This window comes from Laspinema palackyanum D2c (assembly GCF_025370875.1).
Taxonomy (GTDB): domain Bacteria; phylum Cyanobacteriota; class Cyanobacteriia; order Cyanobacteriales; family Laspinemataceae; genus Laspinema; species Laspinema palackyanum.
This window is the reverse complement of sequence record NZ_JAMXFD010000006.1, coordinates 1-57,671: the sequence shown is the minus strand read 5'-3', so window position 1 is coordinate 57,671 and position 57,671 is coordinate 1. Positions and strand designations below refer to the sequence as shown.

Genomic DNA, 57,671 nt, shown 5'->3' with positions numbered 1-57,671 from the left:
TGGCATTTGATGCGCTTGATTGAACGTGGTGATCAACTCTTCCAGATTATGACCATCGATGGGTCCGATATAGGTAAAGCCCAACTCCTCAAAAACTGCCCCTACTTTAGGAACCGCCAACCGCTTCATCCCTTCCTTGATGCGTTGCATTTCTGGGGTGAAGGTTTCCCCGACAAAGGGGAGATGTTTGAACTGTTCCTCTAAATTGTCTTTGAGGAACTGAACCGGGGGACTCAGGCGCATTTTATTCAGATAACGAGGAATCGCCCCCACATTGGGAGAAATGGACATTTCGTTATCATTGAGGACCACCATCAAATTGGTGTGCGGCAAATGACCGGCATGGTTAATCGCTTCCAATGCCATGCCGCCGGTGAGTGCACCATCGCCAATCACTGCCACTACTTTGAATTTTTCCCCTTTCATATCCCGGGCTAAAGCCATGCCTAATCCGGCAGAAATGCTCGTGGAGGCGTGACCGGCACCAAAATGGTCAAATTTGCTTTCGCTGCGTTTGAGGTATCCGGCAACGCCATCTTTTTGGCGCAGGGTGTGGAAATTGTTGTACCGTCCGGTAATCAGTTTATGGGGGTAGGCTTGGTGGCCCACATCCCAGATGACTTTATCGTGATCGAGGTCTAGGGTTTGGTAGAGGGCGAGGGTGAGTTCGACCACCCCCAATCCAGGGCCGAGGTGACCGCCAGAGGCGGCGATCGTTTCCAGATGCTTTTCCCGAATTTGGCGAGCAATTTGCTCAAGTTGATGGATGGATAAACCATGCAACTGGTTTGGGTGAGACAGTTCACTCAGATGCATCATATTTTTTATTGAATTCTGCGATCGTGCTTACAAAGGACGTTACATAGGGTCAACTGGGGAGTAGAGGGTGGGTGTGCCGTCCCCCCTGACCAGTGACAACCTATGGCCTATGCCCCATCGCTGCTTGGACTGCAAAGGGGATGAGCTTCAATAACTGCTACTTAAGGGATTAATAAGTCCCACTTAATTTACCATGAGCGGATAGAATTCCGATCTTCCCCTCTTACTCTAGTCCAGGTGCGCCCCTTCGGACCAACGGGTTTTGAGAAAATCATTGGGGACGGGTTGGGGATGGGGGTGAAAAACCCGGACCCATACCCTCTAGGGTAGGGCTATCCGGACCTGGAGTGGTAGTGGGAGATTTCGGTATTATTTAAGCGATCGCATCTCACCAGGAGTCGGCTGTTTTGGGAATCAATGTTGAATATCAAGCCGCCTTTGTGACGTTGGCGGCTGCTAATTTTGAAGAAATTGTGGAATTTTATGAGCAACTATTGGCGATCGCTCCCAATCCCTATCGTCCAGGGGTCTATGCTGAGTTTTCTGCGGCCGGGTTGAGATTAGGGATTTTTAAGCCAAAAGCCAGTCATCAATCGGAGTTTTTGCCCCAGGGTTCGGGAAGTATGAGTTTATGTTTTGAAGTGACCCATTTGGAGGTGGCGATCGCCCATCTGGGTCAGTTAGGATATCCACCCCCAGGAGAAATTATGAGCGCCTCTCACGGACGGGAAATTTACGCTTATGACCCATTAGGAAATCGCTTGATTTTTCATCAATCGATTGAGCCTTTCCCCAGTAAATTATAAATAACCCAGTAAATCAGCAAAACTAAAGAAGCTGACTACTAATAACAAAATTGCGGTCAATTGGGGCAGTCTAAAGGTTGGAGAAGGGGCGATCGCACCGCGAACTAAACAGGAACAGGACGAGCCCACCGCATAACTCAGACTCAGGACCATATAAGGCCAGTCCAGAGTCACCCCCCAAAATCCCAGTAAAACAATGGCTGCCGAAAGCATCACCAGTTCGATACACAGGGGAGGATTTTGCTGAATATAATTAATCAGGGTATCCCCCCAAAATTGCATACGTCGCATTTTGATTAAAAATTTAAGACCGTGTTTTTTATCTTAATCTAAGATTAACCTTAAACTAATCCCGTGAGCCGCCACCTGGGGATAGAGGATGTTAGCCAAAGGACTATTCCAGAAGGAATAGTCAACCCTTAGCCAGGGATTTTGGAGAGGAACCGGGCAGTTATTGGCCGGATAAGTAGGCGATCGCCTCAGACATTTCCACCTGGGGAAACGCCTCGTAAAACCGGCTGACACTCATAAACGGATGGGGAGTTGCTAATACCAGGAGGCGATCGCACCACCGGCTTATCTCTTCCAGCAACTCCTCCGGGGCCACCGGCACACAGATCCAAATTTCGGCCAGATTTCGCTGTCGTAACGCCTGTACCGCCACCGCCATTGTCATCCCCGTGGCAATTCCATCATCCACCACCAGGGCCAAAGCCCCTGTCGAGTCCACCTGGGGACAAGCCGATGCCATTTGACTCCACTGCCCTTGAGCTTTCGCTTGAGCCTCCTGTTGAGCCATTTGCCGGACCTGATGTCGCAACAAACGCTGCCTCCCCCAGAGGACCTCTCCATCCGCCGTTACCGCACCCAGGGCCAATTCGGGGTTCTCTGGGCGCGTAATCTTTTTAGCCACAATGATATCCAAAGGACAACCCAATCGCTGTGCCAGGGGTGCGGCGATCGGCAATCCCCCTCGCGGCAACGCATAGACAATCGGGTTCATCCGCTTCAAGTCTGGATCGATTTCAGTCAGTTGTTGAATCACCGCCTCAGCCAGTTGTTGTCCGGCATCAGCGCGATCACGAAATAATGGGGCAGGTAACATCATCCCCTCCAGCCACATAGCACTTCAGTTGCCTCTATGATGGCTGATTTTTTCCAACCCTGATGGGTAATGAGTCACTTTATCCCCTTTTCTGTTAGGCTAAAACTAGCCTAAACCCGCTTAAACCTGGGTTTAAATCATTTAACCGGCTGATATAATTTACCTCTCTGGTTTTAAGTCGAAAACCGCCCTGACCGAAGAATCCCTCTTAAATTTCCCAAGGCTTTCAAGCCTTTTGTAAAAAGTTTATAATTTTAAATAAACAAAACTAAGGATACAAAATGACCGAAGAAAACCAGCTTAATTTATTTGACATCACCCCTTTTGATGCACCCCTTGATACTCCATCCTTTAATCCCGAACTGATTCCAACCCGTGCCGATATTCCCATTCCCCCCGGTACTTATAGCACCGTTGATGAACTGTCCATCCCCTGTAATCAATGCCACCGATGTGGATTAGGCGCGAATCGAACTCACGCGGTTATTGGCAGAGGAAATCCTCATGCCCCGATTATGATTATTGGGGAAGCCCCGGGTCAAACCGAAGATGAAACCGGATTACCCTTTGTCGGCAAAAGTGGAGAGTTATTAGAAAAAATCCTCGCCTCCGTCAAACTTTCCACCGAAAAAGACGTTTATATCTGCAATGTCAATAAATGCCGTCCCCCGGGAAATCGCGCCCCCACTCCAGACGAAATGGAAGCCTGTAAACCCTATCTTTTAGAACAAATTCGTCTAGTTAATCCCTCCATTATTTTATTAACGGGAGCAACAGCAGTTAAAGGATTACTCAAGGAAAAACGAGGAATTACTAAAATTCGGGGTCAATGGTTTGAATGGGAAGGAAAATTCTGTATGCCCATCTTTCATCCGGCCTATCTCCTCCGCAATCCATCCCGAGAAAAAGGTTCACCTAAATGGTTGATGTGGCAAGATGTCCAAACGGTCAGTGCCAAATTAGCAGAACTCGGACTGAAATAGTCAGGGGACTAAAAACCCTAATCCCTGTACCGACAATCTCGTAACCATAAACGGACCGCTTGAGCCATTTCACTATCACTACTATCTCGCGGAGGAGTGGGAATTGCCCCTTCTGGATATGCGGTGCGAGAAAACATTTGATTAACTCGCCACCCTTCATCAGTTTGGGATAAAAATAGCCAATGATATTGCTGATATTCGACAGATTGAGTGGCGGTATAATGACGTTCTAAAGTGGTGAAAAAGACTTGGGCGGCCGGATCGGCTCCTTCGATTTCTAAATCTCCAGGCAACCGAGAAACCGGAGGATGATTCACCCCTGAACCTTGAGGCAAAGGTTGAAACTCCGGACGACCCGCGAGAATTACGAACCGAGGAACATAATCTTGACTACTTCGTTGAATCGTGCGATTGACATAACCGGGCAAATCCGGCAGCAATTGGCTCATTAATAGGTCTAAATCCGCCGGACAGACCCCGCGAACCCCGGGAACAGAGGGAGAAACTTGGGCGATCGGCTGTGATATCCCGGCCCTAACCCCCACTGGTAAGAGAGACCCCGCGCAAGAGCACAGCAGAACCCCGGCAATTCTGGGAAGAACCCCCCCCAACCCGATGGCGTTGCTAAGGGGGGGCTTTTGAGAAATTTGGGTTTCCGATCCCCTCCCCTTACTAAGGGGGGGCTTAGGGTGGGGTCCCTCTTGAGCCATCATGGGAAGAACCCCCCCCAACCCGATGGCGTTGCTAAGGGGGGGCTTTTTAGAGATTCCGGTTTCCGGTCCCCTCCCCTTAGCAAGGGGAGGGTTAGGGTGGGGTTCTTCTCTTGCCCAATCCTGCATCATCCCTCTATCTCTTCACAAATCCGCTGAAATGCCGCCCCCGGGTCCTCCGAGGCGGTGATGGGTCGCCCAATCACCAAATAATCAGCCCCTGCTTTAATCGCCTCCCCAGGAGTCATCGCCCGTCGTTGATCTCCCGCTTCTGACCAAGTGGGACGAACTCCTGGACAGACTAACAGAAACTCAGACCCACAAACCGATCGCAATTGTGCCGCTTCATGAGGAGAACAAACCGCCCCAGGCAAGCCACTCTCTTTCGCTATTAAAGCCATCTGTAAGGCATATTCGGGCAATTCAACAGGAATTTTGAGGTCAAACGCTAAATCCCTGGAATTTAGACTGGTTAACAGGGTAATAGCAATCAATTTAGGCGCTTGCTCTCCAGCAGTTTCCACTAAGGCAGTTTGAGCATCTTTGAGTGCCCTGCGTCCACAGGTGGCGTGAATGGTCAGCAAATCGACTTGATACTGGGCCGCAGACCGACAGGCCCCGGCCACGGTGTTGGGGATATCGTGAAATTTCAGGTCGAGAAAAATCCGTTTTTGGCGAGTTTTAAGTTCCGAGAGGATGCTGGGACCGGAACTGACAAACAGTTCTAGTCCCACTTTCCAAAACGAGACCTCGGGAAGGGCATCAATTAGGGTGAGGGCATCGGTTTGAGTGGGGACATCCAGAGGAACGATAATGCGATCGCAAACAGACATAATTACAGGGGAGAGGGGGATAAAGGTTAGGACTGGACTAGGCGCACGAATTTCTTTTTACCGACTTGTAAAACCTTATGATTGAGGTCGGCAATGGATTCAAAGGAGAGATTTTCGTCAGCAATGCGATCGCCATCTAAACGCACTGCCCCCCCTTTAATCTGGCGTCGCGCATCAGAACTACTGGCGCATAATCCACTCAGATTGAGGATATAAAACAGTTTGGCGGGAAATTCCACCCCGGCCAACGAAAATTCTGGGACCGCTTCAGCTTGGGTTGCATCCCCTTGGACCAGGGTTTCCGCTGCGCGTCGGGCCTCTTTTGCCGCCTCTTCCCCATGTTGATGGGCCACCACCGTGGTTGCCAGTAATTTTTGGCGATCGCGAGGGTTTTCCGGTAACTCGTCCAATGCTAACGGGGTTAACAGTTCAAAATATTGCTCAATCAGGGAGTCGGGAATCTTCTCCAACTTGGAATACATGGATAGGGGTTCTTCCGCCAGACCCACATAATTATTCAGGGATTTAGACATCTTCTGGGTGCCATCGGTCCCCAACAAAATCGGCATGAGGAGGCCAAACTGAGGCACTTGGCCGAAATAGCGCTGTAAATCCCGTCCCACGGCAATATTAAACTTTTGGTCCGTCCCGCCCAGTTCCACATCGGACTGAACCGCTACCGAATCATAGCCTTGCATCAGGGGATAGAGGAACTCATGGAGGTAGATGGGGTTGCCTTTCTCGTAGCGATCGGCGAATCCCTCTTTCGCTAACATTTGTCCCACAGTCATCGTGGTTAAGAGTTCCTGAATTTTGGCTAAATTCAGTTTTGACAACCACTCGGAGTTGTAGCGAATTTCGAGACGTCCGGGGGTATCGAAATCTAAAATGGAACGAACTTGGTCGAGATAGGTTTGGGCATTGCGCTGGACATCTTCTGCCGTGAGTTGGCGACGGACTTCTGATTTGCCCGTGGGGTCGCCAATTTGGGCAGTAAAGTCCCCAATAATCAAAACTGCTGTATGACCGGCATCTTGAAACGCCCGCATTTTGCGGACCGGGATGCTGTGACCCAGGTGGATATCGGCACCCGTGGGGTCGATGCCTAACTTAACCCGTAAGGGGCGGTCTGCAAGGTGCAGACGGGCAACCAAGGACTCATTAGGGTCCGGGGATTCAGGTTGATTGGGAAAAATTTCGCTGACACCACGGTGCAGCCAGGATAAACTTTGATTCAAGGGTTTTATCTTCTAATGCCAGGTTGTACAAATGCTTGAGTTGCTTGGTGACTTACAAGTGTACCGAAAAATTGGGTAACCCCTCACTCTACCTATTCTAAATAAGGTTGATTTCGGATCCGGGGGTCGGGAACGTAATCAGGGGTTGACGGAGTGAAGCGTACTATAATTGCCAAAATTAGAGTGCCAAAATTAGCGCTAAAAATCAGTGCTAAAAACCAAGACTGTATTCCTGTGGAGTGTTTCAGGGATAACGTGCTATGTTCAGGCCCCCTCTACTCCGGTCAGCGTCGGGGAATTTCAAAGGGGGCGATCGACCACAAACACCAAACTTCAGTTCCAGGGACTACACTGAGATGGCGATCGGGGGATCCGGATTGTTCGGGTTGCAACTTGTCGATCTATTTAGGGAATTTAGGGAATTATGGGAGGAAGCGTTTGGCACTCCGGCAGAAATGGACCAGGGATGATAAACTGCATCGGTAAAATCGCTTCCACCAATTGTTCTGCGATCGCGCTAAAATTGCTCCCAAATGACTTGACCTCGCCTGTATCCCCAGTTGCCCGGTCCGCCTTTCATCCTATTGAGCTTTGATTAGAGAGGAAGTAAAATCGCCGTGTCTACTAACACGATTAGACAAAATCCCCCTGGAGACTCCGCACCAATTTTCAGCTTTTTTCAGGGCGTCAGCAAAGTCACCGCAGGAACTCTGCTCGGAATGACCATGTTGCTCAGTTCGGTCGTGGCTGGTGGACTGGTCGGCTTGGCCTTGAGCTTCCGCAACCTTCCTGACGTCCGAGTGTTACGCACCTATGTTCCCACAGAAACGACTTACATTTACGATATTAATGGGACTCTTTTAACCCGGATTCATGATGAAGCCAACCGGGAAGTGGTTCCTTTAGATAATATTTCCCCGAACCTCAAACGAGCCGTTCTAGCCATTGAAGACAGCCACTTTTACCTCCACCACGGAATTAACCCCGGGGGGGTGATGCGGGCCTTGGTCGCCAACATCGAGCAAGGGGAGACCGTCGAAGGTGGCTCGACCCTGACGATGCAGTTGGTTAAAAACCTCTTTTTGTCTCCGAATCGCTCCTTTAGCCGGAAATCGGCTGAGGCGGTTCTGGCGATTCGCATGGAGCAAATTCTCGAAAAAAACGAGATTTTAGAACTCTATCTGAATCAGGTGTACTGGGGGCATAACTTATATGGGATTGAAACGGCTTCCCAGAGTTATTTTAATAAGCCCTCCTCGGAGTTGACCCTGGCAGAGTCGGCGATGCTGGCGGGCATCATCCAGGCCCCGGAAGAATTTAGTCCTTTTGTGAACTATCCCCTCGCCAAACAACGGCAGGCGGTGGTACTGGGCCGAATGCGTGACCTGAAGTGGATTACCGCAGAAGAGGAAGCAGAAGCTCGTAAGCAACCGCTATTGGTGGGACGAATTACCTCATTCGGTCAAAGTAATCTCCCCTATGTCACCGATGCGGTGATTCAGGAGTTGACTCGCCGTTTCGGGCGGGATGCAGTCCTCAAGGGCGGGATGCGGGTTCAAACCACGATTGATATGAATTTCCAACGGATGGCGGAAGAAACGGTCCGGCGTTGGCATGAGCGGCTGTATTATCAGGGACTGTTCTATAGCCGCACCAATGGTCAAGTTGCCCTAGTGGCGGTAGATCCGCGCACTCACTTCGTGAAAGCGATGGTGGGGGGTGTGGATTTTCAAAGCAGCCAATATAACCGAGCGATTCAGGCGCGACGGCAAACGGGTTCGGCGTTTAAGCCGTTTGTTTATTATGCGGCCTTTGCTCACGGTGGCTACGGCCCGGATTCCATTGTCCAAGATAGCCCGGTGAGCTATCGTGACGGGGATGGGTATTACTCACCGCAAAACTATGGCGGCGGTTTTTCAGGGGCGGTATCGATTCGCAAGGCATTGGAAGTCTCTCTGAACATTCCAGCGATTAAACTCGGCCAAGCGGTGGGTTTAAATAAAGTCATTGAAATTTGCCGTTCCCTGGGAATTACCAGTCCGATGGAACCTGTGATTTCTATGCCGTTAGGGGCGATCGATATGACGCCGATGGAAATGGCTGGGGCTTTTGCCACTTTTGCCAGCAATGGTTGGCATTCGGATCCGACCTTTATTGTCCAAGTGACGGATAGCATGGGAAATATCTTGCTGGACAATACCCCTAAACCTAAGCTGGTCCTCGATCCTTGGTCGGTGGCCTCTCTGACGAATGTCCTGCAAGGGGTGATTAGTCAGGGAACGGCAACCAGTGCCCGGATAGGCCGTCCAGCGGCTGGGAAGACGGGAACGACTTCTTCTCAACGGGATATCTGGTTTGTGGGGTATGTTCCTCAATTATCCGCTGCGGTCTGGGTCGGCAATGATGATAACAGACCTTTGGCTTCTGGAGCGACGGGTGGCGGTTTTGTTGCCCCCATTTGGCGAGATTTCATGCATCAGGCGATGCAAGGGAAGCCGGTGGAAAACTTCCCCTCTCCTGGGCAGTTTGACCCCCCGCAATAAGTCGGTTTGGCCGGGGAAATTGGGAAAATGGGGGAGATGGGGAGAAGAAACGACTGAAGTCGGGACGTTGAACGGGGGAGAAGGACTGAAGTCAATCTCCCGTCTCTCCCATCTCCCATCTCTCCCCCATCTCCCGTCTCTCCCCCATCTCAATCAGGAGTCTATGTGGGCGCTCATTTCCCTTTGACTAGGGGTAAAAGAGTCCCTGGGCGATAGGGATGTTGACTCGGTGGTGAGCTTTTAAGTCTCTTGTTCTAATTGCTTTTTCATGCGCTCTAGGGTTTGGTGCATTTGTTGAAACATTTGCTGCGGTGTCATGCCAAATTGACCCAGTTGGGTCTTAAGCTGTTCAACGGTCATTTGGGCCATGAAGTCTTCGGAAAGTTCAAAGCGTTTCATAAAAATGCTGTACCGATCCATCATGGCTTCCATGCGGTCGATATAGAGCTTTTTCCCTTCTCTATCAAATTTTCCGTAATTGCTGCCCAGTTGGATCAAAGAACGATAATCTTCAAACAGCTCTTTGGCTTCTTGCTGAACGATTTCAGAATCAAAAAAACCCATTGTTTTCCCAGTTTCTCTTATACTCGTTTCCCCGGTCGGTGGGAGTTCCCACCCTCTATCTTATTATTTTAGTGCAGTGGTGGAAAATGGTTTTAGTCAAGAATAGATTTCTACCGGGTTTTTGAGGGAAATTTGCCGTTAATTGTCGAGGAAACCGATCCGATTGACGGGCCAAAATCGCCCGACTGCGCGGCCAATGATGTTGGTTTTGGGTAAAAACCCCCAAACATGGGAATCATTACTGTTATTACGGTTATCTCCCATGACAAATACGGTGTCGTTGGGGACTTGTTGGGGACCCCACTCATAGTCTGGGGGTTCGGCGATATATTCTTCTTGTAAGGGTTCGTCATTGAGGTAGAGTTGGCCGTTGTGAATGCGGACAAACTGACCTTCGGTGGCAATGACTCGTTTGATAAAGGCTTGGTTTTTGGTGTAACCGTACTGTTGAAGGGCTGCTGGCGGGTCGAAGACGATGATATCTCCGGTGGTGGGCGATCGCCAGTGATAGGAGAGTTTTTCGACGACGATGCGATCGCCGACTTCTAGGGTCGGGACCATTGAAACGGAGGGAATAAATCGCGGTTCCGCGACAAAGGCTCGAATCCCTAGGGCTAAAATCAAGGCGATCGCCAAAATTTGCACGTTGTCTCGCAACTGCTTCCACCCGCTTGATTCGATGGGGTCTGTTGTTTTTAATTCCGTTTTCTCAGAGGTCATCTCCAGTTCCCTTCTCCCATGAGGCCAGATCTGCCCGCTTTACTTCTGGCATCCGTTCCAGATCCGCAGGCATCTCGATGTTTGCTTGTGTCTTTTTATCTTACATCCTCCCCGCCCTAGCATCTAATCGGGGACTCAACTCGGCGAGTCCCGATTGATGGCTGAAGAGATTTAGAAGATGAAGTAGAGGCCCCAACCGAGACTCAACCCCAAGGTTGCTACGACAAATAAAATTAAAAAATCTTGCCAGGGACGGAACGGACCCGTTTGCAGGTCCAGTCTAGCCATCGCGGCGGAGACAAATAACGCTAATCCGTAAGCGGAAATATGCAACCAAGACAGGAAAACCACGAGAAAAAAAGCACCGGACATGACTGTAAAAAATGTCCGGTAATCGGATTTTAACCAACGCACTGAAAACGTGCGGATAATTGACCAAGGTGCTGCTAAAGCCTCGGCCATCAGAAAGGTCAAAATGAGAGATAAAACCCACACCCACAAGGGGGATTGGGTGGTGGCTAATCTCCAGCCAAAGTTAAAATAAGTCAGCGCAAGCAGGAGCAGAGACAGCCGGGGCAGGTTTTTGAAAAACAACATGGAATCTCCTCGGACACTTGTTACAAACCCACGCCTGGAGGGTTTCCCCCATCCTGGGGACCTTAAAGATTTGTGGAAATAGCTTGGACGGGACAAGTGGGAATACATTGTTCACAAACGACACAGCGCGATCGCGTGAAATTCAGTTGAAAACTCTCCCGGTTGAGATGCAGGGCTTCTGTTGGACAAACTCCGGTACAAAGTCCGCAGTGAACACAAATTTCTTCATCAATTGATATCTCCCGCGAGGCCAAGGAAATGGTAATATCATGGGCGCGCATCCAATCCATTGCCGCATCCAGTTGATCAATATCTCCGGATAATTCAACCACCAGAGTACCGACTTGGTTGGGGGCAACCTGGGCCCGAATAATATTAGCAGCAACGTTAAAATCTTTCGCCAATCGATAAGTAATTGGCATTTGCACTGACCGTTTAGGAAAGGTTAGGGTAACTCGTTTTTTCACGGTTTACTTTGAATGAATTGCTTTAGATGAGGAAAGGGGTAAAACGCGGTGGGGAATTGACTGACGAATTCTTATCAAGATTCCCGAATCTTATTCTAGCGTGGCTTCTCTACAAAATGCAGTTCGCGCCCACTCCTCCACCCCGACCCTAACGCAGAATCCCCTCCCCATCGCCTCATCCCTCGTAATGGGCGATCGTTCGCTAAACTAGAAACAACTTGTAATAATTGGTAATCAAAGAGGCGATGACTGCGAATTTACCTGAAAAAACCCCGACTTCATTCCTGAATCAACTTAGAAATCTGATTATTGTCCTTACCGCTACGGTCCTGGCGGTGGGAATTTTTCTGGGATTACGGACGGAATCGAGTACGGTTTCCTTAACGGATCTGGAGACGGATTCAATCCCTTATGAGGTGGCACTGGAGAATGGCAAACCAACTCTGATGGAATTTTATGCTAATTGGTGCACGAGCTGTATGGCAATGGCACCGTTCATGAAAGAACTGGAAACGGAATATGCAGAAAGCGTTAATTTTGTGATGTTGAATGTGGACAATACCAAGTGGTTACCGGAGTTGACTAAATATCGGGTAGATGGCATTCCTCATTTTGTGTTTTTAGGTGGAGATGGAGAGGCGATCGCGGAGGCGATCGGGGAAATCCCTCAAGGCGTGATGGCGGAAAATATCGAAGCTTTAATTGCCGGTAATCCGTTACCTCATGCCAAGGCTAAAGGTCAAAGTTCAGTATTGAATAGTGCGGCAGTCCCGAAAAATGCCAGTAAAACTGACCCCCGCAGTCATAGCGCTCAAGTTGTAAATTAAGGGTTTTGTAATGGGGGTAAAATTGGAGAAACTCAGATGTTTGTTTAGTAGAGAGAAAGCGGGCATTTTGCTGGCACTCCTCAAGCATCGGTACAGGATTATCTCCCCAGGAGCAGAAACCGGATTTTTGCCTAAATTTGTGATAAATTGGCATAAATTGTGTGAAAAAGTCCGGTTTCCAGCCCCTGAAATTACCTCAAAATACAAGAAATAACTCTTACTTTTCTACCCATTTGCGGACTAATTGAGCGAGCCGATCGCTACTGTCGGGAACGGCTAACGCACCGGCTGCCTCTGCCATTTTCTGCAAAGATTCCGGTGATTTGATCCAATCTAAAACTTGCTGTTCCAACTGTTGCGCGGTTAGCTCTTTTTGTCGATACAGTACGGCGGCCCCTGCATCGGCAAAGACGGCTGCATTATAGGCTTGATGATCTTCTGCGGCAAAGGGATAAGGGATTAAAATAGAGGGAGTTTTTGTGACCGCTAATTCGGTTAAAGTCCCTGCACCGGCCCGACTAATCACCAGGGTAGCGCGATGCAATAATCCCGCCATATTGGGATAAAATGGCATAGAAATATAGTGCGGATGCTGAAAACTATTGACTTCTGGATCATTGTCTCCGGTTTGATGGAAAATCCAGGCACCGGCATCAATCCAAGATTGAGCGCATTCGCGCACCAATTTGTTGATAGCAACTGCGCCTTGGGAACCTCCGGCGATCGCAATTAAAGGGACATTTTCTGGAATGGGTAAATCCAATTCCGGGGTAGCGAGGAAAGGCGATCGCACCGGAGTTCCCACCACAGCAGTGTTTGCCTTGGGTAAATATTGCGCCGCCTTCTCAAACCCGATCGCCACCACAGTACAAAACGGACTAAAGGTGCGGGTGACTTTCCCCGGCAGGGCGTTAGACTCATGAAGGATGGCCGGTAATCCCAAAGAACGGGCTGCTAAAATGGCTGGGGCGGCAATATAACCCCCCGTGGTAAAGACACCGTGAAATTCTCCGGTTTTGAGCAAGCGGCGCACTTGAAACACGGAACTGACGAGTCGGAAGGCGATTTTGAGGGTGCCAAGTCCCAGACGCTGTTGAAATCCTTCTACGTTTACGGTGTGCAATGGATAGCGATCGCCAATGAGTTGAGTTTCCATGCGGTTGGGAACCCCCAACCATTCAATCTGATAGTCTGGGAGTTGTTCTGCGGTGGCGAGTGCTGGGAACAAATGCCCACCTGTGCCACTCGCAGCAATCAGTAGTCGAATCGGTTTATTTGCCAAGTCGGTTGCCTCTGGTTGTGGTTTCCTGGGGATAATTTTCGGTTGGATGCAACAATCGCGATCGCATCTAAACTATAAATTTAAACGGGTTGAACGCTCAATATCGAGAGCCTGTGCCATCGAATTCAGTTCATCCCTGCGGAAATCCCCGGTTCTGTTTGGAAGACTACTATTAGGATCTGTTCTGTCGTGTCTTGTTGAAGCCCTCCCCATGACTAATCCGTTGAGCTTACTGCAATCCCATTTCCGCCCTTCACGGCAATCCACCGGGATCCCGAGTCGTGAACCTTCGGCGATCGCTGCTTTGATGCTTGGTTTCACCCTGTGGTGTGCCGGAGGGGCCACACCAACCCGGGTTGCCGCAGCTACGGCTCAAACTGCACCCCCAGAACTTAACCGGATTCTCCAGGATATTGATGCTGCCGCCAATCGGCAAGATATTCAAGGGGTGATGCAGTTTTATAGTCCAACTTTTGTCAATTCTGATGGATTAGATTATCAGAGTTTAAGGGAAGGGTTAACCCAACTCTGGCAGCGTTATCCCAATCTGAGCTATCGCACAGAAATCGAGTCTTGGGAACGGGATGGGAATGGATTTAAGGTAGAAACAGTCACCGAAATTACTGGGGTTGAGACTCAAAACGATCGCAATTTAAGGTTAACCGCAACAGTGCGATCGCAGCAGCATTATAGTAATCAACAAATTGTTCGTCAAAATATTCTGGCCGAACGCAATCAAATCACCACGGGCGAAAATCCCCCCACCCTCCAAATTAATTTACCCGAAGAAGTCCGCACCGGGGAGCGTTATAACTTCGATGCGATCGTTGTTGAACCCCTGCGAAATGATTTAATCCTCGGCTATGCAGTGGAAGAACCCGTTCGCACGACCCAATATTTAATCCCTTCAGATTTGAAATTAGAACCCCTCTCCGCTGGAGGTCTCTTTAAAATCGGTCAAGCCCCATCCACAGAAGATAATCGCTGGATTTCCGCCATTATTGTTCGCAAAGATGGCATCACAATGGTTACCCATCGCCTCCGGATTGTCGCCCCTTAATTTTGAGTTTGATTCTATCCCCAGGTAGCTGTTCTCTTACAAATCAAACAATTCGGCACAGGAGTAAGAGCATCTTGCTCCCTATTGACATCTTGCTCCAACAAAGTTAGACCTCTTGCAAAATTCCGAATTGCTCCCCCCAACCCCCCTTAGTAAGGGGGCTTAAGAGATTTATGCAAGAGGTCTCTTAATGTTAGGACCCAATTGCTGTAAGAGGCTTATATAAAAAAGCATTCTGGTTCCCGTTAAAAGAGGACCGGAATGCTTTTTTATGGCTCAATTTAATTCCCCACAACCCTAACGATAAAAATCTAATTCATTAACCTGAAATATTTTTAACGATTAAATAACGGTAAATAATATCCTATCTTTGTTTAGGGTTGGCGTGGAAATTAGGTGAGTTTCGTTTTAAGGATTGACCTGGCCCAAAAACCATGTATTTGGTGCCGGGATACACCCAGAAGAGAAAAACCGTATTTTTAGAAATTAACCAGGCTAATTCTTCCTGGGGAATAATAGAGTTAGCTAGGAGGGTGGTGGCGAGGGAATGTAAAATTAATGCGCCCCCCGACACAATGATATAACGACCTAGAGATTCGGCCAAACCGTGCTGCTTGCTATGACGAAATACCCAAAGTCGGCAAATGGTAAAATGGAGCAGGGCTCCGGCTAGAGAACCGAGGGCTGCTGCGGTGGAAATTGGTAGCTCTAATCCTCGGTTGAACAGAGTAAAGACTACAAAATCAAGGGTAGTTGCCAGCCAAGAGGCAACACTCATTTTACTAATATCTCGAATGTGTTCTATGAGCGCTCTCATTACACGCTTAGGTCTTTGATTGCATAAATACCGTACCGTTGAATCCGCAGACAGGTTAAACATTTTCACCAGTCACGAAAAAAGAGGCATCAAGCTTCCCACCCTCTGGAAGGGGTGCGGGATCAGCATACAGCATCCTCGTACCAATGAGTACAATTAACCATCATGAGCGAGGATTGGGGAAGCTGCTGCTGAGAGTCCTGACCTCCTATTTATTGTATTCTGGTAGAGAAAATGGGGAGGCAGTGTGTCAGTTGATCAACTGGCTATGGGTTGGGGTTAGGCTGAAATCCGCTCTGATTCGCCCTAAACCGATATGGGTTTTAACCCGATGATCTTTAGAGACGGGAGATTTTAGGTCTTGACATTGCTTTCACCGGATATCCCCATGATAGCGCTAGGGGGAAATGAGGGAGGGAAGCGGGAGAATGGGGATTGAGGTGGAATTTTTCACCCGGGCTGTATTTTGAGGAATTAGGGTCAGAATCCAGTCTGGATTGAGGCGGAATTGCGGGGGTTATCCAGGTGGGAAGCGGCGGAAAATTTTTGACCGATGAGCGGTTGGGCTAATTTTGAGGAAGCGATCGCTTGGTGCTTGCCCGTAGCGCAAACGGAAAATTGTAGAGTAATGCATATCCGGGTAGTATTGGGATGTATTATAGCAGATTTGGTAAAAAAACAGAGAAAATTTAGAGAAAATTTAGAGAAAATTTACACAATTTAGGCAAAAGTGAATCAGCTATTTAAGGATTTTGAGTTAAATTGCGATCGGGGATAAAGATTACGGATTCACAAATTGGGGAGGGAGAAACTGCTGTGATGGATTTGCGCGATCGCCAGAACCGGGGAGAGGAGTATCCGAAAGCGAGTAAGTAACTACACCTAATCAACCAGGCTTGGTGAAAATCTCTGGGAAACTGTTTGCCACCTTTTGCTCAGGATTGTGCAATGGGGAGGGCGATCGCGGCAAACCGATGATTTAAGCCTCACCGAAAACCGGGTCAAATCCTGCCCAGTCAATCGGTCTGCCGCTCTCTTGCGGGATGGGTTAACCCCCGAGGGCAAAACCCGAATTAACAAGACTTAACATTCTAAAGGAAGGAATGGATCCTAATTTGCCAAATGATCCCTTAAATTAGGAAAGGCAGTGATAAGATCGAAAAACATCGCTATTCCGACCGGATTACCGGAGAGAAATAGCCTCTACCATCTTCACGAGATGTGCTCATGGTTCAATCCTTTACAACGACACCATCAACGACTGATAGCAGTCAAAAAGTTTCTAAAGTCGAAGGCATCAAAGAACGCAGCAATTATTTGCGCGAACCTTTGGCCAGCGAGCTTTTAGAAGATACGACTCATTTTTCCCATGATGCCTATCAGATTCTGAAATTTCACGGTTCATATCAGCAAGATAACCGGGAAAATCGGGTCAAAGGGCAGGAAAAAGACTACCAAATGATGCTGCGGACGCGATCGCCCGGGGGATTCATTCCACCCCAGCTGTATCTGACCTTAGAACGGCTGTCGGAAAACTATGGCAATCACACCCTGCGAGTCACCACCCGTCAAGGTTTCCAAATGCATGGAATCTTGAAGAAAAACTTGAAGACGGCGATCCAGGAAATTGTCCAGAACATGGGTTCTACCTTGGGCGCTTGCGGAGACATTAACCGCAACGTTATGGCACCTCCAGCGCCATTTACGAACCGCGTCGATTACGATTGCGTTCGTAGATATGCCAACGATATCGCCGATTTGCTGACCCCACAGAGTGGGGCCTATTACGAGATTTGGCTGGATGGGGAAAAAGCCATCAGTGGGGAAGAAAATCCCGAGGTGAAAGCAGCGCGCCAGCGCAATGGCAACGGTACAATCTTCCACGATTCCCCGGACCCGATTTATGGAGCCCTGTTTCTCCCACGCAAATTCAAAATTGCTATCACGGTCCCCGGGGACAATTCGGTCGATATTTACTCCCAAGACCTGGGCCTCATCGTGATTCTCGATGATGCGGGCCAACTGGAAGGATTTAACGTCCTTGCTGGAGGTGGATTGGGGCGCACCCATAACAAAGAGGAAACCTTCCCCCGTCTAGCGGATCCCATCGGGTTTGTTAGAAAAGACGACATTTACGATGCGGTTAAGGCGATCGTCGCGACCCAACGCGATTATGGCAATCGCGTGGAACGCCGTCTTTCTCGGATGAAATACCTGATCGAAGACTGGGGGGTCGAAAAATTCCGGGAAACCGTCGAAGGCTATTTAGGGAAAAAATTTGAACCCTTTAGACCCTTACCGGAGTTCAAATACCACGACTTCCTCGGTTGGCACGATCAGGGCGATGGCAAACTGTTCTACGGAATTTCTGTAGAAAATGGTCGGATTCACGATCACGGTTCGTTGCAGCTTAAGACGGCTTTGCGGCGGATTGTGGAGGCATTCAACCTACCGATGCTGCTGACCCCCCATCAAAATGTGCTACTGTACGATATTGCACCGGCACAACAACGGGAAATCGAGCAAATTCTGCAAGAATGCGGGATTAAACGGGAAACCGAGATCGATCCGTTGGTTCGCTATTCAATGGCTTGCCCTGCTTTACCGACTTGCGGTTTAGCGATCGCTGAAGCAGAACGCGGCATCCCCGGTGTCCTCGCTCGCATTCGCGCCTTGTTAAATCAAGTCGGCTTACCCGAAGAACACTTCGTGGTCCGGATGACGGGTTGCCCGAATGGTTGTGCTCGTCCCTACTTAGCTGAACTCGGCTTTGTGGGCAGATCTCCGGATTCTTATCAAATCTGGCTAGGTGGGGATCCCAATCAAACGAGGTTGGCTCAAACTTATATTGAGAGTTTGGCGATCGAAAATTTGGAAGCTACCCTAGAACCGTTGTTTGTTTATTTCAAACAAGAACAGCTTCATCGGGTTGAACCTGAGAGCTTTGGTGATTTTTGTCATCGGGTCGGGTTTGAAGCCCTACGTCGCTTTGCTGCTACATATTCTGCTACTCCCAACGCTTCAATTCAAGAAATGGTTAATCAATTCTCTTCTCCAGTTAATTCTGAAAATGTCACGACTTCGGGTGCCGAACCCATTGCTGCCTCTACCAGTTCTGAGTCCTCTGTGGCAGTAACTTCCGGAAGTGATGCTCCCACGGGTGCGACTCCTGCTGCGGCGGATTCCGGTGTCCCTCCCACTCCCCCGAGTGGCGGTGGCGGTGGCGGTGATGACAGTGAAGGGGAAGAGGGCGGTTCTTCTCGTCCTCCCCGTCGCCGGATTAATGTTAGCAATGAGATTTATCTCCAGCTTAAAACGGAAGCAGAGCGTCAGGGTAAGCCGATGAGTCAATTGGCTGGAGATGCGATCGATGCTTTCTTGAAAAGCTTGACCGAACAAGCTTGAACTTCTCACTAATTGTCTCCGTTTAATCTACCTAGAGAGGAAGAAAAATCTGTCAGGAGTTCGATAAATTAAGGAATCATAACAACGAGCCTAATGAGTATTGGGGTTGCGACTTTGTATCCTAGTATTGAAATTCCTGGCAGGTTTTAATGGCGAGCTATAAGTTCAAACGACAGAGACGGTTGGCCTATTTGCGAATCCTCCGATTTTTCAAAACCTGGTGGGAAAGTAATAGCGGAGAATGGAAATGGGTAGCGGAAAAACCGATGTCTCTGGAAGGCTTGAACCGCCAGCTATGGCGCTCCTCGGTTCCTTCCCGCAGCTTTTACGTTTTGCTAGGTTTGTCCGGCATCATTTCCACTCTGGGACTGCTGGCAAATAGTGCCGCTACTATTATCGGAGCGATGATTATCGCTCCTTTAATGGGCCCGATTCTGGGAATCGCCTATGGAATGGTCATGGGCAATCGACGCTTGTTAAAACGCTCGAATTTAACCCTCTGGACTGGAGTGGGTTTAACCATTTTTATTTCTTTTTTGATCTCTCATCTGGTGGGCTTAAGAACGGTTCAAGGGGAAATTTTAGCCCGATCGCAGCCCACATTACTGGACCTAGGCGTGGCGTTAGCCGCAGGTACCGCCGGGGCATTTGCTAAATCTCGCCGCCACGTTGCCGATGCTTTGCCTGGGGTGGCGATCGCTGTAGCCTTGGCTCCCCCGTTAAGCGTTATTGGTATTGGTATTTCTTTGCGGTCTTCTGAAATTTTTACCGGCAGTTTCTTACTCTTTTTAACGAACTTAATCGGTATTATTTTAAGTGGGGGTATAGTTTTTGTCTGCCAACAGTATGGATCATTAAAACGAGCCAAAGAAGGCTTTTTACTCTCCCTGTTTACGTTAACTATTTTAGGGATACCTTTAGGATTTTCTCTGAATAATTTAGTCCTGCAAGATAATATTCGTCGTAGTATTACCGTTTTAATTAATAAAGAAACTCTGACCTTTTCTAAAACCGATGTCCGGAAGGTGCAGGTTGAACCTCAAGGAGAAGCACTGATTGTCAACATCGAAGTTGCCGCAGCCGAAAACTCCATTTCAGAAAACCAAGTTAGGCTCGTTCGTGATTTTTTAGAAGAAAGACTACAAAAACCTATCTCATTAAATGTTCAAATCATTCCTCTGACACAATTTACGGCTCCCTCTGACGCTATAGATCCGAGTTTAGAGCCGGACTTGGAAGAAGATTTTATCAATCAAGACCCCTAGAATTAAATTTAAAATAAGGTTGTTTTGTGAACGCAGCTAAAACCGGGAATTTTCAACATTTAGAGCAACTGCAACGAGTGGCGATCGCACCGGAACAACTTCAACCGCAGGGAATTTTCCTCGATCGCCCTCAACAGCATTATCTCAGTCGCGTCTTGCGCTTAAACCCAGGCGATCGGTTTATTGCAATGGATGGACAAGGACAATGGTGGCTCGCTCAATTGTCAGAAAATCCTGAATTTGCCACAATTGTAGAGTCAATCCCGGTGCAGACTGAATTGCCAGTTCCCATCACCTTAATCCTGGCACTGCCTAAAAATGGCTGGGATGAAGTCGTCAGGCAAACCACAGAGTTGGGTGTAACCACCCTCGTCCCCCTTTTGAGCGATCGCACAGTCCTCAAACCCAGTCCGAACAAGCTCGATCGCTGGCGTCGCATTGCGCGAGAAGCAGCAGAACAATCAGAACGCCAAATCGTACCGACTATTGTGGAGCCAGTCACCTTTCGGGATTATCTCGCTCTGCCGGAAACACCCTTGGAGCGCTATATTTGCGTCACTCGCAGGGAAGCACCCCATTTATTAGAGCAGGTTTTAGCCAGTCAACGGTCCCTCGCCGGTTTACAACCAGGTCCCCTTGAAATCGCAGTCGGACCCGAGGGGGGATGGACCCCAGGGGAAGTGGAACAGGCGATCGCCTCTGGTTTCCAACCCGTTTCTCTTGGGAGTCGCATCCTCCGAGCCGTGACTGCACCAGCCGTTGCCTTGTCCCTGATTGCGGCAGCGTTAGAAATGAATCCGACCCCAAATCAGAGTGTTTCACCCTAAAAAGCAGAAAGAGACGCAAAAATTGCGTCTCTTTTTGGCACTTCTACCGGCTCGAAGTTTGCATATTCCGAGCCATATCCAGATAAGAAGTCATATTCGCACCGGGACGACGACGGGGGGTCACCATCACTGGGGTGGCTTCCCGTTTCGGAGCAGGAGCGGGTTTCGCAGGTTCTGAAGAGGCGATCGCCACCGCAGGCGCAGGTGCTGCTGGCTTCGGTTCCGCCTTTTTCTGAGTTGCCTGAGATTTGCTCACCTTTGCCGGTTCAGGCTTCTCTGTACGCAGGGGTTCTACTTTCTGGACTTGAGCCACTGGGGGTTTGGCAGCCGGAGTAGACCCTTTCGACTCTTCGAGTTCCATGTAGTATCCAGACTTTTTGGATCCAAATAAGCCCCCTAAGAAGCTGAAAATGCCGCCAAATAATTTTTTGATAAAACCGAACATGGTCCTTACTCCTAAAATGTTTACTCTACAATGGGCAAGGGTTCAAGCCTTAACAGCGTATTGCCGCCTCGTTCAACGGATCCGGACAAGCCGCTTCTGTTCAAGGCTCCCCAAAAACTGAAAACTGTTTCGTTTAATTATGAAGTTCTGATAAGCCAACTTTGACTTTTTAGTTAGAAATCTTAATAAAAATTTACAGAATTGCCTGGAATCGCGGCTTTTGCTGAGAGCTGCTTTACAGAACTACAAACATTTTCAGAATTCAATTGTAAGTTCGCAATGAGAGATGAGAAAGATGGGGAAGTTCGTAGTAACGCCTTCAGGCGTTCTTAATGTTCGTAGTAACGACTTCAGGCGTTCTTAATGTTCGTAGTAACGACTTCAGTCGTTCTCCCCTGTTCGTAGTAACGACTTCAGTCGTTCCCACCTGAACCCCTGACAAGCACTCTTTCCGACTTAAGCGCCTGTGAAGGAACTGGAGGATCCGGACAGGGGTGCGTTACTTGGCGGATGCCAAGTAACGCGGTAACGACTGAAGTCGTTACTACGAACATTTTTCCATGCGGATTCCTTTACAATAAGCCATGACCTAAAATCACTAAAGTTATGAATCAAAACAATCCAAAAAACCCCGTAATGCTAGTTCACGGGATTTGGGATACCAGTGATATTTTCAGTAAAATTTCTCCCGCTTTAACCGAACTGGGATGGTCAGTTTATAGCTTAAATTTAATTCCAAATGATAGCTCGATTGGATTAGACCGTTTAGCGGAACAACTGAGAGATTTTATTAACCAAACATTAGGAGGCGATCGCCCCTTTGATTTAATCGGATTTAGTATGGGGGGAATTGTCAGCCGCTACTATCTCCAGCGACTCGGTGGCATTGAACGGGTGCAGCGATTTATTTCCATCTCTGCCCCAAATAACGGCACGGTTACCGCTTACGCATTGCCCCTACCGGGATGTTTGCAAATGCGTCCGAAAAGCCCGTTTTTGGAAGATTTGAATCGGGATGCGGTGGAGATGCTGGAACGGGTGAATTTCACCTCGATTTGGACCCCTTATGATAGTATGATTATCCCGGCCAAAAGCTCGCAACTGCCGGTAGGGAAAGAAGTGATATTGCCGGTTTTGGTTCATCGCTGGATGGTGAGCGATCGCCGATGTTTGCAGGCGATCGCAGACAGTTTATCCGAACCCTTAAAGTACCCAATTTAACCCTAGATCTAAACCCAATATCGTGACTATATCTAGGGTTTAGGTCCAAACTATAAATTGCCCCTGGATTAAGTGCGATCGCCTATTTCGGTGAATTCTGCACTGCCAAAAATTGCCTCGGGATGGGCGTAATATTTGAACTCCAGTAAATTATAAAACGGGTCCTCTAAAAAGAAGGTGCGATGTTCTAAGGGAGAACCGGGAAAGCGCCGTTTTGGTTCTTCCCGGAACTGGAGTTGATATTTTTGGGCGCGTTCTAATAGGGTTTCCCAATCGGCTTCATTTTCAAAGACTAAGCCGAAGTGACGGGGATAAATGCTTTTTTGCGGGGTGATGGGGTCTTTGGTGACATGGGCAACGAGTTGATTGCCATAGAGGTTTAAAATAACAGCAGTATGGGATTCGCGTCCGACTTGGCAACCGAGACCTTGAGCATAAAATTCTTTGGTCTTGGGAATGTCGGTAACGGGAAAGGCGAGATGAAAAAAGACATTGTTCATGAGGGGTGATTTAAGATGCCAACAGAAGAATTTGTTTTTAATTATGCCGCGTTATTGAATCCTTGGCTGGTGGCGGTGGGATTAAATACGGTTTTGTTAACGATTGTTTATTTTTTACCCAAACAGTTGCTGACTCCGGCAGGAATTGTCCATGCTTGGATTTTGGGGGTACTGATTTGGGGGGCCTTGGGTTGGCCCGGGTATGTCGTAGTGGGGTTTTATTTTATTGTGGGTTCGGCAGTGACGCGCATTGGGATGGCGCAGAAGGAGGCGGAGGGAATTGCGGAGAAGCGATCGGGGGCCCGGGGACCGGAAAATGTTTGGGGTTCGGCATTGACAGCAGCAGTTTGTGCTTTGGGGGTGTTGACGGTGCAGCAGTTGGATTGGGTGGGAATTGTGCCGTTGCTGTTGCTGGGATATGTGGCGAGTTTTAGTACGAAGTTGTCCGATACGACGGCGAGTGAGGTGGGGAAGGTTTACGGCAAGCGGACGTTTTTGATTACGACCCTGCAACCTGTGCCGAAGGGGACCGAGGGGGCGGTTTCTCTGGAGGGGACGATCGCCGGTGTGGTGGCATCAGTCGCCGTTGCTGTGGTGGGGTATGTGGTGGGGTTGATTGATGGGACAGGGGTGGGGTTATGTGTGATTGCGGCGTTTATTGCTACAAATTTAGAGAGTGTGATTGGCGCAACGATTCAGGAACAAGTGAGTTGGATGACCAATGAGGTGGTGAATATAATTAATACTACCATTGGGGCGATCGCCGCAGTCGGACTGGCGATCGCCTTGAAGGGAGTGTTGGGTTAGGGGAATTGAACCGGAGAGCAAAGTTGCTTGCTACCGTATCAATTCCCCAGGAACACTCCCAAACTGTTACAGGGAGATAAAATCCTCCTCAGAAATCACCGTGGGTTCCACTCCGGAAAGAGTGGCGAGGGTATCATCCCCGACTTGGATAAGGGTTGATCCGTTGTTCGAGGCGATTTGTAGGTCCATGAATGACAGATTAGCGGGTAATTCCAGAACATCTTCCCCATCGATAAAGTCGAGAATGATATCGCTGCCGGAGTTGGATTGTAAGACAAAGATATCTCGACCATTGCCACCAGCTAGGGTATCATCTCCTAAATCCCCACTGAGGAAATCATCTCCCTCTTCACCGAGGAGGAAGTCATTGCCTTTGCCACCATAGAGGATATCATTGCCAGCATCGCCAAACAGGATGTCATCTCCGGCATTGCCATAGAGGCGATCGTTACCGCCCTCAAACAAAGTGTCATCTCCCATATCCCCATAGAGGATATCATTACCCTCATCGGCAAACAAGGTGTCATCGCCTAAATTTCCATAGAGGATATCATTGCCTGCTTGACCGAAAATAGTTTGATCTTCCACATCAGCGAACAGAGTATCATCCCCTTCAGTCCCGACGATTTCGTTGGGGTTGGTCGGGGCGATCGCGGCTGCGTTAGGGGTAAGTTTTGCGACTAAAACTGTCGAAAAACCATAGTGATTGGCTTGGTTGCTTCCGGTTAAGTAGAGATTGTTGGCACTGTCCACCGCTATGTCTGAGGCGTAAGAAAAATCGAATTTTTGGCCTAACAGATCGATTTTCCCTATTGTCTCAAACCATAATTGGTTCCCTTGAGGGTTATATTTAGCTACCCACCCCTCACGCGGTACTACGGTAACAGGATTGCTTAGTAAATCACCTCCACTTCCTCCAGAGAGGTAGATATTGTCCGCATTATCGACTGCAATGCCAATGCCTACGTCCGATGCGTTAGTTCCAAACTGGTCGATCCATAACAGGTTCCCTTGGGGGTCATATTTAGCTCCCCATGCATCTGTCTCTCCGGAATTAGCTCCGGCTAAATCACCCCGGGTCGATCCCGTCAGGTAAACATGGCCTGTACTATCGAAAGCTAAGTTATGAGAATACTCTTCACCAGCACTACCCAACTGTCTAATCCATAATTGGTTTCCTTCTGTGTCATGCTTGGCAACCCAAGCATCCCAGGATCCGACATTGGTGCCCCCTAAATCCCTGTTGGTAGTTCCGGTCACGTAAAGATTGTCTAGGCTATCAAGTTTTAACGCAACAGGGGGTAGTCCGGTGACAGCAGCTTGACCTCGACTGCCCATAGTCCCGAACTCTTCCATCCACAATTGATTGCCTTCTGTGTCATATTTGGCAATCCACACCTCGAATAATTCAGGAGTGTTGAACCCAGACTTCTGCTCCAATCCAGCTAGATAAATATTGCCTGCGCTATCAAGAGCGATGGACTCGGAGTAGTAGGAATTGGCACTACCGAACTGTTTAATCCACAATTGATTGCCTTCTAGATCATACTTAGCAACCCAGGGGGCTCGTCTAAGAGCATTAGGAACGCCTGCATCATCAAAAGCGTCCCCGGTGAGGTAGACATTCCCTACATTATCGATTGCTACACTTTTGGAATATAAATCCCCCAGATTTTTGGGAACTCCAAACTGCCTGACCCATTGCTGGCTCCCCAAGTTGTCATACTTGACAACCCAACCATCATAAAACCCTACTTTACTTCCGGCTAAATTGCTTGTGGTATGTCCCGTAGCGTAAACGTTGCTGCTGCTATCTACTGCTAGGTCATGAACAACGTCTATCGCCTCAGTGCCCAACTCTCGAATCCACTGAATCTCAAATATATCGTTGACTGGATTGACCGTAATGGCAAAATTAGTCAGCCCGATCGCCCCTCCATTGCCATCGGTTGCGGTAAACTGAAAGCGATCGCCGCTCGGATCGCTATCGTCGTGAGTGTAGCTTACCAATCCCGCATCGATATCTGCTTGGGTAAAGGTATTCCCAACGGATAACACCATCTCGTTGAGTTTGAGACTACCATTCCCAGGCAGTGCGGTAAGAGTATAGACGATCGCATCTCCATCGGTATCGCTCACTTGCAACTGAGTCGTTGAGATGGAAACCGTCCCGCCTTCATCCAGAGTCACGCCATTATTATTAGTGAGAATCGGGTCGGAATTCGGCAGCAGTTGCGCTATCCAGGCATCGTAGGATCCGGCATTACTCCCGCCTAAATCGCCTGATGTCCATCCGGATAGGTGTATTTTGCCGTCGGGGGCGATCGCCATGCCAAAGGCTGGATCTTGACCTTCAGAACCGAATTGCTTGACCCAGAGGCGATTCCCACTGCCATCGTATTTCGCCACCCACGCATCAGACTCTCCCGCATTGCTGCTATTTTCCCAACTCCCCCAGGTGTTTCCCGTCAGGTAAATTCTGTCATCGGTATCAATCTGAATGTCTAACGCACCATCGGAATTTGCGGTTCCCAGTTGTTGCATCCACAGGAGGTTGCCGGTGGGGTCATATTTGGCAATCCAGGCGTCCCAACTCCCTGCACTGCTTCCTCCCAAGGTGCTTTGCGTCCATCCGGTGAGGTAAATGTTGCCGGTACTATCCACGGCGTTGGCGATCGCTTTGTCTGCGGTTTCGGTGCCAAACTGTCTCACCCACAACTGCTGTCCGTTGCTGTCATATTTGGCAATCCAAGCGTCTTCACCTCCCGCATTGGCAGCGCCTAAACTGCCGGTGGTGTATCCGCTGACGTAGAGATTTCCGGCAGTATCGACACTGACTTCTGTGGTGTTTTCAGTGCCGATACTGCCTAACTGCTGCACCCAGAGGGGATTGCCACTGCTGTCATATTTGCCAAACCAGGCATCGGATTCTCCGGCATTAACTCCCCCTACATCGCCCCAAGTGTCTCCAGCAATATACAGGTTACCTGTGCTATCGGTGACAATAGTCCGAGCATCATCGGTGGTCATGCTGCCGAATTGTTTAATCCACAGGGGATTCCCACTGCTGTCATATTTGGCAATCAAGGCGTCATATCCTGCACCGTTGGTTTCTGCCAAGAGGCCGGAGGTAGTACCCGCAATGTATAGATTGCCTAGAGGGTCACTGGTAAGGCTATAGGCGCGATCGTCGTTGGCGCTGGCGAGTTGCTGAGTCCACAAGGGATTGCCACTGCTGTCATATTTGGCCCACCAAATATCCCAGTCTCCTTGAGGAGTTCCCCCTAATCCGCCTTGGGTTTGTCCGCCAAGGTAGAGGTGACCGAGGGGGTCTCGGGTCATGGCATAAGCGCGATCGTCGTTGGCGGTGCCGAGTTGCTGAATCCAGTTGGGTCGATGGTTAATCGGGGTTGCGAGTTCAGCAGTTGAGAGCAGGCGAGATTCCCTGACCTTTAGCATAATCGATAGGATGGGTTTATTCTACCTAAGTTAATGCTTGATAATTATAAGTTTAAAGGGGTCTAAAATCTGGCAAGCTTAATAAACTTTAAAGGATTTGAATAAAGCGCTGGACCGTGAAAACTTCTGGGGTCTAATTTAGGGTTTTGCTTATCCGTTTTTAAGGGGTTTAATCGGGTTAAGAGAAGGGTAAGGCACTGCCTACCCTTCTCCGGGTTTTATGCTGTTCCATTTTTTTCGGTCCCCCATGAGTGACCGGATCGGACTTATACAGAACTTTTCACGGTCCAGCTACCCCATCTTAATATTTTTTAAAAGAGGAAGATCGCAGCAGTGCAACGGGAGACAAGTTCTGATGTTTACTCTCTAATTGAGGCGGAATTCCATTGGGAAAATCTTCGGCGATCGCCTCTTCTAAGCGTTGAATGCGGTTATCCGGATTGGGGTGTGTACTCAAAAATTCTGGGGATTGGGAACCGGATTGTGCTGAACCGAGGATTTCCATGACTTCAATCATGCCTCTGGGGTTATAACCCGCTTGTGCCATGAACTGCAACCCGAGGCGATCGCTTTCTAGTTCCGCCTCTCGTCCATATCGCAAGGCAACCATTTCATTGGCAACTCGGGCGATCGCAGCGGTTTGTCTCCCTCCTCCTTGGTCGTCGGTGGTGGCAACTCCTACTGCCGTAACTAGGGTAGAACCGAGTTCCCGTTTGGCTAAATGTTCTGCACCATGTCGCGCCACCACATGACCAATTTCATGGCCTAAAATTCCCGCCAGTTGCGATGGGGAATTCAGGCGTTGCAGTAACCCATTGGTAATAAAAATCTGCCCTCCAGGGAGTGCAAACGCATTCACGGTTTTTGAATCTTGAAGCACATGAAATTCAAAGGGATATTCCGATTGAGATACGACGGATTGTTGGACAATTCGCTGACCCATGCGCTGAACGGATTCTTGAACTGAGGCATCCGGGTATAATCCCCCAAATTGTTGTGCCAGTTGTCCTCGGGTTTGCAATCCGAGTTGCACCTCTTCCGTGGGAGATAAGCGAATGCGTTGCTGTTCTCCGGTAATCGGGTTTTCCACTTGGGTTGTACAGTAACTCAAAACCCCCACTAGCCCAATCACAAATCCAATTAATAGCCGAAATAGTTGTCGTGTCACTGCTGTTTCCAAACTCGATTATTTGGAAAATAACAGATATATTTTACGGTGTCACTCTATCTGGAGGAGAGTTTTAGGTGAAGTTAACCGCATCTTTAGATAGATTCTGGGCCAAAGAAAACCCCCGAGTTTATCTCTGCGGGTTGAGAGAACCGCAGCATGGCAGTTAAGCGGTTTTGAAAAACCGAATAATTTCTCGAACATGATCGAGGAATTGTCCATCGGTGGTTAATTGAGCAATGGCATTCTGTGCTTCTTTCTTCAGCGCATGATGTTCCGCTTGGTTGCTTGATCGCAAGCTTTCTACAGAGGCGGCTAATTGGCTTAAATCTTGGCGCAATGCCGCACTTTGGCGATTTTTCTGAGCAATCCAAGAATCCTCTTTATTTTCATCTAAACTGTCGGAGATGTATTTAATTTGCTCCTCTAAAATTAAGACGCGATCGCGCAATTCTAAAACATCTTCCCGAGGATAGTTAAACTCTCGGCGAATCATGCTTAAGCGGGTGGCAATATATTCATAAGCCCGAATCACTGGACGTAACCCGGTTAACAACAAAGCCGCCACAGAACTGATATATCCCACCGCACTAATTCCGGTGGCGGCTAACCCATATAAAACGAGGGCAGAAATGATATGCAGGGCGATGGCAATCCACAGCGATCGCTTGGCAATTCGCTGTACATATCCTAACTGCTTGGCTTCAATCGGGATATTTTTTTCCTGAGATTGTTCTGCGTCTGCAACCACTTCCTTGGCTTGAAAATAAATATTCCAAGGGACTGTTACAATCACGACTAACCATAAGAAACTGGCCCCGCCAATTACCCAATCTAAAAAATTTCCCGCAGGGATATTTAACCAATTTAAAATCCCAAATGCCAACAGTAAGATAACCACCAAGCCGATAGAAAATCCACCGAAAAAGTTAACTCTCATAAAACTCAGGCTTTGTTTGCGTCAATTGCCTCTAGTATGGCTACAATTTGCCTTCATTTTTCTAGTCGGCTGTGACAGTCTAAAAATTGGCATAAGCCCTGAAACAGCCGAAAAATTAGAACTGGCGTTCAATTTTGAGGGGTTCCTGATGAGTTAGGGTGGGGAGGCGATCGCTTAAATCCAGCCAGGGTTGCAATTGACCCGCCTGAAAGGTGCGACTCATCACCACATAAATTGAGGTTTGGTCTCCTCCAATTCCCACGGATTGAACATTCCGCCAAGACTCGGCTATTAATTCATCAGTAATCTGCCATTTTCCATCTTTCCACTGCAAGCGTCGGATAAATTTAAACGGGGCTTTTTCCTTTCCAGTAATCAGCATTTTTTGCAACAATTTCCGAATTAAATCAGGAAAAAATCGGCCTACAGTTAGCATGACCACCCGCAAAATTAATAAATTCCCCGGGTTCATTTGTTTTTGCTTGGCCCAACCCAATTGACCTTGAATCAAAATTTCATCTTTTTCAATTTGATAATCATAGGGGCTAATTAAATGTCCTACAGCATTTTTTATTCGGCTTCCTTGGGAAACTTGAAGAGAAAATTGGGTATCAGAAGCCTCCAGTTTTTCCTCTCGAAATACTTTAAAAACTCCCCCTTTATTTAAGGCTAAATATAACTCCGTATTTTCTCGACGATCTATCAACAATTGTGCTTCTTTTAACCAGACTTGTCCTTGGGGACGCGGCGGCAAATCAGGGCGATTTTGCACAAAATCCCGCCATGCTAATAAGTAACTCCAAGTATGATGACCAATAATATGGTCATCGGCATAACAGGGAACTAAACCGGCTGCGATGCCTTTTAGAAATAAGTCATTAATGGCTAATGCTTCCGGCATCCATTTCCCCACCCATTCAAACCCATGTGGGAAAAAATTATAAGTATTCCGACTCGCATATTCTCCCCCATAAGACCCATCAGGATGGATAAATTGAGTGGCGAGTTCTACTGCTTTTATCAATGATTCTTTCAGGCGCGGGTCAGGAGAGAGTTCATGAAGTCGGGCTAAACAAGCAATAGTCAGGGTGTGATAACCGGGGTCACAGCCTTCATATTCCTGAAACCACCCTTCGGAACTTTGCCAGGATAAAACCCGTTCGATCCGTTCAGATTTAGCCCGGTCCCAACGGTTGGTTTCTAACAAACGAGATATCAGTTCTAAACATAAGGCGATTAAGGCTTGATGGTTACTGAGTTGCCCACTTTCATGATGATTGGCTAACCCGGTGGCGCGATGTTCAAAAAATTTCAGGAGTTCAAAATTGTTGAGATTGAGGAATGTGTAACTTTCCAAACAAGCTAACAGGGAAAAAGCGGCTGCACCACTGGCTCTTTCGTAGGGAAAATAATCATCACAAGACCCATCCGGATGAGCAGAATGAGCGGCATAAACGATTCCCGCTTCGACCCAATCCCGGAGTGCAGTTTGCTGATAAAATGGGTTATCCGGTAAGTTTGTTTCGTAGGCTAAAGCCAGGGGCCAAACAAATTCTTGGGCCATTCCACTGGGAAAATCGATAATTTTATAATGCCAGAAATTGCGGTCAAAACAGCCATAAGTGGGACTGTGGGGGTTGCGATCGCACAGGGTCAGGATTTTAGGAATTTGGGCGATCGCAGTTTGGGCAAATAAATCTCTACTCATAGTTACCAGGAATTCAGCAATAGCAGGAGTTTCCCCTAATTTTAAACCCGAAGGGGTGCAGTTGAACCCTTATGGGTAAAAGTTGGGTTTCCCAGGATTTGATTCAGTGACGCGGTTCACTGAGAAAGGGTCACGATGGAACATTCGTCATCTGATAAATCTCCATCCATTCAATCAAGGCATCCGGTGCACCTCCTCTAAAATCTTTCACCAAGCCGAGAATCCAGATGGTCTGCTATATTAAGAAAAACGCTGATAAATATTAAATTATGAATCGACCCAGCGATCCATCCCCTGCACCTTTAAATTCTCATGAACTACCACCGCCTACAGCCGATGGAGTTGACATTGCTAATCCAGAAGTTGGGAACCTCCACCAGCCGGAAAATCTCCCCAACTCTAACGTTTCTGCAACAAAACAAGCCTTTAAACGGCTGTATATAATTTTACTCGTTATTGGCCTGAGCATTGGGGTTGTAGCGGCGATCGGCGTGGTTAATCTCTTGAATCGTTGGGGCCTAACTCAACCCCCGCCTCCGGTGGAAGAAACCAATAGCTGAATTCAAAAAATCCACATAAAACGGGAGACTTACCCATCTGAATCATGCTGCATTAGTCAAGAAGGCGATGCAGCTTTTATCTTTCTACAGATAGAGCAAAAGGTCATTCTAAAGAGTGAGGGATTTTCTTAGAGAGTTTGGCTATCCTAGGAAGGATATAAACCCGTTTTTACCCCTTTTATTTTACCGCAATTTCCCTAAAATACCCGTCAATTTTAATGAATTGTAAAGAGAGGAAGCATGGTATTCAATCCACAGAAACGAGCGGTTGGATTATTCCCCAGTATGGAAAAGGCCGCAATCGCTCTGTGCGACCTAAAATCCGCAGGCTTTCCGATGAAAAACATTTCAGCGATCGCCCGAAAACGGAATCGGATTCGGTCGATTACTCCAAATTCAATGGAAATAACAACCCTTGATAATCCAGTGTCAGCCACTGGACTTGCCGGTGCTCTAACCGGGGGAAGTTTGGGGATGGTTCTGGGGTTGCTGGTTAGCCTTAGTATCCTAGCACTTTCTGGGATTGGACCGCTCCTCCTGGCTGGGGTCGAAGTGGCAAGCGCAGGAACAGTTTTGGTTGCGGGAGGGGCGATCGGTGCTGCGACTGGGGGTCTTGTAGGTCGTTTGATGGCGTATGGGATGTCTAATGAGCGCGCTCACCGCTATTGGGAACGGGTGGTTCAGGGGGATTATCTGCTGATTCTCACCGGCAGCGATCGCGAAATTGCCCTCGCCAGTCGCATTTTAAACGCTCGCGGTATCCAAGAGTGGGAAATCCACGAGCGATCGCCCCAGAGAAGCACTCTCCTGTCCGACTAACTCACCTTTCACTGGGGTCAGTTGTGCGATCAAAATCCGTCGGAAATCGTGCCTTGCGATCGGCAAACTGACCCATATTTAACACCAAATGGAGGTCAAACATGACTGTAGATGAAATTAGACGCGCTGTAGGCGTCTTCGAGCGTTATGAAGATGCCGAAGTCGCATTCCACCAACTCCGACAAGCAGGATTCTCCCTCAATAACCTCTCAATTATTGCTCCGGACCTCCCCCGGTCCCGGAATCCAGGAGAAGCTAACATGAACTCTCACCTCACCATGGGAGATGCCGCCGCCAGCCCCCCACTCCGTAGCCACACCACCGACGCCTCCGGAACCCTGGCCGAAGAAGGGGCTGCGACAGGTGCCGTAGCCGGGGGAACCGTCGGGGGTTTTATCGGCTTGCTGCAAGCCCTAGCTGCCTTATCCATTCCAGGAATCGGACCTGTGCTCGCAGGAGGAACTGTGGCAACAATCCTGCTGAATACTCTAGCCGGAGGTGCGATCGGGGCCGCTACAGGTGGTTTAGTCGGAGCATTAGCCGGTTTAGGTATCCCGGAAGAACGGGCCCTAATCTATAACGAGCGCCTCTCTCAAGGCCACTATTTACTAATCGTGGAAGGCTCAGTTTATGAAATTGAACGAGCAGACGAAATCCTAACCGGAAGAGGCATCCAAGAATGGGGAATTTATCGTCTTCCCGGCGAACCCCTTGTGAATCCCGCTGCTATGCCTACGGTTCCTCCCGTTAATCTACCGAATCACCCCTCTTTAACGGGTCAAAGTTCTTTCCCAAATCCCAGAATTCCCTAACCCATTTATATCCCTAACAACCCCCAAACCCACATCCTAAAGGGTGGGGGAAAAGCGGACCAAGCCCGCCTGCGCGGGCTAATAATTCCCCAAAACCTCGTGACATGGCTCTGCCATGTCATGTAAAATCAGCGGCTCTTCCGCCTGAAACTCTCTCAATAACTATAACTAAATAAAACCCATAAACCTCTTCCCCAAACAGTTATCGCAATGACCACATCGCATCCTTTTAGCTTCCTCTCCAAACCCAAACGCTTCTAATAAAAACTGCCACCGACATCGCCGAGTCAACAGGAATTGCTTCATCTGTTGACTCGGATTATCTACAGATAAACCCGCAGAAGAACCCGAACGAGTAATCCGGTAATGAAACGGGTCCTGCCATTGTAACTGACCCATACTATGCAGTAAAGACAGGGCAATTGCTCCATCGGGATATTGTTCTGAAATTTGATTAATATTCCCCTGGGTTGGTAACTTTTTAACCAAATTTTGAGCGCGGCGATAGAGGGTTTGTTTTTGGGTTGCCACAAATTGGCGCTGATGCTCATCTTGAGGGTCTAACCATCCCGTACATTCACTCATTAAAGAAAGTGCAGTTGCCGGTTTGCCATCTCGACCAGCGCGGCCCACTTCTTGAATATATTCTGATAGTAACGCCGGAGTTTGATAATGTAAAACCCAACGCACATTGGGTTTATTCACTCCCATCCCAAAGGCACAAGTACAGACCACAAATTGCAGGGAATCGCCAATCCAACTGCTTTCAATACTGCGGCGTTCCTCTCCACTCAAACCGCCATGATAGGCAGAGGTTTTACATCCTTGTTGCCGTAACCAATCCGCCAGTTCTTCCGCATCCCGTCGAGTTCTCACATAGACTAAACCGGACTGTAAACCCTGAGACTGGATAAACTGTAACATCCGTTGCCGACGTCCTCGGGGAGTCCAAGCAATTTGAATCTGTAAATTGAGATTGGACCGATAAGGACTGAGTAAAAATTGGTTAGGTTTCTGTAATTTTAACACCGATTGAATGGTTTTCTGTGCCGTCGGGTCAGCCGTTGCCGTAAACGCGGCGATCGCCAGTTTAGAACCCGCTGGTTTTGATTTCAAAAGGGCGGGACGAACCGCACCCAAACGGCGATAGGCGGGGCGAAATGTATCCCCCCATTGAACTAAACAATGTGCCTCATCTAAAATCATCCCATTAATGGGTAATTTGGGGTCTAATAAACGCTGCCAAACTGGTGGACTCAGTAACGTTTCTGGGGAGAGATATAATAACCGTAATTGATTGTTTTCTAGGGCGTTTAGGGTTACTTTCCGCTGTTTTGTGGGAACTTCCCCATGTAAAAGCGCCGCATCTAAGTGGCGATCGCGTAATTCTTGCACCTGATTTTCCATCAGTGCCACCAATGGCGACACCACCAGGGTTAATCCAGTTTGCAGTAACGCCGGAAGTTGAAAGCAAATTGACTTTCCCCCACCCGTAGGTAAGACAATCAGTGCATCTTTCCCCTGCAACAGACTCTGCACGATTTCTCCCTGGGGACTTCTAAACTCATCGTATCCCCAGATTTCACGGAACGTATCCCGGACCTGATTCCAGGATGCACTATGATGGCGGTCCATTTGCAAAACAGGTTATGTTAAAGATAGGACAGTTACTTATTTTACCGGATTCAGATCATGCAGCTAGAAATTATCGCCCATCGCGGATACTCCAGTATCGCCCCAGAAAACACTCTGGCGGCATTTTTGGCGGCGATCGAACATCAGGCGGACTCCATCGAGTTAGATGTCCAGTTAAGTGCCGATGGAGTGCCAGTGGTGATTCATGATTCTACTTTAACCCGCACCACGGGAATTCGAGGCAAAGTCAGGAAGAAAACTTTAGACCAAATTAAGCATCGAGAAGCGGGTTCGTGGTTTGATTGGCGCTTTAAGGGAGAACCCATTCCCACCTTAGAAGAAGCTTTAATTGCTTTGCAAAATATCAAAAAGTTTATCTATATCGAAGTCAAAACTCATTCCTATTGGACTGATACAAAGATAGATGAGTTCATTGAGATGCTGATTAAACATCAGTTTAGAAATCGATGTATTATTGCTTCTTTTAATGCTTCTTTTATTGACCGAGTTCGGGAACGGAGTGAGAATTTTTCATTTGCTTATCTCGTTGCCAATCGGACTGCATTCCGCAGACAATTAACTAAAGCGGTCCAGGCGGGAAATACCGTCATGATGAGCAAGTATAAACTGTTAATCAAAAATCCCGCCTTAATTAACCTCAGTCGGGAACAAGGCGTTGATCTCGTCGCTTGGACTGTGGATAAGCCAAAAGACTTAGAAAGATTGCTGGAATTAGGAGTTGTGAGAATCGCGACCAACTGTTTAGTGCCAGAAATGTTAGCCCTAAAAATTGAATAGAGATTTTTGACCCCTTGCCGATTTTACTCTAAATGATTTAAAATAGTCAAAACCTTTCAAGTGTCACTAAAATTAGCATGACTCTAATCAATTTTGACAATCGCTGGGAATTTTGGATTGATCGCGGGGGGACTTTTACCGATGTAGTCGCCAAGCGTCCCGATGGGCAATTGATTGTACATAAAGTGCTATCAGAAAATCCAGAACGATACAAAGATGCGCCGGTCCAAGGGATACGAGAACTGATGGGGATTACGGGGGATGAACCCATACCCATTGACCAAATTGGGGCGATTAAAATGGGAACAACGGTTGCCACCAATGCTTTATTAGAACGCAAAGGCGATCGCACAGTTCTGGTGATAACCAAAGGATTTAAAGATGCCCTAAGAATCGGCTATCAAAACCGCCCGGATATCTTCGCCCGGGAAATTTTATTGCCCGAAATGCTCTATGAACAAACCATCGAGGTAGAAGAACGCTACAGCGCCCAGGGAGAAGAATTACAACCCGTTAACGAACCGCCTTTAATCGAAGAATTACAAGCGGCATATCATAGCGGAATTAGAAGTTGTGCAATCGTTTTGATGCATGGATATCGCTATCCCCAACATGAACAAAGCATTGCTCAACTCGCTCAAAACATTGGATTTACTCAAGTCTCCGTTTCCCACGAAGTTAGTCCGTTAATGAAGCTTGTCAGTCGGGGGGATACCACCGTTGTGGATGCCTATCTTTCGCCGATTTTGCGTCGCTATGTCGATCGCGTTTCCGGAGAACTCTCTTCCAATCCCGATGCCTTAGATCAGCGTTTGATGTTCATGCAATCCAATGGCGGGTTAACCAATGCGCGACAATTTCAAGGCAAAGATAGCATCTTATCCGGTCCTGCCGGTGGGATTGTGGGGGCGGTAGAAACCAGTAAAAAGGCTGGATTTGAGAAAATTATCAGCTTTGATATGGGCGGAACTTCCACCGATGTTGCCCATTATAACGGTGAATATGAACGAGAATTTGAAACAGAAATTGCCGGAGTGCGATTAAGAACTCCGATGATGTCCATTCATACCGTTGCTGCCGGTGGCGGTTCAATCCTATTTTTTGATGGGTCACGCTATCGCGTCGGTCCCGAGTCTGCCGGGGCCAATCCTGGTCCTGCTTCCTATCGCAAAGGGGGACCATTAACCGTCACCGATTGTAATGTGATGTTAGGGAAAATTCAACCGCAATTTTTCCCAAAAGTGTTTGGGATTAATGGCAATTTACCCTTAGATTCTGAGGTGGTTCTGGACAAATTCAACCAAATGGCCCAACAGATAAAACAATCGACGGGAGATGACCGACTCCCAGAACAAGTCGCTGCCGGATTCCTGGCGATCGCTGTGGAAAATATGGCCAATGCCATTAAAAAAATCTCCCTACAACGGGGATATGATGTCTCTGAATATACCCTCTGTTGCTTTGGCGGTGCCGGAGGTCAACACGCCTGTCAAATTGCCGATACCTTGGGCATGAAACGGGTGTTTATTCATCCCTTTGCTGGGGTTTTATCCGCTTATGGCATGGGATTAGCAGATATTCGCACCATCCGCCAACGGGCCGTAGAATCTCCCTTAACTGCGGAATTGCTAGGCCAATTGCAAAGCCAATTATCCCAACTGGAAGCGGAAGGAAAAGCCGAATTAAGCCAGAACAGTGAGGAGACAAGCGAACTTGTTTCCGTTGCTAAACTGCATCTGAAATACCAAGGCACTGACTCCACCTTAATTGTCGATTTTGCTGACAATCCAGCCACCCTCAAAGCGGCATTTGAAGCGGAACACCGTCAACGATATGGATTCATCAAAGAAGACAAATCCTTAATTGTAGAAACGGTTTCCGTAGAAGTAGTCCAGCAGATGACACCCCCCGAGGAACCCACCGTTCCCCGGCGATCGTCAGCCGTTCCCTCCCCCATTGCCACCGTCCCCATGTACGATGGCGGTTCCTGGCAGGAAACCCCGGTATTTGAACGCCAAGAATTGCAACCGGGAGATACCATTACTGGACCGGCTTTAATCATAGAACAAACCGGCACAAATGCCATTTCTTGCGGTTGGCAAGTGGAAATCACGGACCGGAATTACTTAGTTTTAAACCGGGTCGCTACTGCCGAACAGCCTCGGATAGAAACTCAGGCGATCGCCGCCACCAATCCTGACCCAGTTCTGTTAGAAATCTTCAACAACTTGTTCCGCGCCATCGCCGAACAAATGGGGATTACCTTACAAAATACCTCTTCTTCCGTCAACATCAAAGAACGCCTCGATTTCTCCTGCGCCATCTTTGATCGCGCCGGTCAACTCGTGGCGAATGCTCCTCATATTCCCGTGCATTTAGGCTCAATGAGTGAAAGCGTAGAAGCCTTAATGAACGACAAAGGGAAAACCGTTAAACCCGGGGATGTTTATGTGTCCAATAATCCCTATAATGGCGGCACTCATCTCCCAGATATTACCGTAATTACCCCCGTGTTTGATAATGCCGGAGAGGACATTTTATTTTACGTCGCCTCCCGAGGACATCATGCAGATATTGGCGGCATTACCCCAGGTTCCATGCCCCCCCATAGCAAAACCGTGGTCGAAGAAGGGGTGTTGTTAGATAACGTCCAAATTGTCAAAGCTGGGAAATTCCAAGAATCCCACTTATTAGAAATTCTCACCACTGCCGAATATCCAGCGCGAAATACAGATCAAAACATTGCCGATTTACAAGCGCAAATTGCCGCCAATGAACGAGGAGTGCAAGAACTTGTAAAAATGGTGGAATACTATGGTTTAAAAACCGTAGAATCCTATATGGGATATGTTCAGGACAACGCTGAAGAATCCGTCCGACGGGCGATTGCTGTACTCAAAAATGGCGAATTTACCTACGGAATGGATGATGGCGGAGAAATCCACGTTAAAATCAGCATTGATAAAAATAGCCGCAGTGCCACTATTGATTTCACCGGCACATCGGAGCAACTCAACAGCAATTTTAACGCCCCAGCAGCAGTCTGTAAAGCGGCAGTGTTGTACGTTTTTCGCACTTTAGTAGACGATAACATTCCGCTGAATGCCGGATGTCTTAAACCCCTAGACATTATTATTCCCAAAGGCAGCTTATTAAACCCCTGCTATCCAGCAGCAGTAGTAGCGGGAAATGTGGAAACTTCTCAGGCGATCGTGGATGCCTTGTACCTCGCCCTTGGCGTAATGGCGGCATCCCAAGGGAGTATGAATAACTTTACCTTTGGCAGCGATCGCCATCAATATTACGAAACCATTTGTGGCGGTTCCGGTGCCGGTCCCAACTTCCACGGAACCGACGCCATTCAAACCCACATGACCAATTCCCGCCTCACGGATCCTGAAGTTTTAGAATGGCGATTCCCCGTCCGATTAGAAAGCTTTTCCATTCGCGAAAATAGCGGCGGAAAAGGACAATATACCGGAGGAAATGGAGTCATTCGCCGCCTACGTTTTCTGGAACCGATGACAGCAGCAATTTTATCCAATCACCGCCGCATTCCTCCTGCGGGATTAAATCAAGGCGGCAACGGTGCGATCGGGCATAATTTAGTGGAACGCACCGATGGTACAATTGAAGAATTAGGCAGCACCAGTGCGGTTCAGATGAACCCCGGAGATATCTTCGCCATTCAAACCCCAGGAGGCGGAGGTTATGGTAGTCTAACCTAGGAATTAATTCCTTGCTCGTCGGATTTGACCGTTTATTGAATCCTTGCTCATCATCATGAAAATTCATCGCATTGAAATTGAAAATTTCCGAAAGTTTGAGCATCATAGCTGTCAATTCGATGAGCAATTGACCCTAATTGTAGGAAACCAAGGCAGTGGCAAAACTAGCCTAATTGAGGCGATTGCCATTGCTGCTGGTTCCCTATTTTTAGGGTTTGATGAAATTACCCCTCGCAATATCCGGACCCAAGATATGCGCCGTTTCCCTGGGCAAATGACAACGAATCGGGAAGCGTATCCCGTGCGAATTTCCACTCAAGGAATGATTCAGGAACACCGCATTGACTGGCAGAGAATCCTTAAAAAACCCAAGGGCAGAACAACAGGGGGGGAATCGCTATTAAAGGTTTCTCATGAACTTCAAGCCCAAGTGCGTCAGGGTTCCGGGGTCATTTTGCCCCTGGTGGTCTACTATGGCGATAATCGCCAGGGATGGCATCAAAGATCCGTGAGAACCGTGAAAGCGAATAAACCCCAAACCCGAACCTTGGGTAACTGCTACTGGTTCAACCAAAAATCTCCAGAACGGCGATTATTAGAATGGTTCAAAATGATGGAATTAATTAGCCGACAACAGCATAATCCTCTGCAAATTTTTGTGGCGGTTCAAGAGGCGATCGCCTCTTGTTTGGATTTGCGGACTATCCAATATGATTTGAATCAAGATAAACTCTTACTCAATGGTCAATGCTTGTTCGAGATGAACCTATCCCAGCGTCATCTGGCGGTCCTCGTTGCCGATATTGCCTATCGTGCGGTTGTCCTCAATCCTCAGTTAAAAAAACAAGCGATTAGAGAGACCCCAGGAATCGTCCTCATTGATGATATTTGTTTACATCTTGATGCACCTATGGTAGAATCTTTGTTAAAACATCTCCCCAATATTTTTCCCTGCCTCCAGTTTATGGTAACGACCCCCCCGTTCGAGTCCGAATTTACTTCTCTTCCCTCCCTATCTCTCGTTCAACTCAAAAGCTAAAAAAACCGCCAACTGCCTATTTTCATATATCAGCCTTTCTAACTTGATAAAATCATGAAAGTCTACAAAATCACCACTCACAACTTCAAAGGATTTGAACAGAGAACCTTTGAACTCTCCGCTCCGTTTACGCTCATCATTGGGGATAACGGCAAGGGAAAAACGGCTATCCTCGATGCCTTAGCGATTGGCATTAGCGATTTATTGTCAGGATTTGATGAACCAGGGTCTTCCCGAAATATTACGAATGATGATGTCCGTCAGCAGAAATATCAACAGGGAGAAACCACGGATATTCAACCCCAATATCCGGCTTCAGTGACTTGTGAAGGACTGTTTGAAGGACAAGAGATTGTTTGGGGCCAATCCGTAACGGGGAAAAACCAACTTCAGAAGGATAAAAATATTGAAAATTTATCAAAACAACTTCGGGAAAAAGCGGATAATGGAGAAAATATTCGGTTACCCTTAGTCGCTTATTATGGAACTGATCGCCTCTGGATTCCCAACCCTGAACCATCGGATTCCCCAGGGGTCAGGACATCTCGAACCCAAGGCTATTTAAATTGTCTGCATCCTGACGCTCATGTGAAAAAACTCATTGAATGGTTGAAGCAAGAAACAGAAAACTCGCTCAAGTCGGGAGGACAGGATGGCGATTTGCTTTTAGTCGTTAAAAATGCCATTTATGACTGCATGAAAGCCGAAGATTGGGATGATATTTCCTATGTATTTGGGGAAGCCGGACAAGGTGATGTTTTGGCTAAGGCAAAAGATGGACGCTTGTTACCCCTGCGAATGCTCAGTGATGGGGTTCGCAATGTCCTGGCAATGGTGGCAGATATCGCCTATCGTGCAGCCATGCTGAATCCTCATTTCGGTAGAGATGCCGCCAAAAAAACATCCGGTATTGTCTTAATTGACGAAATTGATTTACATCTGCATCCAAGTTGGCAACGGCATATTGTCGAAGATTTACATCGGACCTTTCCAGAAATCCAGTTTATTGCCACAACTCATTCTCCCTTTATCGTTCAGTCTCTCCGAAAGGGAAAACTGCTCAACCTAGATCCCCAAGAACCCAGCGAGTATTATGATCAAAGTATTGAGGATATTACAGAAAATGTCATGGGTGTAGAGTTACCGCAAAAAAGTGAGCGCTTTCTAAAAATGAAAGCAGCCGCTAAGGAATACTATGCCGTATTAGAGGAATCCCAAGATGCTTCGCCTGAACGAAAAGAGCAACTCAAAACTAAACTCGATGAATTATCAATGCCCTATAGTGATAACTTAGCTTATCATGCCTATTTAGAACTCAAACGGGAAGCAGCAGGAATGAGCGAGGAGTAGGAATCATGAGACCAGTTGACCGAGGGTCTTGTCCAACAGATGAGGGTGGTGGACCTAAAAAATTTCATCCTTATGACAAAGCACAGAAGGATATCATCAACAGACTGGGCGAATATTGTTCTTATTGTGAAAGACGCCTGAGTAATGTTGCAATCGACCATTTATTACCGAAAGAATGGTATCCTCAATGTAAAGAAAACTGGGATAATTTTTTACCGGCTTGCCCCAATTGTAATGGGACCAAAGGCCGTTATATGGAAAAAATATGGAAATTTCAGAAGGGCAAAATCCCGCCCAATGAAAAGACTGTTTTGGCGGGTTACTATTGGCCGGATCGCCACAATACAGCCAGCATTTTTCAGTATAAAGAAGGAGGATTAATTCAAATCAATCCTTCTTTAAATCTGTCTCAACAACAAAAAGCACAAAACACTCTTGACTTAACCGGGCTACAACGGCATGATGAGGGAAATTCGGACAAGTTGCCTACAGAGAAAGACCGGCGATGGTTTCACCGTCGCGAAGCTTGGGATATTGCGGTAGAACAACTTAAAGAATTACAGAACAATAATATTACTAAAAAAGGAGTCATCCGACTGGCCAAGGCTCTGGGGTTCTCGTCCGTATGGATGACAGTGTTTCGGGAAGATCCGGAGATGTTAAAGCAGTTAATCGAGGCTTTTCCTGGAACTCGCAAAGACTGTTTCGACGATTTAGGTCATCCCATCCCTCTACAGGAAAATCCACCCAAACCCGTTGAAAATCCGTCGTTGCGTCAAGAATCTCGCTATAAAATAGCAGATGTTCTGCCCCGGAGTCAAGAACCCTCTCTATTAGACTGGTTAGAAGCATCGGGGCGCTTAATGTCCCGAGAAGAGCGAGAGTCTGATTATGCAATTGATGAAGAAGAAATTGCGGCTTTAATGTCTGTGGAAGATACGACATACCATGATGATGATGATGATGAGTTAGTCGAGGAAGATTAAGAGAAATAATAGCTAAGTGCATTCAATATTGCACAATTATCTGTTGCCACAACTTGATTAAAGATTGAATTAACCCCAGTTACAAATAACAAATAACCGGGTTTATAACCGAAATTTCTGGGTATTGGAGACCAGATTTTCTTAAACAACCCCGTTTCTAAGCTTGACTGGAGGGTGACCCAACCGAATCAGGTAATCCCCGATGCAGCAGCAATACTCCTGGATATCGTTCCCACTCTCAAGATACTCTGCTAACCTATAAGGTGTAGCCCTATTATGGCATCACAGGAGATAAGGATTTGAAAAATCAGTACGCGCAAAATATCCAAGCGATCGTGATTGGAATTGTCTTAGCATTAATTCTGCTGCTTGGATCAAGTTCTTTTGTGATTATCAACCCTGGTGAGGCAGGTGTTCTCAGTATTCTGGGTAAATCTCGCGATGGCGCTTTACTCGAAGGAATTCACCTCAAACCGCCCTTGATTTCAAAGGTGGATGTGTATGATGTGACAGTGCAAAAGTTTGAAGTGCCTGCTAAAAGTGCCACCCGCGATTTACAGGATTTGACGGGACGGTTTGCGATTAACTTCCGTCTTGATCCCACTGAAGTGGTGACGATTCGCCGAACTCAAGGGTCTTTGGAGAATATTGTGGCGAAAATTATTGCACCTCAAACTCAGGAATCATTTAAGATAGCAGGCGCTAAAAAAACCGCAGAAGAATCGATTACTCAACGGAGTGCTTTGAAGGAAGATTTTGATAATGCTCTCAGCGGGCGATTAGAAAAATATGGGGTCATTGTCATTGATACCAGTGTGATTGATTTGAATTTTTCAACGGACTTTGCTAAGGCGGTTGAAGAGAAGCAAATTGCTGAACAACGGGCGCAACGAGCGGTTTATATTGCGCGGGAAGCGGAACAAGAAGCCCAAGCCGATATTAATCGCGCTCAAGGTCGATCGGAAGCACAAAGATTGTTAGCAGAAACTTTAAAAGCCCAAGGGGGTGAGTTAGTGCTGCAGAAAGAAGCGATTCAAGCTTGGCGCGAAGGTGGCGCTCAAATGCCGAAGGTGTTGGTGTTAGGAAAAGATGCACCCCGGGTTCCTTTTCTGTTTAATGTTGGAAATGTTGAAGGGGACTCTTAATTTTCAATAAATAGCCTATTCCCCTCTTTCTGATAAGGGGGGAATTACAGGGGCTATTGAATATTTTGCAGAGACTCAAATAAGGTGATTAAGGCTTCTTGAGCGGTGGATTTTCCGACGCCATAACAAGCGCGTTTTCGCCATGCGATCGCCGGGAGATGACCCGGTACAGCGTCTAAGGAAAAGTCAAGTTCGTCATAGTAAATCCAGTTGTCCTGGACTCGCCAACGGACGCGATCGCAAAATTCGGTATAATCCCCTTGGACGGTTTCCCAAATTTGCTGCTGTACCCTCAATCCAAACTGACCATGACTATAGTAGTCCCAAATCCAATCGAGGGTCGCTAAATCGGTTTTTGGAAACCTTTGTAAGTCTTCTAAGCTTAACCACCCTTCCTCTTCTCGCACCGCTGCTTTGAGGGCGATCGCCCAAGTTTCTTCATCCGCTTTTTTCCATTTCCCTTTGGAGAGTAAATTCATTAACCGACTATAATCAATTCCCACCTCAGAACTAGGATAAAAAGGGTCAGCAGTCTCTTCCTGAGTTGGCAAAACTGCACTCCCCTGCATCCAGTTAGAAACTTGACCTAATACGGTCTCAATGTGCTGAAAATTCACTCCCTGTAAATAAGTCGAAATCCATTCTAACTGAGATTGCAGATAAGCTCGTTCTTCTCGGGCTTGTTCTAACTCAATCGTAACTTGATTAAACCGTTCAGTAAACTGATTTTCTAAGAGAGAGAATTTCTCCAAATGACTTGCGTTTTCTGCCGTATTCTGATGATTGAATTCCGATTGTATTTGATGGCGTATCCACATTTTTCTCGCCCAGTCTATCTGAATTTTTTGTTTGACTAAAAACGCTTTTCTGAGTTTGCTGGATGGACTGCCAGGAACTGGGGTCAAATCCCATCCACACTGGGAACAACGTTGATGTTCTCCCTCTAAATATTCCGTATCGCAAACGGGACAGTTATTGTTCATAATTTTATCAAAATTCGAGCAAAAAAATTTTTATGATAAAAACCCAAACGATAGAAGAACAAAACTCAGAAATTTTCCATCTCTGAGGAAGGTTGAATTTAAGAGTTACAGATATTTAAAGGAGTGCGAGCATCTTGCTCGCTATTGTCGATAGCGAGCAAGATGCTCGCACTCCCAAAATGTAAGCGAATAACTCACTGTGTAAACTGCTATAGTTCCGATTCAAATTAGCTGAGAATGCCAGATTGAGTCACGTTTAAAATGATTCCGACTAAGGAACCGATGAGCAGAATCATGTAGCTTAAGGAACTAATAGCAAAGCCGATTCCTCGTTTTTCAGCCGCTTGGTAATATCCCCAGGCGTAAATAATCCTTCCTAATACCCAAACTCCACCGATCGCCGCCGCCCAAACTGGACTGACAAAAACCGAAAAAATCCATAAAGCAGGCAAGAACGCAATCAGTTGTTCTAGGGTATTTTCATGAACCCGCACCGCTCTTTCAAAATCTGGATTTCCTGACATGGCTGGCGGCATAATTTTGTATTTAGCTCGGGCACGACCGACATTAATGGTCACCACAAAGTAAACAATTAAAGCAGCAACGGTGACTAAACTGGGCCAAGGCGATATCATAGGGTAACCTCTATTTTACGGAGAAATAGACTGATTTTATCTCGCTTTAAATTATGACATAATTGGGGACAGGGGGAAAGCATGACAGGCAACAATTTTGGATTCAATGACAACAGTCCCCTTCCATGTCAAGTTAAGGGCTAATCCGGCCCTCGATTTCCGCGAGTCTCTGTTCAACCGTCGTGATGCGTTCTTTGAGTTCGATCGCCAAGATAGCTAGGTTATCAAATTGTTGGGCGAGGGAGGGATCATTCGGTTGTCTGGGTGTGGGCACTGGCGGAGACTCTTCAGGGGGTTGGGGACGAGAAATCGGGGGAGAAGCGGCAGGTTGTCTTCCCAGTCTAGCGACGTCGGTTTGTAACCGATTGATTTGCGATCGCAGGCTGAAAATTTCTGATTCTAAGCGCGAAATCCGAGTCGCATCCGCAATTGAGCCTTGTGCGGATGTCCCCGTAAATACCAGTAATAAAGTCAAGCCAGAAATCAGAATAATTCGATAAATTTGCGTGAGCATGATATAATTAATTTCCTGAACGTTTATCCCTTTCTATTTTATCGTTTTGACTCGAAAACTGCTAAATTCGTATGGACTTGAATTTATCGTATAATTCAGGAAATTAACGGACGGAATCGGATTTAAAAAACTAAGCGGATGAATTGCCAGCAAACCCGATTAGCGGTGGTAGAGTCTTATTTGCGAGACGCTGTAGCACCGAATGCGACTCTTTTAGATCAGGACCCGGAGGCCCTGAAAACTGCCTTACAAGGATTGGGCAGTCGTCATTTATTGGGGTTGAAACTGCCCGAACCCTGGGGAACTGAGGATCCGCAAATGGCTTGGGAAATTCAGGAGGCGACTGCCCGATACTCTGGGGCGTTAGGGTTTTTACAAACCCAACATCAAAGTGCCGGAAGCGCAATTAGTCGCAGTCCGAATCAGGCATTGAAAGCGGAATATCTGCCCCATTTAGCTACAGGAAATCGCTTGTTAGGGATTGGTTTTTCTCATCTGCGACGCCCTGGCAATCCTTTAGTGAAAGCCTTACCCATTCCTGGGGGATTTTTGCTTTCGGGGACGGTGCCTTGGGTGACTGGATTTGGAATTTTTTCTGAGGTGGTTTTGGGGGCAGAATTGCCCGATCGCAGGGCAGTTTATGGAATCATTCCCTTGGTGAATTGCCAAGACAATGGGGGGAAAATTACCTGGAATGCGCCGATGTCTTTGGCGGCAATGCAATCGACTCAAACCGTGAGTGGCGTTCTGGAACAGTGGTTTTTGCCGGAGGAACGGGTGTTGTTTATACAGCCAGCGCTTGGGATTCATGAAAGCGATCGCAAAAATGTGTTGAATAATAGTGCTTTAATCTTAGGATGCGCCCGCGCCGGATTAGATATCATTGAGGCGATCGCCCAGAAAAAACCACTCCCCTTTATTTCTGCTGCTTATAATGCCTTGAATCGCGAACTGATTACCTGTCGGCAACAAATCCAGCAGTTAATGTTCCAACAATCGCGGGAACAACTGGATACTTGGTATTCCCAGGCGTTACCTTTGCGCGTGCAAGGGATTGATTTAGCCTATCGTTCGGCGCAAGGTGCGATTACGGTTTCGAGTGGCGCGTCCAATTTGGCGGATTCTCAGGCGGGACGGGTGTATCGAGAGGCGCTGGTTTTTGGGGTATCTGGGCAAACTTCAGCGGTGATGGAGGCAACTTTGGCCCAGTTGATGCGATCGCCGTGAATTAGGGAGCAAATTTGTTTAAAATTAAGATAAATTCACTCAGGTAAACTGGCTTAATCATGGAAAAATTTGTCACAGATATTCGGGTGCGGCATTATGAAATGGATGCTTTGGGTCATGTCAATAATGCCAGTTACCAACATTATTTAGAAGATGTAGGAATTCAACATTCAGAATATCTGGGTTTTTCCATCAACCGCTATCGAGAATTGGGCGGGTATTTTATCATGCGGCGAGTTACGATTGATTATTTACGTCCAGCGGTTGCCGGAGATATTTTAGCCATTACCACTTGGTTAGAAAAGTTGCGCGGGACTCGGGTCACTCGCCATTATGAAATTCGCAAGAAAGGCGAATCGGATTTAGTGGTAACTGCGGAAGTGCTGTGGGTTTGGGTGGATGCGGTAACGATGCGACCCAAAGCAATTCCCCAGGAATTTGTAATTGCTTATCAGCAATATCAACAAGTGGGAATTGAATCCAATGAGGAGAAACTATGAGTGATTTATCGGTCAATTATAGCCTGATTGAAACTGCGGCGAGTCACTTGGGCGGGGTAGCCCATAAAACCCCGGTGATGACTTCACGAACTGTGGATGAAATGACCGGAAATCAAGTGTTTTTTAAGTGTGAAAACTTTCAACGCACGGGGTCTTTTAAATTTCGGGGCGCATACAATGCGTTGGTGCAGTTATCTCCGGCGCAAAAGCAGCAAGGGGTACTGGCTTATTCTTCGGGAAATCATGCCCAGGCGATCGCATTAGCATCGCAATTATTGGGGATTTCGGCCACAATTATTATGCCAGAAGATGCGCCGGAAGTCAAGCAACAGGCGACGCGGGGATATGGGGTGGAGGTGATTTTATATAACAAACATGAGATTTCCCGAGAGGAGTTGGCGGCAACTCTGTCTCGCGATCGCGCCTTGACGGTGATTCCCCCCTACGACTGCGCGGAAGTGATTGCGGGACAGGGAACGACGGCGAAAGAGTTGATAGAAGAAGTGGGAGAATTAGACGCAATTTTGGTCTGTTGTGGCGGGGGGGGATTGCTTTCCGGTTGTGCGATCGCTGCTAAAACTCTCTCTCCTGGATGTCGGGTGATTGGGGTTGAACCTGCCAATGCCGATGATGCGGCGCGATCGTTTCATAGTAAACAATTGCATCGCGTTCATAACCCGGATACGATTGCTGATGGTGCTCGTACTCCTTCTCTGGGGGAGTTAACGTTTCCTTTGGTTTTACATTATGTGGATGACTTGGTAACTGTCTCAGAATCGGCTATTTTGCGGACGATGTTTTTCTTGTGGGAACGGATGAAAATTGTAGTAGAACCTACGGGTGCATTAGCAGCAGCCGCGTTATTAGAAGGCATTGTTTCTCTGGGCGATAATCGACGGGTTGGGCTGATTATTTCTGGGGGGAATGTGGATGTTAGGGGGATTTCACGATTATGAATTGGAGGATGCCTTTTTCTGATCAATTCCGCTCGTTTGTGCTAATCTAGGAAAAGGCTAGTTTCTATTATTCTTGACGACTTATGCCTCAAATAAATTCTTCCCCTAATTTTGAACAGTCTCTCCTTGAAAAAATCCGCCGACTCTCTCCTGAAGGCATGATAGAGGTGGAAGATTTTGTTGATTTTTTGTTGGAACGCCGGGATGCCTCTCGCCTAACTCTTGCAGCAACGACCTTATCGGAAAATGCTTTTGCTACAGTTTGGGATAATTCGGAAGATGAGGTTTATGATGACCTATAATTTTGGAGAGGTTGTTCTTGTTCCATTTCCTTTTACGGATTTATTCAACAAGAAAAAGCGTCCGGCAGTCATCATTAGTTCAAATTCTTACAACGCCCAATATCCTGACATTATTATCATGGCTATCACCAGCCAATTGAAGACTTCAACCCAATTAGGTGAAGTGATGATTACATCATGGCAAAACGCCGGTTTGCTCAAACCTTCTATGATTAAGCCAGTCGTAGCCACGGTTGAAAAGGGACTAATTTTAAGAAAGCTTGGCCAACTTCAATCGGCTGATTCTCACGAACTCCAGGAGGCATTAAAAGTTATTTTTAGTTGATAACTGGAGTCTATTATATAGTCTTCTTCTCCAACTTTAATGGGTGGTGCGGAATCCGGAAACGACTTCAGTCGTTTCCGGGTTGGTCCTGGATTGAAATTACAACACCTCCACTTCCAAGCGAGACCCTTGGGGAGATTTGAAGACTTTGACTTGGGTGGGGAGGCGTTCTCCTAACGATTTGACATGAGTAATCACGCCGATGGTGCGGTTTTGTTGGCGGAGGGATTCGAGGATTTGGGTGACACTTTCTAGGGTTTCTGAATCTAAGGTTCCGAATCCTTCATCGAGGAACAAACTGCCTAATTCTGCCCCCATTGAGAGTTTTTCTGAGAGGGCGATCGCCATTGAAAGAGATGTGGCAAAGGTTTCTCCCCCGGAGAGGGTTCGGACTCGTCGCAGTTCGCCGCCATTCCAATTATCTTCCACCCAATATTCTCCTTCTTGCATTTGCAAGGCATAGCGGGATTCGGTGAGTTCTTTTAACAGTAAGGTTGCCCGGGCGACTAATTCTGATTCTAAATGTTCTAAAATATAGGATTGAAATTCGTTGGTTTTGAGGTTTTGGGCTAAAATATGGTAGACATCGTAGTTTTTGCTGACGGTTTGTTGTTCCGTTAGGAGTTTTTCGGACTGCGCTTGTTTCTGTTCCGCCGATTGTATCCAGGTGGATAATTCCACTCGTTTATCTTGGGCGGTTTTTAACTGTTTTTCGGCGGTTTGTTTGACTTGTTGTCGCTGTTGCAACTGGCGGGCATCGGTGGTGCGATCGCCTATCTCGGTTTGTAAGTCAGCGATGCGAGTGGATAGTTCAATGGTGGTTTCGCGATGATGGGTGATTTTCTGTTGCCATTTCGCCTGTTCCTCTGGGGAGGCAAGGGCGGTGAGAAAGGTGGGTTCGGTTAAATTAGCTGCTTGTAATTGCTGCTGCCACCGAGTCTGATATTGCTGATGTTTGGCTTGGGCAGATTCAGCAGCTACCTGTGTTTGGTGGGCGGTTTCTCGGGCTTGAATAACACGATTTTCGGCGGTTTGATGGGCGGTTTCAGCGGCGGAAATGCGGTTGCTGAGGGTTTGTTTTTGTTCGGCTAAGGTTTGGGCGAGAACTTGATAGGATAATCCCTCCGTCATGGCTGCCAGTTTTTCTCGCACGTCTTGGAGGTTTTGCTGTCGTCGGGTGAGTTCCTCGGTGGCAGATTGGGCGTCGGTGAGGGCGGTTTGATAGGTGCGATCGCAAAAATCTCGGGCTTGTTGGGCGGTTTCCAGGCGGGTGAGGGCTTGTTGATAGGCTGCTGCTGCTTCTCGGTAAGCCCGATCGCGCCTTTCTAGGGCTTGTCGTTCCTGCTGGAGGGCGATTGCATCCAGTTCCTCACTCTCACTCTGTTGTAAGACTGCGGCAATCTGTTGGGTTAACCCCTGTTGCTGCTGAGTGAGGGTGGCGAATTGTTCCTGGATTTCTCGCTGTTTCTGGGTGAGATTTTCTAGGGCAGATTCGGCTTTGGTGGCATTCAGTTGGGCAGTTTGCAAGGCTTGTGTTGCTGTTGCTGCTTGGGTTTGTAAGGCAGTCAGATCCACCCAGGCGATCGCCGGTAAGGGGGGTAATTCGGCTTCCGAGTCGGGATGGATGCCGCCACAGACGGGGCAGGTTTCTCCCGCCTCCAGGGATAGGCGTAAGGCGGCAGCATGGTTGGATTTCGTGGATTCGGCGTTGGCAGTTTCTCCGGCAGCAATCTCCTGGGTGATTTGCCCGATCGCCTGTTGTGCCTGTTGTAAGTGCGTCAGGGCGGCTTGATAGGTGTGATCGCCTGTTGCCCGGTCCCGACTCACTTGATCCAGGGCTTTGGCTTGCTGTTTCCGTTGCTTTTCCCCCAGGGTCCATTCCACCAATAACGGGGCAATGGTTGTGAGACGTTCTAAACGGTCCCCTGCGGGCTGGTGTTGTTGCAGTGCATCGGTTGTGAGGGAAACCTGCACCGTTGCTGCTTTGACTTGCGCTTCCCCTTGGCTGAGTTCCTGCTGTGCCGCTTGTTGCTGTTGCTGTTTTTGCTGGGATTGGGTAGTGGCGATCGCCACCTCACGTTCCAACTGTTGCCGCTGTTCCTCGTAGGCTTTCGCTTGGGCTAAGGCTTCCTCCCGGGCGGCAATTTGCGGGGCGAGGGCGGCTGCTTCTGCCCTCACTTCTGCTAGTTTTTGTTGTTCTGCCTGGAATTGGGTTTCCGCTTGGGTTAAGTTAGTGGCGGCTTTTTGAGCCTGATTGGTGGCTGATTTATCTTGAGTGCGAGCCTCCTGAACCAATGCCCAATCCCCTTGGAGGCGATCGGCCACTTGGGACCGGGCCAAGCGTTCACTCAGGGCGGTGATTTCCGGTTGTTTCTGGTTCAGTTCGGCAAATTGGCGCTGAAACTTCGTGAGACGTTCCAACTGCTCAAATAACCGTTCTTCCGCCTCTAACAAGGTTTGGGCGGTTAACACCCCTTGATTCAGGACCGGAATTTCAGTTTCTAAGCTGGCTAATTGCGATCGCTGTCCTTGAATGGCGATCGCATCCGGCACGTCCAAATCCGCAATTTGTCGCTCAATGGTTGCCAATTCCTGCTTTAATAATCGGGCTAAATCATTCGTTTCCTTCCGCATCCGCTCAAAAATTTCAAACCCCGCCAATTGCCGCAAAATTTCCCGACGCTTCCCGGTATTTCCTTTTAAAAACTCATCAAATTGTCCTTGGGGTAACAAAATAACCCGGGTAAAGGTATCGAAATCCATGCCTAGAATTTCGGTAATGGCCTTTTTGCTTTCCCGTTCCTTCGTTTCCAGGGTTTCCCAACTGCCATCTGCCTGTACTCTTTCTAATAAGACTTGCGTCACGGGGGTACTGGGACGATATCGCCAAGTTCGGGTAATTCGGTATTCTCCTAAACTCACGGAAAAGCGCAATTGCACCTTTAAAGTGGTTGCCCCTTGGCTGACTAATTCCCCTGCTTGAGAGGTCCGGGAAGTTGTCCCATAAAGGGCATAAGTCATGGCATCCAGCAAGGAAGATTTTCCCGCCCCAGTTGCCCCAGTAATGGCAAACAAATCCAGTTCCGAGAAGTCTAAAGTTTGTTCCCGGCGAAAACTGGTAAATCCTTCTAAAGACAGTTCAAGAGGTCGCATAAAAATGGGGTGATTTTATCGTAAATTTGGACAATTGGGAGGGGGTTTAACGAGCGCGAATCGGGCCAAACTTAATTAAAATTGAGGAAGCACCTTGTCTCGCTCCCTTGTTGTAGGATGAGGGAGCGAGACGCTCCCACTCCTTTTAAACCGGGTTTTTCTCCTTCAATTTATGATATAAATTCTGGAATTCCTGAACCACCACCGGATCCGGCGTGGTTTCCAACCGTTCCCGATAATAGTGACCAAATTCCTCTACCGGGTCAAATGAATTACTGTCCCGAATCCGCTGCCCAGAATTAACCGTTGCCTCGGGATAAAGCGGTTGAATTTGTAATGCTTGGGGACAAATTTGCCGGACGCGATCGGCGAGTCCTAACTGAGGACTGTCTAATCTAACCATCACCTTGAGAAATCCCGGATGATACTGATAGGATTCCAAGGTATCATTCAAGGTATCCCCCTGACACCAAAGCACCTTTAAAGGCTTCTGACAGACAACGGGAATAAATTCTACTTCTGCTGGACTTCCCGGTTCCACGGTAATTAAACAAAATCCCTTCTCTTGTTCCGCTTCACCGAAATCAATTTGAATCAAAGAACCGGAATAATAGGTTGGACAACTGGCTTTGATTTGTTGATGAATATGAATATGTCCCAGGGCAATATATTGGGCTTCAGGGGGTAAAATTTGCTCACCCAAGGCATAAGTATCCTGGGTGTAATAGGCAACTTCTGAGTGAGCCAACCGCGCCCCATCCATTGCTAAATGCCCCATCAGCACATTCACCCGATCGCCTCGAAATCCCTGGGTCAAATCCGCAAATAAATCGGCCACAATTTCCCGATAACTTTGCCGTTGGACCACTTCATCTTGAGTCCAAAGGGCGTGAGCATTTAACATCGTCCGTTCTGACGCAAATGGCATCGCCCCGACACACAATGGACCGCTTTTGGTCTCTAAGGTAATCACTCCACCGTCATCCCCTCGGCGCGGTTTTCCTAATGCCCGAATTCCTGCTAAAGAGAGTAACGTCGCCAGTCCATCAATGCGAGTTGCTGAGTCATGATTTCCGGCGATCGCCACTGCGGGAATTCCGGCAGATTGTAATCCACAAAAAAACTCGTATGCCACCCGTTCCGCATAAGCGGGGGGATTCGGCGCATCAAAAATATCCCCGGCAATCAGGACCGCATCCACCTCCCATTCAATGGCATAAGCGAGGATTTGCTGTAACACTCCAGCAATTTCTCTTGTTCGGTCTATCCCTTTTAAACGTCGTCCCAAATGCCAATCTGCCGTGTGGATTAGTCGCATGGAAAGGAGTCCCAAATCAGTGCAATCACAGTTCCTATCATACCATTTCTGGAAACTTCATCGTATCGTTCGTAGTGACTCCTTCACCCCCGTCATCTTAAGGCAACCCCTGAAGGGGTTACTACAAACGTTTCTACTGACTCATGAATGAATCATCTTGATGGAACACCCTTTCTGCTAAGATGACTTCTATGGCCTGATGTAGATTTTAAGGGTTGTTATAGCAAACCACTATTGTACTACATTGGCTCTCCCTTGTTTTGGCAAAGGTATTAAACTATAGGAGAGAATGAATGGTGATGACTCATCCGACGGCGATCGCCGCGATTCCTGAACCGGGACAATTGGTAGAAGTTCGGGGAAGGCGCTTTGCGGTGACTGATGTACACACCTCTACCTTGCCGGTGGATGTTTTACGATCGCCTACCCGGAAGTTACATCATCTCGTGAGTCTCTCCTCTCTGGAAGATGAGGGTTTGGGGGAAGAGTTACAGGTAATCTGGGAGTTGGAACCGGGGGCGATTGTCTATGAAAAGATGGAACTGCCCTATCCCAGTGGGTTTGATACGCCCGAACGGTTAACGGCGTTTTTAGATGCGGTGCGGTGGGGGGCCTCTTCTAAGGCGGAGTTGCGATCGGTTCAGTCTCCGTTTAGAAGTGGGATTGATGTTGAAGATTATCAACTTGATCCGGTGATTCGGGCGATTCAAATGCCTCGGGTGAATTTGTTGATTGCCGATGATGTGGGATTGGGGAAAACTATTGAGGCGGGTTTGGTGGCGCAGGAGTTGATTTTGCGGCAGCGATCGCGGCGGATTTTGATTGTCTGTCCCTCTTCGTTGCAGGTGCAGTGGCAGGAACAAATGCGGGATAAATTTGGCCTGGATTTCCGCATTGTCAACAGCGATTTGATGCGAATATTGCGCCGTCAGCGAGGATTGCATATTAATCCCTGGCAGCATTTTCCCCGCTTGATTACTTCCATTGATTTTCTGAAACGCGATCGCCCCCGCCGGTTGATGCAGGAGGCATTACCCGCCTCTGGGGAATCGGTTTATCCCCGTCGGTTTGATTTACTGATTGTGGATGAAGCGCACAATATTGCCCCGTCCGGTGGGGGTCTCTATGCGGTGGATTCCCAACGTACTGCGGCGATTCGCTTATTAGTGCCTCATTTTGAGCATAAGTTGTTTCTCACTGCCACGCCTCACAATGGCTATTTAGAAAGTTTTACGGCGTTATTAGAGTTACTCGATTCCCAACGATTTGCCCGAGGAATTACTCCGGACCGAAATCAGTTGCAAGTGGTGATGGTCCGCCGGTTAAAACGAGAACTGCCCCCTCGGTGGGATGGCACACCTCGGTTTGCAGAACGCAAATTAGCTGCAATTCCGGTGGACTATTCTCCTGAAGAAAAACGCGCCAATGAGTTATTAAATGATTATACTATGAGGCGGCGCAAACAGGCAACCGATAAAATGGAATTATCGGCCACAGAGTTTGTTTTAAAATTGTTGAAAAAGCGGTTATTTTCTTGTCCCGCTGCGTTTTTAAGTACCTTGCAACAGCATCAAATTTCCTTGCAAAATGCCCAACGGAAAAGTAGTCGGACCGTGGGGATAACTAGCGCCGGAATTTTACGACGGCAGTTAGAGGAAATGGAGGAAGATTTTGCCGATGATGCCTTATATGAGGAATCGACGGAAGATGCAATTGTGACAACAACGCGGTTATTTAGAGCACTGACTTCTCGGGAACGGGAAATTCTCGATGAACTACAAACCTGGGCAGAAACTGCCTCCCGTCGCCCGGATTCTAAAGCGCAGGAATTGTTGAATTGGATTGGCACTCAGATTCGACCCAATGGCAAATGGTCTACCCAACGGGTGATTATTTTTACCGAGTATCGGGCGACGCAGAAATGGTTGCACGACTTGTTAGCGGGGGAGGGATTGGCGGAGGGCGATCGCCTGATGACCCTGTATGGGGGGATGAATTCCGAAGACCGAGAACGGATTAAAGCGGCATTTCAGGCGGGCCCAGATGTCTCCGATGTGCGGATTTTATTGGCAACGGATGCGGCATCGGAAGGGTTGGATTTACAAAACCATTGTTCTAATTTAATTCATTATGAAATCCCCTGGAATCCCAACCGGATGGAACAGCGGAATGGACGAATTGACCGCCACGGACAGAAAGCGCCCCAAGTGATGATTTATCATTTTGTCGGCAAAAGTTATCAAGAACAAGCAACCACAGGCATTCGTCCGGGGGATTTGGAAGGGGATTTAGAATTTTTGATGCGGGCGGCCTTAAAAATTAACAATATTCGGGAAGATTTAGGGAAAGTCGGGCCGGTGATTGCCCAACAGGTCGAGGAAGCAATGTTAGGTCAACGGGTGAGTTTAGATACGGCAATTGCTGAAAAGAACTCCGAACCTGCGCGCCAAATGTTGAAATTTGAGCGGAAAGTACGGGAGCAAATTGAGAAATTAAAAGAGCAATTTGAGGAAACTCGCACGAATTTAAGACTGACCCCGGAGAATATTGAGACAGTGGTCAAGATTGGGTTAGAAATTGCCCAACAACCGGCATTAATTCCAGTTCTGAGGGATGAGAAAACGACTGAAAGGGGGCGGGGGAATGGGGAGAAGAAATCCGCGTTATATCAGTTGCCTGCTATGAGTGGAAGTTGGGCCAGTTGTGCTACAGGATTGGCCCATCCCCATACCGGAGAAATTCGGCCCATTGCCTTCGATCCAGATGTGACCCGGGGACGGGATGATGTGGTGTTGGTGCATCTGAATCATCGCCTGGTTCAGATGTGTTTACGACTGTTGAGGGCGGAAGTTTGGTCCCGAGACAGCAATCAAAATTTACATCGGGTGGCGGTTAAAATGCTGCCTTCTAATTCCAGTGAATTTCCTGTGGTAGTTGCCTATGGTCGGTTAGTGATTTTAGGGGGAGATTCTCAACGGTTGCATGAAGAAGTAATCGTGGCGGGGGGAGTGATTAAACAAGGCAAGTTTGAAAAATTGGGGGTCTTGAAACTTCAGGACTTGATAGAAGCGGCGACAGCGGAATGGGTTCCGGAGACGATGACTCAAAAGTTAGTGGAACTCTGGCCGAATTATGCCGACCCCTTGTTAAAACATTTGGAGAAACGAATGAGCGATCGCACCGCATCCTTAGAAAAAGCATTGCAGGAACGGTGTGATCAGGAAGCTGCGGATATCACGAATATTCTCACAGAGTTGAAAACCAGTATTGAACAAGAGTTAGCGGAACCGGAGTTTATGCAATTAGAACTGAAGCTGGATTTAAGCGACAGTGAACGCCATCAATTTGACCGGGATATTCAGAGTTTGCAAGGGCGATTAACAGAAATTCCCCAGGAAATTGAACGGGAAACCTCGGCAATTCGGCAACGGTTTGCAGAACCCAGTCCCCGGTTATTTCCCTTAGCGATTACCTATTTGGTTCCGAAGAAGTTGATTTAGATGGCATCATCCGGCGGGGGTTGTCGGTTGGTTGCATCATCCGGCGGGGGTTGTCGGTTGGTTGCGTCATCCGCCGGGGGTTGTCGGTTGGTTGCGTCATCCGGCGGGGGTTGTCGGTTGGTTGCGTCATCCGCCGGGGGTTGTCGGTTGGTTGCGTCATCCGCCGGGGGTTTAAACCCCCGCCTCATAGCTAAAGTCGGTTGGAAACCGACTAAAACCATTGCAGTGGAGGGATTTACAAAATCTTCAGTCGGATTTATCCGACTTTAG

Annotated in this window: 51 protein-coding genes (1 of these 51 running past the window's edge); 26 read left to right on the top strand and 25 right to left on the bottom strand. The window is 47.8% G+C overall.

Annotated features, from left to right (window positions below; genetic code table 11):
* Nucleotides 1-816, bottom strand: partial view of a 1-deoxy-D-xylulose-5-phosphate synthase gene (dxs, locus tag NG795_RS09820; RefSeq protein WP_367288695.1) — the start only. It extends 1,089 nt beyond the left edge of the window; only the first 816 of its 1,905 coding nucleotides appear in the window; the start codon lies at nt 814-816; its stop codon lies off the left edge, out of view.
* Nucleotides 817-1,226: 410 nt separating this feature from the next.
* Between dxs and NG795_RS09815 the strand changes: the two genes are divergently transcribed.
* Nucleotides 1,227-1,625, top strand: a complete 399-nt coding sequence (locus NG795_RS09815) for a VOC family protein (protein WP_367288486.1) — start codon at nt 1,227-1,229, stop codon at nt 1,623-1,625.
* Here the strand turns inward: NG795_RS09815 and NG795_RS09810 are convergent.
* Complete coding sequence (locus tag NG795_RS09810) at nt 1,620-1,916, bottom strand: hypothetical protein (RefSeq protein WP_367288485.1); 297 nt, start codon at nt 1,914-1,916, stop codon at nt 1,620-1,622. The genes NG795_RS09815 and NG795_RS09810 overlap by 6 nt on opposite strands.
* Nucleotides 1,917-2,076: 160 nt before the next feature.
* Nucleotides 2,077-2,730, bottom strand: a complete 654-nt coding sequence (locus NG795_RS09805; RefSeq protein WP_436836044.1) for a phosphoribosyltransferase — start codon at nt 2,728-2,730, stop codon at nt 2,077-2,079.
* Nucleotides 2,731-3,011: 281 nt separating this feature from the next.
* On the opposite strand from NG795_RS09805, the gene NG795_RS09800 reads away from it, so the two are divergent.
* Complete coding sequence (locus tag NG795_RS09800; protein WP_367288483.1) at nt 3,012-3,713, top strand: uracil-DNA glycosylase; 702 nt, start codon at nt 3,012-3,014, stop codon at nt 3,711-3,713.
* A 17-nt stretch (nt 3,714-3,730) separates the two neighbouring features.
* Here the strand turns inward: NG795_RS09800 and NG795_RS09795 are convergent, their stop codons facing one another.
* From NG795_RS09795 to tyrS, 3 genes are all read right to left on the bottom strand, one after another.
* The gene (locus tag NG795_RS09795; RefSeq protein ID WP_367288482.1) at nt 3,731-4,258 is read right to left on the bottom strand and encodes a hypothetical protein; all 528 of its coding nucleotides are present in this window, start codon (nt 4,256-4,258) and stop codon (nt 3,731-3,733) included.
* A 293-nt stretch (nt 4,259-4,551) separates the two neighbouring features.
* Nucleotides 4,552-5,256, bottom strand: coding sequence for an orotidine-5'-phosphate decarboxylase (pyrF, locus tag NG795_RS09790; protein WP_367288481.1), 705 nt, complete (start codon nt 5,254-5,256; stop codon nt 4,552-4,554).
* A 26-nt stretch (nt 5,257-5,282) separates the two neighbouring features.
* The gene (gene tyrS, locus NG795_RS09785) at nt 5,283-6,494 is read right to left on the bottom strand and encodes a tyrosine--tRNA ligase (protein WP_367288480.1); all 1,212 of its coding nucleotides are present in this window, start codon (nt 6,492-6,494) and stop codon (nt 5,283-5,285) included.
* A gap of 617 nt (nt 6,495-7,111) precedes the next feature.
* Here tyrS and NG795_RS09780 point away from each other — a divergent pair.
* Nucleotides 7,112-9,037, top strand: coding sequence for a transglycosylase domain-containing protein (locus NG795_RS09780; RefSeq protein ID WP_367288479.1), 1,926 nt, complete (start codon nt 7,112-7,114; stop codon nt 9,035-9,037).
* Between the two features lie 240 nt (nt 9,038-9,277).
* Here NG795_RS09780 and NG795_RS09775 read toward each other — a convergent pair whose 3' ends face one another.
* The 4 genes from NG795_RS09775 to NG795_RS09760 all read right to left on the bottom strand — a co-directional run bounded on the left by NG795_RS09775 (nt 9,278) and on the right by NG795_RS09760 (nt 11,385).
* The gene (locus NG795_RS09775) at nt 9,278-9,601 is read right to left on the bottom strand and encodes a DUF1825 family protein (RefSeq protein WP_367288478.1); all 324 of its coding nucleotides are present in this window, start codon (nt 9,599-9,601) and stop codon (nt 9,278-9,280) included.
* 138 nt (nt 9,602-9,739) lie between these two features.
* Nucleotides 9,740-10,321, bottom strand: coding sequence for a signal peptidase I (gene lepB, locus NG795_RS09770; RefSeq protein WP_367288477.1), 582 nt, complete (start codon nt 10,319-10,321; stop codon nt 9,740-9,742).
* A gap of 171 nt (nt 10,322-10,492) precedes the next feature.
* The gene (locus tag NG795_RS09765; RefSeq protein WP_367288476.1) at nt 10,493-10,918 is read right to left on the bottom strand and encodes a hypothetical protein; all 426 of its coding nucleotides are present in this window, start codon (nt 10,916-10,918) and stop codon (nt 10,493-10,495) included.
* 62 nt (nt 10,919-10,980) lie between these two features.
* On the bottom strand, nt 10,981-11,385 hold the full coding sequence (locus NG795_RS09760; protein ID WP_367288475.1) for an NIL domain-containing protein: 405 nt from the start codon (nt 11,383-11,385) through the stop codon (nt 10,981-10,983).
* Between the two features lie 245 nt (nt 11,386-11,630).
* On the opposite strand from NG795_RS09760, the gene NG795_RS09755 reads away from it, so the two are divergent.
* On the top strand, nt 11,631-12,212 hold the full coding sequence (locus NG795_RS09755; RefSeq protein ID WP_367288474.1) for a thioredoxin family protein: 582 nt from the start codon (nt 11,631-11,633) through the stop codon (nt 12,210-12,212).
* A gap of 217 nt (nt 12,213-12,429) precedes the next feature.
* Here NG795_RS09755 and murG read toward each other — a convergent pair whose 3' ends face one another.
* On the bottom strand, nt 12,430-13,494 hold the full coding sequence (murG, locus tag NG795_RS09750) for an undecaprenyldiphospho-muramoylpentapeptide beta-N-acetylglucosaminyltransferase (protein ID WP_367288473.1): 1,065 nt from the start codon (nt 13,492-13,494) through the stop codon (nt 12,430-12,432).
* A 211-nt stretch (nt 13,495-13,705) separates the two neighbouring features.
* Here murG and NG795_RS09745 point away from each other — a divergent pair, with 211 nt between their 5' ends.
* Nucleotides 13,706-14,554, top strand: coding sequence for a DUF8623 domain-containing protein (locus NG795_RS09745; RefSeq protein ID WP_367288472.1), 849 nt, complete (start codon nt 13,706-13,708; stop codon nt 14,552-14,554).
* A 364-nt stretch (nt 14,555-14,918) separates the two neighbouring features.
* On the opposite strand, the gene NG795_RS09740 is transcribed toward NG795_RS09745, so the two are convergent.
* The gene (locus NG795_RS09740; protein ID WP_367288471.1) at nt 14,919-15,332 is read right to left on the bottom strand and encodes a GtrA family protein; all 414 of its coding nucleotides are present in this window, start codon (nt 15,330-15,332) and stop codon (nt 14,919-14,921) included.
* Nucleotides 15,333-16,302: 970 nt separating this feature from the next.
* Between NG795_RS09740 and NG795_RS09735 the strand changes: the two genes are divergently transcribed.
* The 4 genes from NG795_RS09735 to NG795_RS09720 all read left to right on the top strand — a co-directional run bounded on the left by NG795_RS09735 (nt 16,303) and on the right by NG795_RS09720 (nt 20,868).
* Complete coding sequence (locus NG795_RS09735; protein ID WP_367288470.1) at nt 16,303-16,458, top strand: hypothetical protein; 156 nt, start codon at nt 16,303-16,305, stop codon at nt 16,456-16,458.
* Between the two features lie 140 nt (nt 16,459-16,598).
* Nucleotides 16,599-18,776 (top strand): sulfite reductase, ferredoxin dependent, encoded by a 2,178-nt coding sequence (gene sir, locus NG795_RS09730; protein WP_367288469.1) that lies wholly within the window; start codon nt 16,599-16,601, stop codon nt 18,774-18,776.
* Nucleotides 18,777-18,925: 149 nt separating this feature from the next.
* On the top strand, nt 18,926-20,041 hold the full coding sequence (locus tag NG795_RS09725; protein WP_367288468.1) for a TIGR00341 family protein: 1,116 nt from the start codon (nt 18,926-18,928) through the stop codon (nt 20,039-20,041).
* A gap of 26 nt (nt 20,042-20,067) precedes the next feature.
* A complete protein-coding gene (locus tag NG795_RS09720; RefSeq protein ID WP_367288467.1) occupies nt 20,068-20,868 on the top strand; it encodes a 16S rRNA (uracil(1498)-N(3))-methyltransferase in 801 nt (266 codons plus the stop codon).
* Nucleotides 20,869-20,911: 43 nt separating this feature from the next.
* Here the strand turns inward: NG795_RS09720 and NG795_RS09715 are convergent, their stop codons facing one another.
* Entirely contained in the window at nt 20,912-21,313 is a 402-nt protein-coding gene (locus tag NG795_RS09715) for a hypothetical protein (RefSeq protein ID WP_367288466.1), read from the bottom strand.
* 606 nt (nt 21,314-21,919) lie between these two features.
* Here NG795_RS09715 and NG795_RS09710 point away from each other — a divergent pair.
* Nucleotides 21,920-22,534: an esterase/lipase family protein gene (locus tag NG795_RS09710; protein WP_367288465.1), complete on the top strand. Its 615-nt coding sequence runs from the start codon at nt 21,920-21,922 to the stop codon at nt 22,532-22,534.
* 68 nt (nt 22,535-22,602) lie between these two features.
* Here the strand turns inward: NG795_RS09710 and NG795_RS09705 are convergent, their stop codons facing one another.
* Nucleotides 22,603-23,034: a VOC family protein gene (locus NG795_RS09705; protein WP_367288464.1), complete on the bottom strand. Its 432-nt coding sequence runs from the start codon at nt 23,032-23,034 to the stop codon at nt 22,603-22,605.
* Nucleotides 23,035-23,049: 15 nt separating this feature from the next.
* Between NG795_RS09705 and NG795_RS09700 the strand changes: the two genes are divergently transcribed.
* A complete protein-coding gene (locus NG795_RS09700; protein WP_367288463.1) occupies nt 23,050-23,841 on the top strand; it encodes a TIGR00297 family protein in 792 nt (263 codons plus the stop codon).
* A 66-nt stretch (nt 23,842-23,907) separates the two neighbouring features.
* Here the strand turns inward: NG795_RS09700 and NG795_RS09695 are convergent, their stop codons facing one another.
* The 4 genes from NG795_RS09695 to NG795_RS09680 all read right to left on the bottom strand — a co-directional run bounded on the left by NG795_RS09695 (nt 23,908) and on the right by NG795_RS09680 (nt 31,116).
* A complete protein-coding gene (locus tag NG795_RS09695) occupies nt 23,908-27,300 on the bottom strand; it encodes an SBBP repeat-containing protein (RefSeq protein ID WP_367288462.1) in 3,393 nt (1,130 codons plus the stop codon).
* A gap of 301 nt (nt 27,301-27,601) precedes the next feature.
* Nucleotides 27,602-28,468 (bottom strand): M48 family metalloprotease, encoded by an 867-nt coding sequence (locus NG795_RS09690; protein ID WP_367288461.1) that lies wholly within the window; start codon nt 28,466-28,468, stop codon nt 27,602-27,604.
* 166 nt (nt 28,469-28,634) lie between these two features.
* Nucleotides 28,635-29,408, bottom strand: coding sequence for a hypothetical protein (locus NG795_RS09685; protein ID WP_367288460.1), 774 nt, complete (start codon nt 29,406-29,408; stop codon nt 28,635-28,637).
* A gap of 115 nt (nt 29,409-29,523) precedes the next feature.
* Nucleotides 29,524-31,116 carry a hypothetical protein gene (locus NG795_RS09680; protein ID WP_367288459.1) on the bottom strand — a complete coding sequence of 531 codons (1,593 nt, stop codon included), beginning with the start codon at nt 31,114-31,116 and terminating at the stop codon, nt 29,524-29,526.
* Between the two features lie 269 nt (nt 31,117-31,385).
* Here NG795_RS09680 and NG795_RS09675 point away from each other — a divergent pair, with 269 nt between their 5' ends.
* From NG795_RS09675 to NG795_RS09665, 3 genes are all read left to right on the top strand, one after another.
* Nucleotides 31,386-31,676, top strand: a complete 291-nt coding sequence (locus NG795_RS09675) for a hypothetical protein (RefSeq protein WP_367288458.1) — start codon at nt 31,386-31,388, stop codon at nt 31,674-31,676.
* Nucleotides 31,677-32,012: 336 nt separating this feature from the next.
* On the top strand, nt 32,013-32,495 hold the full coding sequence (locus NG795_RS09670; protein WP_367288457.1) for a hypothetical protein: 483 nt from the start codon (nt 32,013-32,015) through the stop codon (nt 32,493-32,495).
* A 101-nt stretch (nt 32,496-32,596) separates the two neighbouring features.
* Nucleotides 32,597-33,307: a DUF1269 domain-containing protein gene (locus NG795_RS09665; RefSeq protein ID WP_367288456.1), complete on the top strand. Its 711-nt coding sequence runs from the start codon at nt 32,597-32,599 to the stop codon at nt 33,305-33,307.
* A 168-nt stretch (nt 33,308-33,475) separates the two neighbouring features.
* Here the strand turns inward: NG795_RS09665 and NG795_RS09660 are convergent, their stop codons facing one another.
* Complete coding sequence (locus NG795_RS09660) at nt 33,476-34,942, bottom strand: RecQ family ATP-dependent DNA helicase (RefSeq protein WP_367288455.1); 1,467 nt, start codon at nt 34,940-34,942, stop codon at nt 33,476-33,478.
* A gap of 57 nt (nt 34,943-34,999) precedes the next feature.
* On the opposite strand from NG795_RS09660, the gene NG795_RS09655 reads away from it, so the two are divergent.
* The 6 genes from NG795_RS09655 to NG795_RS09630 all read left to right on the top strand — a co-directional run bounded on the left by NG795_RS09655 (nt 35,000) and on the right by NG795_RS09630 (nt 43,988).
* Nucleotides 35,000-35,740 (top strand): glycerophosphodiester phosphodiesterase, encoded by a 741-nt coding sequence (locus tag NG795_RS09655; protein ID WP_367288454.1) that lies wholly within the window; start codon nt 35,000-35,002, stop codon nt 35,738-35,740.
* Nucleotides 35,741-35,817: 77 nt separating this feature from the next.
* On the top strand, nt 35,818-39,468 hold the full coding sequence (locus tag NG795_RS09650; RefSeq protein ID WP_367288453.1) for a hydantoinase B/oxoprolinase family protein: 3,651 nt from the start codon (nt 35,818-35,820) through the stop codon (nt 39,466-39,468).
* A gap of 55 nt (nt 39,469-39,523) precedes the next feature.
* Nucleotides 39,524-40,507 carry an AAA family ATPase gene (locus NG795_RS09645; protein WP_367288452.1) on the top strand — a complete coding sequence of 328 codons (984 nt, stop codon included), beginning with the start codon at nt 39,524-39,526 and terminating at the stop codon, nt 40,505-40,507.
* 54 nt (nt 40,508-40,561) lie between these two features.
* Nucleotides 40,562-41,857: an AAA family ATPase gene (locus NG795_RS09640; RefSeq protein WP_367288451.1), complete on the top strand. Its 1,296-nt coding sequence runs from the start codon at nt 40,562-40,564 to the stop codon at nt 41,855-41,857.
* A 5-nt stretch (nt 41,858-41,862) separates the two neighbouring features.
* On the top strand, nt 41,863-42,843 hold the full coding sequence (locus NG795_RS09635; protein ID WP_367288450.1) for a DUF3134 family protein: 981 nt from the start codon (nt 41,863-41,865) through the stop codon (nt 42,841-42,843).
* A gap of 299 nt (nt 42,844-43,142) precedes the next feature.
* Nucleotides 43,143-43,988: a prohibitin family protein gene (locus tag NG795_RS09630; protein WP_367288449.1), complete on the top strand. Its 846-nt coding sequence runs from the start codon at nt 43,143-43,145 to the stop codon at nt 43,986-43,988.
* Between the two features lie 53 nt (nt 43,989-44,041).
* On the opposite strand, the gene NG795_RS09625 is transcribed toward NG795_RS09630, so the two are convergent.
* The 3 genes from NG795_RS09625 to NG795_RS09615 all read right to left on the bottom strand — a co-directional run bounded on the left by NG795_RS09625 (nt 44,042) and on the right by NG795_RS09615 (nt 46,120).
* Nucleotides 44,042-44,971: a GUN4 domain-containing protein gene (locus tag NG795_RS09625; RefSeq protein WP_367288448.1), complete on the bottom strand. Its 930-nt coding sequence runs from the start codon at nt 44,969-44,971 to the stop codon at nt 44,042-44,044.
* A gap of 227 nt (nt 44,972-45,198) precedes the next feature.
* Nucleotides 45,199-45,606: an MAPEG family protein gene (locus NG795_RS09620; RefSeq protein WP_367288447.1), complete on the bottom strand. Its 408-nt coding sequence runs from the start codon at nt 45,604-45,606 to the stop codon at nt 45,199-45,201.
* A gap of 133 nt (nt 45,607-45,739) precedes the next feature.
* A complete protein-coding gene (locus NG795_RS09615) occupies nt 45,740-46,120 on the bottom strand; it encodes a hypothetical protein (protein WP_367288446.1) in 381 nt (126 codons plus the stop codon).
* A gap of 138 nt (nt 46,121-46,258) precedes the next feature.
* On the opposite strand from NG795_RS09615, the gene NG795_RS09610 reads away from it, so the two are divergent.
* From NG795_RS09610 to NG795_RS09590, 5 genes are all read left to right on the top strand, one after another.
* Nucleotides 46,259-47,347 (top strand): acyl-CoA dehydrogenase family protein, encoded by a 1,089-nt coding sequence (locus tag NG795_RS09610; protein ID WP_367288445.1) that lies wholly within the window; start codon nt 46,259-46,261, stop codon nt 47,345-47,347.
* A gap of 59 nt (nt 47,348-47,406) precedes the next feature.
* Complete coding sequence (locus NG795_RS09605) at nt 47,407-47,847, top strand: acyl-CoA thioesterase (RefSeq protein ID WP_367288444.1); 441 nt, start codon at nt 47,407-47,409, stop codon at nt 47,845-47,847.
* On the top strand, nt 47,844-48,803 hold the full coding sequence (locus tag NG795_RS09600) for a threo-3-hydroxy-L-aspartate ammonia-lyase (protein ID WP_367288443.1): 960 nt from the start codon (nt 47,844-47,846) through the stop codon (nt 48,801-48,803). Before NG795_RS09605 ends, NG795_RS09600 begins: the two co-directional genes overlap by 4 nt.
* Nucleotides 48,804-48,886: 83 nt before the next feature.
* On the top strand, nt 48,887-49,105 hold the full coding sequence (locus NG795_RS09595) for a toxin-antitoxin system, antitoxin component, Xre family protein (RefSeq protein WP_367288442.1): 219 nt from the start codon (nt 48,887-48,889) through the stop codon (nt 49,103-49,105).
* Nucleotides 49,092-49,430 (top strand): type II toxin-antitoxin system PemK/MazF family toxin, encoded by a 339-nt coding sequence (locus NG795_RS09590; protein WP_367288441.1) that lies wholly within the window; start codon nt 49,092-49,094, stop codon nt 49,428-49,430. Before NG795_RS09595 ends, NG795_RS09590 begins: the two co-directional genes overlap by 14 nt.
* A 99-nt stretch (nt 49,431-49,529) precedes the next feature.
* Here NG795_RS09590 and NG795_RS09585 read toward each other — a convergent pair whose 3' ends face one another.
* Both NG795_RS09585 and NG795_RS09580 read right to left on the bottom strand, forming a co-directional pair.
* On the bottom strand, nt 49,530-52,583 hold the full coding sequence (locus tag NG795_RS09585; RefSeq protein ID WP_367288440.1) for an AAA family ATPase: 3,054 nt from the start codon (nt 52,581-52,583) through the stop codon (nt 49,530-49,532).
* Nucleotides 52,584-52,728: 145 nt separating this feature from the next.
* On the bottom strand, nt 52,729-53,901 hold the full coding sequence (locus tag NG795_RS09580; protein WP_367288439.1) for a metallophosphoesterase family protein: 1,173 nt from the start codon (nt 53,899-53,901) through the stop codon (nt 52,729-52,731).
* A gap of 293 nt (nt 53,902-54,194) precedes the next feature.
* Between NG795_RS09580 and drmD the strand changes: the two genes are divergently transcribed.
* Nucleotides 54,195-57,401: a DISARM system SNF2-like helicase DrmD gene (drmD, locus tag NG795_RS09575; protein WP_367288438.1), complete on the top strand. Its 3,207-nt coding sequence runs from the start codon at nt 54,195-54,197 to the stop codon at nt 57,399-57,401.
* Here drmD and NG795_RS09570 read toward each other — a convergent pair.
* Nucleotides 57,398-57,622 (bottom strand): hypothetical protein, encoded by a 225-nt coding sequence (locus NG795_RS09570; RefSeq protein ID WP_367288437.1) that lies wholly within the window; start codon nt 57,620-57,622, stop codon nt 57,398-57,400. The two genes, drmD and NG795_RS09570, sit on opposite strands and share 4 nt — an antisense overlap.
* Nucleotides 57,623-57,671 lie beyond the last annotated feature (49 nt).

Bases quoted from the DNA above. Each gene is read 5' to 3' on its own strand.
- NG795_RS09810 (WP_367288485.1), bottom strand. From the start codon at position 1,916: ATGCGACGTATGCAATTTTGGGGGGATACCCTGATTAATTATATTCAG.
- NG795_RS09805 (WP_436836044.1), bottom strand. From the start codon at position 2,730: ATGTTACCTGCCCCATTATTTCGTGATCGCGCTGATGCCGGACAACAA.
- NG795_RS09800 (WP_367288483.1), top strand. From the start codon at position 3,012: ATGACCGAAGAAAACCAGCTTAATTTATTTGACATCACCCCTTTTGAT.
- pyrF (WP_367288481.1), bottom strand. From the start codon at position 5,256: ATGTCTGTTTGCGATCGCATTATCGTTCCTCTGGATGTCCCCACTCAA.
- NG795_RS09775 (WP_367288478.1), bottom strand. From the start codon at position 9,601: ATGGGTTTTTTTGATTCTGAAATCGTTCAGCAAGAAGCCAAAGAGCTG.
- lepB (WP_367288477.1), bottom strand. From the start codon at position 10,321: ATGACCTCTGAGAAAACGGAATTAAAAACAACAGACCCCATCGAATCA.
- NG795_RS09765 (WP_367288476.1), bottom strand. From the start codon at position 10,918: ATGTTGTTTTTCAAAAACCTGCCCCGGCTGTCTCTGCTCCTGCTTGCG.
- NG795_RS09755 (WP_367288474.1), top strand. From the start codon at position 11,631: ATGACTGCGAATTTACCTGAAAAAACCCCGACTTCATTCCTGAATCAA.
- NG795_RS09745 (WP_367288472.1), top strand. From the start codon at position 13,706: ATGACTAATCCGTTGAGCTTACTGCAATCCCATTTCCGCCCTTCACGG.
- NG795_RS09740 (WP_367288471.1), bottom strand. From the start codon at position 15,332: ATGAGTGTTGCCTCTTGGCTGGCAACTACCCTTGATTTTGTAGTCTTT.
- sir (WP_367288469.1), top strand. From the start codon at position 16,599: ATGGTTCAATCCTTTACAACGACACCATCAACGACTGATAGCAGTCAA.
- NG795_RS09725 (WP_367288468.1), top strand. From the start codon at position 18,926: ATGGCGAGCTATAAGTTCAAACGACAGAGACGGTTGGCCTATTTGCGA.
- NG795_RS09715 (WP_367288466.1), bottom strand. From the start codon at position 21,313: ATGTTCGGTTTTATCAAAAAATTATTTGGCGGCATTTTCAGCTTCTTA.
- NG795_RS09710 (WP_367288465.1), top strand. From the start codon at position 21,920: ATGAATCAAAACAATCCAAAAAACCCCGTAATGCTAGTTCACGGGATT.
- NG795_RS09705 (WP_367288464.1), bottom strand. From the start codon at position 23,034: ATGAACAATGTCTTTTTTCATCTCGCCTTTCCCGTTACCGACATTCCC.
- NG795_RS09700 (WP_367288463.1), top strand. From the start codon at position 23,050: ATGCCAACAGAAGAATTTGTTTTTAATTATGCCGCGTTATTGAATCCT.
- NG795_RS09695 (WP_367288462.1), bottom strand. From the start codon at position 27,300: ATGCTAAAGGTCAGGGAATCTCGCCTGCTCTCAACTGCTGAACTCGCA.
- NG795_RS09685 (WP_367288460.1), bottom strand. From the start codon at position 29,408: ATGAGAGTTAACTTTTTCGGTGGATTTTCTATCGGCTTGGTGGTTATC.
- NG795_RS09680 (WP_367288459.1), bottom strand. From the start codon at position 31,116: ATGAGTAGAGATTTATTTGCCCAAACTGCGATCGCCCAAATTCCTAAA.
- NG795_RS09675 (WP_367288458.1), top strand. From the start codon at position 31,386: ATGAATCGACCCAGCGATCCATCCCCTGCACCTTTAAATTCTCATGAA.
- NG795_RS09670 (WP_367288457.1), top strand. From the start codon at position 32,013: ATGAAAAACATTTCAGCGATCGCCCGAAAACGGAATCGGATTCGGTCG.
- NG795_RS09665 (WP_367288456.1), top strand. From the start codon at position 32,597: ATGACTGTAGATGAAATTAGACGCGCTGTAGGCGTCTTCGAGCGTTAT.
- NG795_RS09660 (WP_367288455.1), bottom strand. From the start codon at position 34,942: ATGGACCGCCATCATAGTGCATCCTGGAATCAGGTCCGGGATACGTTC.
- NG795_RS09655 (WP_367288454.1), top strand. From the start codon at position 35,000: ATGCAGCTAGAAATTATCGCCCATCGCGGATACTCCAGTATCGCCCCA.
- NG795_RS09650 (WP_367288453.1), top strand. From the start codon at position 35,818: ATGACTCTAATCAATTTTGACAATCGCTGGGAATTTTGGATTGATCGC.
- NG795_RS09645 (WP_367288452.1), top strand. From the start codon at position 39,524: ATGAAAATTCATCGCATTGAAATTGAAAATTTCCGAAAGTTTGAGCAT.
- NG795_RS09640 (WP_367288451.1), top strand. From the start codon at position 40,562: ATGAAAGTCTACAAAATCACCACTCACAACTTCAAAGGATTTGAACAG.
- NG795_RS09635 (WP_367288450.1), top strand. From the start codon at position 41,863: ATGAGACCAGTTGACCGAGGGTCTTGTCCAACAGATGAGGGTGGTGGA.
- NG795_RS09625 (WP_367288448.1), bottom strand. From the start codon at position 44,971: ATGAACAATAACTGTCCCGTTTGCGATACGGAATATTTAGAGGGAGAA.
- NG795_RS09620 (WP_367288447.1), bottom strand. From the start codon at position 45,606: ATGATATCGCCTTGGCCCAGTTTAGTCACCGTTGCTGCTTTAATTGTT.
- NG795_RS09615 (WP_367288446.1), bottom strand. From the start codon at position 46,120: ATGCTCACGCAAATTTATCGAATTATTCTGATTTCTGGCTTGACTTTA.
- NG795_RS09610 (WP_367288445.1), top strand. From the start codon at position 46,259: ATGAATTGCCAGCAAACCCGATTAGCGGTGGTAGAGTCTTATTTGCGA.
- NG795_RS09605 (WP_367288444.1), top strand. From the start codon at position 47,407: ATGGAAAAATTTGTCACAGATATTCGGGTGCGGCATTATGAAATGGAT.
- NG795_RS09600 (WP_367288443.1), top strand. From the start codon at position 47,844: ATGAGTGATTTATCGGTCAATTATAGCCTGATTGAAACTGCGGCGAGT.
- NG795_RS09595 (WP_367288442.1), top strand. From the start codon at position 48,887: ATGCCTCAAATAAATTCTTCCCCTAATTTTGAACAGTCTCTCCTTGAA.
- NG795_RS09590 (WP_367288441.1), top strand. From the start codon at position 49,092: ATGATGACCTATAATTTTGGAGAGGTTGTTCTTGTTCCATTTCCTTTT.
- NG795_RS09585 (WP_367288440.1), bottom strand. From the start codon at position 52,583: ATGCGACCTCTTGAACTGTCTTTAGAAGGATTTACCAGTTTTCGCCGG.
- NG795_RS09580 (WP_367288439.1), bottom strand. From the start codon at position 53,901: ATGCGACTAATCCACACGGCAGATTGGCATTTGGGACGACGTTTAAAA.
- drmD (WP_367288438.1), top strand. From the start codon at position 54,195: ATGGTGATGACTCATCCGACGGCGATCGCCGCGATTCCTGAACCGGGA.
- NG795_RS09570 (WP_367288437.1), bottom strand. From the start codon at position 57,622: ATGGTTTTAGTCGGTTTCCAACCGACTTTAGCTATGAGGCGGGGGTTT.